The organism is Cytobacillus firmus NBRC 15306, from assembly GCF_001591465.1.
Lineage (GTDB): Bacteria > Bacillota > Bacilli > Bacillales > Cytobacillaceae > Cytobacillus > Cytobacillus firmus.
This window is the reverse complement of the sequence record NZ_BCUY01000023.1, coordinates 1-51,311: the sequence shown is the minus strand read 5'-3', so window position 1 is coordinate 51,311 and position 51,311 is coordinate 1. Positions and strand designations below refer to the sequence as shown.

General features: G+C 44.4%; 45 protein-coding genes, 1 pseudogene and 2 riboswitches. Of the genes and pseudogenes, 15 read left to right on the top strand and 31 right to left on the bottom strand.

Translation table 11 applies throughout. The features are described 5' to 3' along the window. Positions 1-117: 117 nt before the first annotated feature. The 5 genes from BFI01S_RS09045 to BFI01S_RS09025 form a co-directional block, all read right to left on the bottom strand. Positions 118-462: a hypothetical protein gene (locus tag BFI01S_RS09045; RefSeq protein WP_035329260.1), complete on the bottom strand. Its 345-nt coding sequence runs from the start codon at positions 460-462 to the stop codon at positions 118-120. Between the two features lie 170 nt (positions 463-632). After that, the gene (locus tag BFI01S_RS09040) at positions 633-1,397 is read right to left on the bottom strand and encodes a DUF459 domain-containing protein (RefSeq protein WP_061792332.1); all 765 of its coding nucleotides are present in this window, start codon (positions 1,395-1,397) and stop codon (positions 633-635) included. Positions 1,398-1,477: 80 nt separating this feature from the next. After that, positions 1,478-4,354: an excinuclease ABC subunit UvrA gene (gene uvrA, locus BFI01S_RS09035; RefSeq protein WP_061792328.1), complete on the bottom strand. Its 2,877-nt coding sequence runs from the start codon at positions 4,352-4,354 to the stop codon at positions 1,478-1,480. A gap of 7 nt (positions 4,355-4,361) precedes the next feature. After that, a complete protein-coding gene (gene uvrB / locus BFI01S_RS09030; protein ID WP_061792327.1) occupies positions 4,362-6,341 on the bottom strand; it encodes an excinuclease ABC subunit UvrB in 1,980 nt (659 codons plus the stop codon). Between the two features lie 395 nt (positions 6,342-6,736). Continuing rightward, positions 6,737-6,973: a DUF2198 family protein gene (locus BFI01S_RS09025; protein ID WP_061792326.1), complete on the bottom strand. Its 237-nt coding sequence runs from the start codon at positions 6,971-6,973 to the stop codon at positions 6,737-6,739. Positions 6,974-7,123: 150 nt separating this feature from the next. On the opposite strand from BFI01S_RS09025, the gene BFI01S_RS09020 reads away from it, so the two are divergent. Next, a complete protein-coding gene (locus BFI01S_RS09020; protein WP_061792325.1) occupies positions 7,124-7,399 on the top strand; it encodes an alpha/beta-type small acid-soluble spore protein in 276 nt (91 codons plus the stop codon). A gap of 156 nt (positions 7,400-7,555) precedes the next feature. Here the strand turns inward: BFI01S_RS09020 and BFI01S_RS09015 are convergent, their stop codons facing one another. The 4 genes from BFI01S_RS09015 to BFI01S_RS09000 are packed head-to-tail and all read right to left on the bottom strand — an operon-like array spanning position 7,556 to position 11,306. Continuing rightward, complete coding sequence (locus BFI01S_RS09015; protein WP_061792324.1) at positions 7,556-8,764, bottom strand: M20 family metallopeptidase; 1,209 nt, start codon at positions 8,762-8,764, stop codon at positions 7,556-7,558. A 24-nt stretch (positions 8,765-8,788) separates the two neighbouring features. Continuing rightward, the gene (locus tag BFI01S_RS09010; protein ID WP_061792323.1) at positions 8,789-9,616 is read right to left on the bottom strand and encodes a MetQ/NlpA family ABC transporter substrate-binding protein; all 828 of its coding nucleotides are present in this window, start codon (positions 9,614-9,616) and stop codon (positions 8,789-8,791) included. 18 nt (positions 9,617-9,634) lie between these two features. After that, positions 9,635-10,285 (bottom strand): methionine ABC transporter permease, encoded by a 651-nt coding sequence (locus BFI01S_RS09005; protein WP_035329251.1) that lies wholly within the window; start codon positions 10,283-10,285, stop codon positions 9,635-9,637. Continuing rightward, the gene (locus BFI01S_RS09000) at positions 10,275-11,306 is read right to left on the bottom strand and encodes a methionine ABC transporter ATP-binding protein (RefSeq protein ID WP_061792322.1); all 1,032 of its coding nucleotides are present in this window, start codon (positions 11,304-11,306) and stop codon (positions 10,275-10,277) included. Before BFI01S_RS09000 ends, BFI01S_RS09005 begins: the two co-directional genes overlap by 11 nt. 158 nt (positions 11,307-11,464) lie before the next feature. Next, positions 11,465-11,566: riboswitch (SAM riboswitch) on the bottom strand. Between the two features lie 103 nt (positions 11,567-11,669). Next, positions 11,670-11,769: riboswitch (SAM riboswitch) on the bottom strand. Between the two features lie 241 nt (positions 11,770-12,010). Between BFI01S_RS09000 and BFI01S_RS08995 the strand changes: the two genes are divergently transcribed. Continuing rightward, the gene (locus tag BFI01S_RS08995; protein WP_061792321.1) at positions 12,011-13,426 is read left to right on the top strand and encodes a PAS domain-containing sensor histidine kinase; all 1,416 of its coding nucleotides are present in this window, start codon (positions 12,011-12,013) and stop codon (positions 13,424-13,426) included. A gap of 31 nt (positions 13,427-13,457) precedes the next feature. Here the strand turns inward: BFI01S_RS08995 and BFI01S_RS08990 are convergent, their stop codons facing one another. Beyond that, positions 13,458-14,213 (bottom strand): NRDE family protein, encoded by a 756-nt coding sequence (locus BFI01S_RS08990; protein WP_061792331.1) that lies wholly within the window; start codon positions 14,211-14,213, stop codon positions 13,458-13,460. A gap of 100 nt (positions 14,214-14,313) precedes the next feature. Continuing rightward, entirely contained in the window at positions 14,314-15,417 is a 1,104-nt protein-coding gene (locus BFI01S_RS08985; protein WP_061792320.1) for an AI-2E family transporter, read from the bottom strand. A 263-nt stretch (positions 15,418-15,680) separates the two neighbouring features. Between BFI01S_RS08985 and BFI01S_RS23010 the strand changes: the two genes are divergently transcribed. Beyond that, positions 15,681-15,818: a hypothetical protein gene (locus BFI01S_RS23010; RefSeq protein WP_156478339.1), complete on the top strand. Its 138-nt coding sequence runs from the start codon at positions 15,681-15,683 to the stop codon at positions 15,816-15,818. 100 nt (positions 15,819-15,918) lie between these two features. Here BFI01S_RS23010 and BFI01S_RS08980 read toward each other — a convergent pair whose 3' ends face one another. The 7 genes from BFI01S_RS08980 to BFI01S_RS08950 all read right to left on the bottom strand — a co-directional run bounded on the left by BFI01S_RS08980 (position 15,919) and on the right by BFI01S_RS08950 (position 23,865). Then, positions 15,919-17,112, bottom strand: coding sequence for a PDZ domain-containing protein (locus BFI01S_RS08980; RefSeq protein WP_061792319.1), 1,194 nt, complete (start codon positions 17,110-17,112; stop codon positions 15,919-15,921). A gap of 179 nt (positions 17,113-17,291) precedes the next feature. After that, on the bottom strand, positions 17,292-18,743 hold the full coding sequence (locus BFI01S_RS08975) for a S41 family peptidase (protein ID WP_061792330.1): 1,452 nt from the start codon (positions 18,741-18,743) through the stop codon (positions 17,292-17,294). A gap of 258 nt (positions 18,744-19,001) precedes the next feature. Then, complete coding sequence (locus tag BFI01S_RS08970; RefSeq protein WP_061792318.1) at positions 19,002-20,369, bottom strand: murein hydrolase activator EnvC family protein; 1,368 nt, start codon at positions 20,367-20,369, stop codon at positions 19,002-19,004. Positions 20,370-20,526: 157 nt separating this feature from the next. Then, positions 20,527-21,420 carry a permease-like cell division protein FtsX gene (gene ftsX / locus BFI01S_RS08965; RefSeq protein WP_061792317.1) on the bottom strand — a complete coding sequence of 298 codons (894 nt, stop codon included), beginning with the start codon at positions 21,418-21,420 and terminating at the stop codon, positions 20,527-20,529. Further along, a complete protein-coding gene (gene ftsE, locus BFI01S_RS08960) occupies positions 21,410-22,096 on the bottom strand; it encodes a cell division ATP-binding protein FtsE (protein ID WP_061792316.1) in 687 nt (228 codons plus the stop codon). Before ftsE ends, ftsX begins: the two co-directional genes overlap by 11 nt. A 496-nt stretch (positions 22,097-22,592) precedes the next feature. After that, the gene (gene cccB, locus BFI01S_RS08955) at positions 22,593-22,946 is read right to left on the bottom strand and encodes a cytochrome c551 (protein ID WP_061792315.1); all 354 of its coding nucleotides are present in this window, start codon (positions 22,944-22,946) and stop codon (positions 22,593-22,595) included. Positions 22,947-22,998: 52 nt separating this feature from the next. Further along, positions 22,999-23,865, bottom strand: coding sequence for a YitT family protein (locus tag BFI01S_RS08950; protein ID WP_061792314.1), 867 nt, complete (start codon positions 23,863-23,865; stop codon positions 22,999-23,001). 281 nt (positions 23,866-24,146) lie between these two features. On the opposite strand from BFI01S_RS08950, the gene BFI01S_RS08945 reads away from it, so the two are divergent. Continuing rightward, positions 24,147-24,686 carry a hypothetical protein gene (locus BFI01S_RS08945; RefSeq protein ID WP_061792313.1) on the top strand — a complete coding sequence of 180 codons (540 nt, stop codon included), beginning with the start codon at positions 24,147-24,149 and terminating at the stop codon, positions 24,684-24,686. Between the two features lie 90 nt (positions 24,687-24,776). Here the strand turns inward: BFI01S_RS08945 and prfB are convergent. From prfB to BFI01S_RS08885, 12 genes and pseudogenes are all read right to left on the bottom strand, one after another. Further along, positions 24,777-25,890 (bottom strand): peptide chain release factor 2 gene (prfB, locus tag BFI01S_RS08940; protein WP_115596810.1). Its coding sequence is split into 2 segments (ribosomal slippage): positions 24,777-25,817 and positions 25,819-25,890, totalling 1,113 coding nucleotides; the frame shifts between segments, so codons are not numbered across the junction. Positions 25,891-26,177: 287 nt separating this feature from the next. Further along, positions 26,178-28,691 carry a preprotein translocase subunit SecA gene (gene secA, locus BFI01S_RS08935; protein WP_061792311.1) on the bottom strand — a complete coding sequence of 838 codons (2,514 nt, stop codon included), beginning with the start codon at positions 28,689-28,691 and terminating at the stop codon, positions 26,178-26,180. A 451-nt stretch (positions 28,692-29,142) separates the two neighbouring features. Next, complete coding sequence (locus tag BFI01S_RS08930; protein WP_061792310.1) at positions 29,143-30,192, bottom strand: YecA family protein; 1,050 nt, start codon at positions 30,190-30,192, stop codon at positions 29,143-29,145. A 21-nt stretch (positions 30,193-30,213) separates the two neighbouring features. Beyond that, positions 30,214-30,606: a UPF0158 family protein gene (locus tag BFI01S_RS08925; RefSeq protein ID WP_061792309.1), complete on the bottom strand. Its 393-nt coding sequence runs from the start codon at positions 30,604-30,606 to the stop codon at positions 30,214-30,216. 95 nt (positions 30,607-30,701) lie between these two features. Beyond that, complete coding sequence (locus BFI01S_RS08920) at positions 30,702-30,968, bottom strand: phage terminase large subunit family protein (RefSeq protein ID WP_061792308.1); 267 nt, start codon at positions 30,966-30,968, stop codon at positions 30,702-30,704. 14 nt (positions 30,969-30,982) lie between these two features. Then, positions 30,983-31,054: pseudogene (locus BFI01S_RS23005) on the bottom strand (SEC-C metal-binding domain-containing protein); the annotation flags it as partial. A gap of 1,613 nt (positions 31,055-32,667) precedes the next feature. Continuing rightward, positions 32,668-33,507, bottom strand: a complete 840-nt coding sequence (locus tag BFI01S_RS08910) for a DUF1028 domain-containing protein (protein ID WP_061792306.1) — start codon at positions 33,505-33,507, stop codon at positions 32,668-32,670. Between the two features lie 13 nt (positions 33,508-33,520). Further along, the gene (locus tag BFI01S_RS08905; protein WP_061792305.1) at positions 33,521-34,051 is read right to left on the bottom strand and encodes a chromate transporter; all 531 of its coding nucleotides are present in this window, start codon (positions 34,049-34,051) and stop codon (positions 33,521-33,523) included. After that, positions 34,048-34,623: a chromate transporter gene (locus BFI01S_RS08900; RefSeq protein WP_061792304.1), complete on the bottom strand. Its 576-nt coding sequence runs from the start codon at positions 34,621-34,623 to the stop codon at positions 34,048-34,050. Before BFI01S_RS08900 ends, BFI01S_RS08905 begins: the two co-directional genes overlap by 4 nt. Positions 34,624-34,807: 184 nt before the next feature. Next, on the bottom strand, positions 34,808-36,418 hold the full coding sequence (locus BFI01S_RS08895; RefSeq protein ID WP_061792303.1) for a gamma-glutamyltransferase family protein: 1,611 nt from the start codon (positions 36,416-36,418) through the stop codon (positions 34,808-34,810). A gap of 149 nt (positions 36,419-36,567) precedes the next feature. Continuing rightward, a complete protein-coding gene (locus tag BFI01S_RS08890; RefSeq protein WP_061792302.1) occupies positions 36,568-38,121 on the bottom strand; it encodes a glutathione ABC transporter substrate-binding protein in 1,554 nt (517 codons plus the stop codon). 16 nt (positions 38,122-38,137) lie between these two features. Then, positions 38,138-39,211, bottom strand: coding sequence for a M24 family metallopeptidase (locus tag BFI01S_RS08885; RefSeq protein ID WP_061792301.1), 1,074 nt, complete (start codon positions 39,209-39,211; stop codon positions 38,138-38,140). A 257-nt stretch (positions 39,212-39,468) separates the two neighbouring features. Here BFI01S_RS08885 and nikC point away from each other — a divergent pair, with 257 nt between their 5' ends. From nikC to BFI01S_RS08830, 11 genes are all read left to right on the top strand, one after another. Continuing rightward, complete coding sequence (gene nikC, locus BFI01S_RS08880) at positions 39,469-40,368, top strand: nickel transporter permease (RefSeq protein WP_061792300.1); 900 nt, start codon at positions 39,469-39,471, stop codon at positions 40,366-40,368. 12 nt (positions 40,369-40,380) lie between these two features. Continuing rightward, positions 40,381-41,301 (top strand): nickel ABC transporter permease, encoded by a 921-nt coding sequence (nikB, locus tag BFI01S_RS08875; protein WP_061792299.1) that lies wholly within the window; start codon positions 40,381-40,383, stop codon positions 41,299-41,301. A gap of 29 nt (positions 41,302-41,330) precedes the next feature. Next, positions 41,331-42,371, top strand: coding sequence for an ABC transporter ATP-binding protein (locus BFI01S_RS08870; protein ID WP_061792298.1), 1,041 nt, complete (start codon positions 41,331-41,333; stop codon positions 42,369-42,371). Next, entirely contained in the window at positions 42,346-43,347 is a 1,002-nt protein-coding gene (locus tag BFI01S_RS08865) for an ABC transporter ATP-binding protein (protein WP_061792297.1), read from the top strand. The genes BFI01S_RS08870 and BFI01S_RS08865 overlap by 26 nt, the downstream gene beginning before the upstream one ends. Positions 43,348-43,553: 206 nt before the next feature. Then, positions 43,554-44,321, top strand: a complete 768-nt coding sequence (locus tag BFI01S_RS08860) for a sensor histidine kinase (RefSeq protein ID WP_061792296.1) — start codon at positions 43,554-43,556, stop codon at positions 44,319-44,321. Continuing rightward, a complete protein-coding gene (locus BFI01S_RS08855; RefSeq protein WP_061792295.1) occupies positions 44,318-45,010 on the top strand; it encodes a response regulator transcription factor in 693 nt (230 codons plus the stop codon). The genes BFI01S_RS08860 and BFI01S_RS08855 overlap by 4 nt, the downstream gene beginning before the upstream one ends. Next, positions 45,010-46,257, top strand: a complete 1,248-nt coding sequence (locus tag BFI01S_RS08850; RefSeq protein WP_061792294.1) for a hypothetical protein — start codon at positions 45,010-45,012, stop codon at positions 46,255-46,257. The genes BFI01S_RS08855 and BFI01S_RS08850 overlap by 1 nt, the downstream gene beginning before the upstream one ends. Positions 46,258-46,626: 369 nt before the next feature. Beyond that, positions 46,627-47,016, top strand: coding sequence for a sporulation protein (locus tag BFI01S_RS08845; protein WP_061792329.1), 390 nt, complete (start codon positions 46,627-46,629; stop codon positions 47,014-47,016). A 237-nt stretch (positions 47,017-47,253) separates the two neighbouring features. Continuing rightward, positions 47,254-47,532, top strand: a complete 279-nt coding sequence (locus tag BFI01S_RS08840) for a YkvA family protein (protein WP_061792293.1) — start codon at positions 47,254-47,256, stop codon at positions 47,530-47,532. Positions 47,533-47,667: 135 nt separating this feature from the next. After that, complete coding sequence (locus tag BFI01S_RS08835; protein ID WP_061792292.1) at positions 47,668-48,645, top strand: BMP family lipoprotein; 978 nt, start codon at positions 47,668-47,670, stop codon at positions 48,643-48,645. Positions 48,646-48,658: 13 nt separating this feature from the next. Beyond that, entirely contained in the window at positions 48,659-50,320 is a 1,662-nt protein-coding gene (locus BFI01S_RS08830) for a methyl-accepting chemotaxis protein (RefSeq protein WP_061792291.1), read from the top strand. A gap of 220 nt (positions 50,321-50,540) precedes the next feature. Here the strand turns inward: BFI01S_RS08830 and hpf are convergent, their stop codons facing one another. Next, positions 50,541-51,098: a ribosome hibernation-promoting factor, HPF/YfiA family gene (hpf, locus tag BFI01S_RS08825; RefSeq protein WP_061792290.1), complete on the bottom strand. Its 558-nt coding sequence runs from the start codon at positions 51,096-51,098 to the stop codon at positions 50,541-50,543. Positions 51,099-51,311: the final 213 nt, after the last annotated feature.

Sequence of the window (51,311 nt, the reverse complement as noted above, 5' to 3'; positions counted from 1 at the left end):
ATTGGCTTGTGACCTCGAGGGGGTAGGCGCTGGAGCTAGACAGTTATCAAAGTTCAAAAATTATATACTTTCTTATCTTTTAAAAAACCCGCCTTTTATAAAAAGACGGTTTTATGGCTATTTATAGGCAGCTGCCAGGTCAGTGCGCGGCGCTTCCTTCTTTTTCACTTCGTCGATTTTATTGACAAACATCTGGAAAACTTTTCGTTTTTCATCCAAATCACGTATGTATTCTTTCAATTCGTTATACTTCTCTTCAAAAGGCTTATGATACATTTCACGGATATTATCAATAATCTCTTCGTTCACAGTAGATTGGATAACCTGCTTTGTAATTCCGTATTTGTAGGAATAAACTTTCAGCTCTTTTTTAACATCCTCGTATTCATTATTAATCTGGTCCAAAACTTCAGAAATATCCTCTTTCCATTCTTCTAAAGACTTCGCTAAATAATCCTCCATAATGACCTCCCCTTTTGTTTACAGACAATAGTTTCCCTTATACAGGAGTATAACGCTGCTTGGTTACACCGATTTTGCTGGAACATTACATTGTGTTATCAATTAAAAGGAGGGGATATTGTCTGTTGAAGTAGGGGTGCTGAAATCAATTTAATATACTTCAATTTCCCTTAAAAAGAATATCCTTCCATAATTTTATCAGCAATCAGCTCATATCCCTTTCCATTCGGATGAAGAGAATCAGCGAAGTATTGTTTTTTATTTTTTCCCTTGAACAGTTCATTGGTGGAAATGTAGGTGATATGTTTATCCTCAGCTGCTTTTTTTCTGATGGATTTGTTCCAATGGTCAATATATTTTTCAATCCGGTCGCCGTCAGGATAAGGATTGTATAGTCCAATCAGGATAACAGGTGCTTCACTGTTGGCGGTTTCGAGTGTTTCCAGGATTCCATCCAGTTTATCTTCATATATGTCCTTAGCTTCAACAAGATTTTCGTGATGGAGCGGATACAAATCCCCGCCATTGCTTTTCAGCAAATCGTTCGTGCCAATATATACAATGAACATATCTGCATTTTTGATATCCTCTGCCACTTTCGGTTTGAGCATTTGCTGGAGAACATCAGAAGATTTATAGCCATACACTCCATGATTTGTTATGCGGTAATTCTTATCCTGATATGCCTTATCCAGTTTGCTCTGCAGCCTTCCAATATACCCCTCTTCTGTTTCATCTCCATATCCGTAGGTAAGTGAATCCCCAAAAGCAACAATCATCTGGCTGCTATCTGCCTTTTTTTCATCTCCGAGAAATGTAATGGAAAGATAGATGCCAAGCCCAAGCAGGGTAATGCCTGCTAAAAGGTAGATTTTATTTTTCATAGTGTATGTTCCTTTCTTGGTTGAGATAAGTGTTGGCTGCTGCAGACGCATGTTCTTTACCCCGCATCCCAGTTGTTTAATCTCATTTCCATAAAAAAGAAGCAGTACCAAAACGGTACTGCTTACTGTAATTAAGCGTTTGTCACGCCTTCTTTTTCTTCAATTTGCTGTTTCATTCTCTGGCGGTCTCTTTCCAAAATCGGTTTAAGATATTTACCTGTATAGGATTCCGGAACTTCAGCAATTTTTTCCGGTGTCCCTGATGCTAAGATAGTACCGCCCTTATCTCCGCCTTCAGGTCCAAGGTCAACGATATAGTCAGCTGCCTTGATGACATCAAGATTATGCTCAATAACCAGTACCGTGTCTCCATTTTCAACCAGACGCTGAAGGACCACGAGCAGTCGTGAGATATCATCAACATGAAGACCTGTTGTCGGTTCATCAAGAATATATAGGGAGCGGCCCGTTGAACGGCGGTGCAATTCGGAAGCAAGCTTGACACGCTGCGCTTCTCCGCCGGACAATGTTGTCGCAGGCTGCCCCAAAGTGATGTAGCCCAGGCCGACATCATAAATCGTCTGCAGCTTGCGGCGGATTTTAGGAATATTCTCGAAAAACTCCAATGCATCTTCCACTGTCATATCGAGAATCTCCGAAATATTCTTCCCTTTATATTTAACTTCAAGTGTTTCCCTGTTATAACGTTTGCCATGACAGACTTCACATGGCACATACACATCAGGCAGGAAGTGCATTTCAATCTTAATAATCCCGTCTCCGCGGCATGCTTCACATCTTCCGCCTTTTACATTGAAGCTGAAGCGCCCCTTTTTATAGCCCCGCACTTTTGCTTCATTGGTTGAAGCAAATACATCGCGAATATCATCAAACACTCCGGTATATGTTGCCGGGTTGGAACGAGGCGTCCGCCCGATTGGAGATTGGTCGATATCAATGACTTTATCAAGGTGATCAATGCCCTTAATTTCTTTATGCTCACCCGGCTTCGCTTTGGCTCTATGAAGCTTCTGGGCAAGCCCTTTATGAAGAATTTCATTGATTAATGTACTTTTCCCTGAACCGGATACACCCGTAACAGAAATAAAAGTGCCGAGCGGGAACTTAACATTCACATTTTTAAGATTGTTTTCTTTAGCCCCTTTAATTTCGATAAAGCGTCCGTCGTTCTTGCGGCGCTCAATTGGAAGCGGAATGAATTTCTTGCCTGACAGATATTGCCCTGTCAGGGAGTCTCGGTCGTCCATTACCTCCTGAGGCGTACCCGCTGAGACGATTTGTCCGCCATGAACCCCTGCTCCCGGGCCCACATCGATTAAATAGTCTGCTGCCATCATTGTATCTTCATCGTGTTCCACCACGATCAGGGTGTTGCCGATATCACGCATATTTTTCAGCGTATCAATCAAACGGTCATTATCACGCTGATGGAGACCAATGGAAGGCTCGTCCAGAATGTAGAGTACACCCGTCAGGCGCGAACCGATTTGTGTGGCCAGGCGAATACGCTGGGCTTCACCGCCGGATAAAGTTCCAGCTGCCCTGCTTAATGTCAGGTAATCAAGCCCGACATTGATAAGGAAACCCAGCCTTTCCTTAATCTCACGGAAAATAAGATTGGCAATCTTCATTTCTTTTTCGGACAGTGTCAGATTCTCAAAAAAGCTGAATGCTTCCTCAATCGAATATTCTGTTACATGGCCAATATGTTTTCCGGATACAAGCACAGCAAGTGTTTCCGGCTTCAGACGGTAGCCCTTGCAGGAAGGACATGGGTGCTGGGCCATGTATTTCTCCATTTGCTCACGGATATAATCAGAGCTTGTTTCTTTATAGCGGCGCTCCACATTGCGGATGACACCTTCAAAACGAATATAATTCTCCCTTACCTGGCCAAAGTCGTTTTCATATCGGAAATAGATGCTGTCCTTGGCGGATCCATATAAAATTTTATCAAGCAAGTGTTCAGGGATATCCTTAACCGGCATATCCATATCAATCCCATAATGATTGCAGACTGCCCCAAGCAGCTGAGGATAATATTGAGAGCTTGTCGGTTCCCATGGCGCAATGGCATTCTGCTTTAATGAAAGATCCTTATTGGGTATTACCAAATCAACATCTACCTCAAGCTTTGATCCCAATCCGTCACATTCCGTACAGGCACCAAAAGGACTATTAAAAGAGAACATTCTTGGCTCAAGTTCGCCAATTGAAAAGCCGCATTGAGGGCAGGCATGGTTCTCGCTGAAAAGCAGTTCTTCTTCCCCGATGACATCAACAAGCACCTTGCCATTACCAAGATTCAAAGCAGTTTCCAATGAATCTGCAAGCCTTGGCGCTACGCCTTCTTTTACGACAATCCGGTCGATTACTACTTCTATAGAATGCTTTTTGTTTTTTTCCAGCTCAATCTCATCACCGAGATCCATCATTTCTCCGTCGACACGGACACGGACAAATCCCTGCTTTTTGACATCCTCGAACACTTTTACATGTGTCCCTTTTCGGCCGGAAACAAGGGGAGCCATCACCTGGAGCTTTGTTCTCTCAGGGTATTCCATAATCCGGTCAACCATTTGCTCAATGGTCTGTGAGGAGATTTCGATATTGTGAATCGGACAGGTGGGACGCCCCACCCGTGCAAATAATAATCGCAGATAGTCATAAATTTCTGTCACTGTTCCCACTGTGGAACGAGGATTTCGGCTTGTCGTCTTTTGGTCAATCGAGATTGCCGGAGACAATCCTTCGATCGCATCCACGTCAGGCTTATCCATCTGACCGAGGAATTGCCTTGCGTAAGCGGATAATGATTCCACATAGCGGCGCTGCCCCTCTGCATAAATTGTATCAAAGGCCAAAGAGGACTTTCCTGAACCTGAAAGTCCGGTCAGGACGACAAGCTTATCTCTCGGAATGGTGACATCTATATTTTTCAGATTATGGGCTCTGGCACCCTTTACAATCAGTTTATCCATCGCCATTTTTACGTCATCCTTCCGCTTTCAGCTCTAATATTAAATCACGAAGCTCGGCAGCCCTTTCGAAATTGAGGGATTTGGCCGCTTCCTTCATTTCTTTTTCCATATCGCCGATCAGCTTCTCGCGCTCTTTTTTGTTCAGCTTGCCGAGCTTTGCTGACGGCTGGTATTCTTCCTGCTCTTCTGCCGCATGGGTTGCACGGATCGAATCGCGTATATCCTTCTGGATAGTCATTGGCGTGATGCCATGCTTTTCATTATACTCTTCCTGAATAGAGCGGCGGCGCTTTGTTTCACTGATGGCTTTTTCCATGCTGTCCGTAATCCGGTCTGCATACATAATGACATGGCCATTCGCATTACGCGCTGCACGTCCAATCGTCTGGATGAGTGAACGTTCTGAACGGAGGAAACCTTCTTTATCAGCGTCAAGTATGGTAACAAGAGATACTTCAGGAATATCAAGTCCCTCCCGCAGAAGGTTGATCCCGACCAGCACATCGTACTTGCCAAGACGAAGCTCCCGGATAATCTCAATCCGCTCAAGCGTTTTTATCTCTGAGTGCAAGTACTGCACTTTAATGCCGATTTCCTTTAAATAGTCCGTTAAATCCTCAGACATTTTCTTCGTTAAAGTGGTAACAAGCACACGTTCGTTTTTCTCAACGCGATCCTGGATTTCACCAATGAGGTCATCAATTTGACCTTCGATTGGACGGACATCAATAGTAGGATCAAGCAGACCGGTTGGGCGGATAATTTGCTCAATCATTTCCGGTGTATGCTCAAGCTCATAAGGACCGGGTGTTGCCGAAACAAAGACAGCCTGCTTCACATGCTTTTCGAATTCAGTGAACGTAAGAGGTCTGTTATCCATCGCTGAAGGCAAACGGAAACCATGATCCACAAGCACGGATTTTCTTGCCTGGTCACCATTGAACATGCCGCGGATTTGCGGCAGAGTTACGTGTGATTCATCAATCACAATCAGGAAGTCTTCCGGAAAGTAATCCAGAAGGGTATACGGTGTTGAACCAGGCGGCCTTAACGTAAGATGACGGGAATAATTTTCAATGCCGGAACAAAAACCCATCTCCCTCATCATTTCAAGGTCATAGCGGGTCCGCTGCTCGAGGCGCTGGGCTTCAAGAAGCTTATCGTTTTCTCTTAACTCAGCAAGGCGCACTTCCAGTTCTTTTTCAATGTTCTGGATGGCGATCCGCATTTTTTCTTCACGCGTTACGAAGTGGGATGCCGGGAAAATCGCAACATGCTCACGTTCACCCATTATTTCACCTGTAAGGGCATCCACTTCACGGATCCGGTCTATCTCATCTCCGAAAAATTCTACACGGATACAATGCTCATCCCGTGATGCCGGGAAAATCTCGACAACATCTCCGCGTACACGGAAGGTACCGCGCTGGAAGTCAATATCATTGCGCTCATACTGAATATCAACGAGCCTGTGAAGAAGCTGGTTCCTCTCAATCTCCATTCCGGTTCTGAGGGACAGCACCATTTCACGGTATTCTTCAGGTGAACCCAAGCCATATATGCAGGAGACACTGGCAATAATAATGACATCATTCCGCTCAAATAGGGAGGAAGTCGCCGAGTGGCGAAGCTTATCAATTTCATCATTGATGCTTGCATCTTTTTCAATAAAAGTATCTGTAGAAGGCACATACGCCTCAGGCTGATAGTAGTCATAATAGCTGACAAAATACTCAACCGCATTGTTTGGAAAAAAGTCCTTGAATTCACTGTATAGCTGGCCTGCGAGTGTTTTATTATGTGCAATAACAAGCGTTGGCTTGTTTACTTCTTTTATGACATTCGAAATCGTGAAGGTCTTACCCGTTCCTGTTGCACCCAGAAGTGTCTGGTGCTTCTTGCCGGAGTTGATTCCCTTCACAATTTCTTTTATTGCCCCCGGCTGGTCGCCCTGTGGGGAATATTTTGAGACTAATTCAAATTGATCCTTCACCTAAAAAGCCTCCCGTTCAAATTACTTTTATCTATATATTAATCACAAACCAGCATTGAAATAATTTAAGATCCGGGATGCACCGCTGATTTGTCAGTTTTTTACTCAAAACTCATATCATCATTCTACCACAAAGAGCCTAAAACAAACCAATAATATGCGAACGGATATTCGTTTTTTTGTTTTTCCTGAGCAATTATTGCTTGGGAAATATGCCGAATTATTGAGGGGATTGTCGAAGAAAGGTTAATCAAACGTTTGATTGATTGCCTTGAGTTCAATCAAACGTTTGATTGAACTCCATTTAAAGCTGATATTCCGTATGTCTAAATACAGCTTTTAACTCATTAATTAAAAAACCTGTCGATAGATTTGTTCGACAGGCTCTGCAAAATTTATTCCGCACTTGGCTTTATTTTCGGCTTCAATTTTTGGGCATACCAAAACCCGACAGTCAGTGAAAGTGCGTCTATAACAATTAAGGCAAATGAATTGGTGTAGCCTTTATATACTGAAGCAGCAATAAGTCCAACCGTCAAAACCAGCCCAATTACACGATTATAGCTGACTCTCGTAAAAAACAATACCAGCAGTCCAGGAAGCAGAAGAGCTGACAAGTATTTTAATGCCATCTAAAACACCTTCTTTTGGTTTTTCACAAAAATTCAAGGTTTCTACCATTAGAATAGCTTTTCACAGGAGGATGTACAAGTTTTTTCAGTGTTATTTCAAGCGTTCTTTCACATAATAAGATAAAAGAACTTCTTATGGAGGAATGCATCATGGCGAGAAGAAAAAGACGCCCGCTAGTCCCGGAATCAAGAGGAGCCTTGGACCAGCTGAAAAATCAGGTAATGGCAAACCAGGGATATCACGTTGACATAGAAAATCCTGACGCTGTAAAATATGAAATTGCTGAGGAGGCAGGTGTGCCTTTGAAGCAAGGCTATAATGGCCGGCTTACATCCAAACAGGCAGGAACAGTTGGCGGAAAGATTGGCGGCAGCATGTTGAAGGAACTTATCCGGATGGCACAGGAACGGATGAAGGAACAGTAGGTAAATGTGAACTTTGGGAAAAGAATGGGGAAATTGGGGAAACGAACACTTAAGTTGAGGAAAAGACTCAGCAAACCAGGGAAACAACTCCCCAACTTGATGAAAACACTCAAAAATATAAGGAAAAGCTATCCCGCAAAAGGATAGCTTTTATTTTTATTCAGCCGTTTTTCGCTCTAGAAATTCCTGTTTAATGGATTTAAGCAGTTCCGGTTCCGTTATCAGCTGGAAGGCAGTGAGTGCAAGCCCTTTTGCTCCAGTTATCAGTGCTTCGTCTCCTTTTGCAGAAGCTGCCGCTTCCCGGAATGGAACAGTATGGGCTACAAGATCGTCTGCACCAATTTTTATATAAGGGTGAATAGTTGGCACCACCTGGCTGATGTTGCCGGCATCAGTCGAGCCGATTCCATCTCTGTCCCCAGCCACGACTGTTTCTCCCAAATCTTCAATCACTTCTTTAAACACCTGGTCATATGTCTTGTTTAACAGCAGGTTGTCGACTTCATTTTGAAAAGCAATGACATTCAGCTTTGCTCCTGTTGCCAGGGCTGCGCCTTCAGCGACAGCTTTCACCTTTCGGGTAACTTCATTCAAACTCGTTCTGGTTGAAGCACGGATGAAGAATCTGGCTTTTGCATACTCAGGGATAATATTCGGAGCATCCCCGCCATGAGTAATAATTCCATGGATTCGCACATCATCCTTCAATTGCTGGCGAAGAGCATTTATACCGTTGAACAGCTGAATGACTGCATCCAGGGCATTGATTCCTTCCTCAGGTGAAGCTGCCGCATGGGCAGGCTTTCCGATATATTCGAAGTCAAGCGGATCCACGGCCAGTGATGAACTGGTCAGGCGGGTATGATTTGACGGATGAACCATCAGAGCGGCATCAATACCTTCAAGCAAGCCATGCTTCACAAAGCTTCCTTTGGCACTCCCATTTGGCCCGCCTTCTTCCGCCGGGGTTCCGAAGACTACTGCTTCTCCTCCGGTCTCATCAATGACCTTACTCAATGCAATGGCTGCTGCCACACTTGTCGTGCCTATGATATTGTGGCCGCATCCATGGCCCAGCCCGGGAAGGGCATCGTATTCTGCAAGGAATGCAATGGACGGCCCCGGTTTATCGGATTTTTTCCGGGCCAGAAAAGCTGTTTCATGCCCGGCTACTGCCCGTTCTACTTCAAACCCTTCCTTCTCAAGGATACCTGAAAGCAAGTCCGAGGCAAAAAACTCCTCATTTCCTATTTCCGGGTTTGCATGGATCTGGTGGCTTGCAGAAAGGTAAAGTTCCTTGTTATCATCAACATTTTTCTGAATTGCTTCTTTCAGTTCGGATAGTGCTTTTACAGGTGCCGTCATCATTGTTCCTCCTTTATAAATTAATTACCATCCAATATCACTTAATGGAATGAAAGTCGGGATCATGCTTCCGTCATATTCTTTCGTGATGAAATCAGCTACATCATCTTCCTGGTAAAGTTCCGCAATTCTCTTAAGCGTTTTGTTATCTTTGTCTTCTGTTCTGACAGCGATGATATTTACATACGGAGTGGCGGTTTCGCTTTCAATAAAAACTGAATCCTTAGTTGGGTTAAAGCCTGCATCTACAGCAATTCCGTTATTGATGACAGAAGCAGAGACATCCGGAAGGGCACGCGGCGTCTGCGCTGATACCATTTCTACAAATTCAAGGTTCTTCTTGTTTTCAACGATTTTATTCAAGTCCAGGTTTCCGTCATAGTCCTCGGATAATTTGATCAGGCCCGCTTCCTCCAGTAAAAGAAGGGCTCTTCCGCCATTTGAAGCATCATTTGGAATGGCAATTTTGCCGCCATCCGGAATGTCTTCTACAGATTTTACTTTTTCAGAATAAAGACCCATTGGTGCTAAAACAGTTGTCGCAATCGGTGAAAGATCCATATTATGCTCTTTAATAAAAGTGTCGAAATAAGCGACTGTCTGGAATGCATTTACATCAAGATCACCTTCTGCAAGAGCAACATTTGGCTGAACATAATCAGAGAATGTCACAACTTCAATTTCAATGCCTTCCTTTTCAGCCTTTTCTGCAATAAAGTCCCAGATGCGTGTATCTGATCCGCTGACACCTAATTTAACCTTCTTTGTTTCTTCTCCGCCAGTTGTGCTCGAGCATGCTGCAGTGAACACAGCCAATGTTAAAATAATGAATGCTAAGAATAGTTTTTTCATGATGTATTTCCTCCTAATTTATCTTCTTCTGATTTTTTTGGATAAGATATTTCCGAATGACTGCAGGCCTTGAACCATGACAACTAAGATCGCAACGGTAATCAGCATGACTGTTGTATCAAATCGCTGGTAGCCGTATGTAATGGCAAGGTCACCAAGGCCGCCGCCGCCGACTGCCCCAGCCATTGCTGATGCTCCGACCAGACCGATTGTCGCAATGGTAAAGCCTAATACCAGCGAACTGAGTGCTTCCGGAATCAGGAATTTAAGAATAATCTGCCCCGGTGTCGCTCCCATTGCTTCTGCAGCTTCAATGACTCCCGGATCAACCTCAAGCAATGAATTTTCTATTAATCTAGCAATGTAGGGTCCTGCATAAAAGACGAGCGGCACTACGGCTGCTGCAGTTCCAATCGATGTTCCGACAATCATCCTGGTGATTGGGATGATCGCTACCATTAAAATGATGAATGGGACTGATCTGAAAATATTAATAATGCTGTTTATGATGTTAAAAACAACGGTGTTTTCCAGCAGATGCCCTTTCCTTGTCACGACAAGCAAAATGCCAAGCGGCAGTCCGATAAGAGCTGAAAACAGCAATGAGAAAGCCACCATTTGGACCGTTTCGATTAAGGCTTCGATGATTTTTTCCTGGTTAACTAGCACGTGAAGTCACTTCCTTTATTGAAACTTTTTCCTGGCTGATGTACTGAATCGCCCTTCTGATTTCACTGTCCGGACCCTGGAATTCAACAATCAGGTTGCCAAAAGGTGTTCCCTGAAGTTCAGTAATATTTCCAAACAGGACATTGAAGTCGATATTAAACTTTTTGGCAACCTGCGAGAGCAGCGGCTGTCCGGCAGAGTTTCCGACAAAGTTGATTCTGAATACCTTTTGAAGCCCCTGCTGTTTTTTAATCACTTCCTTAATGGAGTCAGGTAATTGATCATTCATAACCGTGCTGACAAAGTTTTTCGCTGTTGGGGTTTTTGGTGAAGAAAAGACATTGAAGACGGTTCCCTCTTCAATAATTTTGCCTGCCTCGATGACAGCTACTCGATCACAGATCTCCCTGATGACAGACATTTCATGGGTAATGATTAGAATGGTAATGTTGTATTCTTTATTTATTTTTTTCAGCAGCTGCAGGATCGAGCTGGTGGTCTGCGGATCCAGTGCTGAAGTTGCTTCATCACATAATAGAATGGACGGCTGAGTTGCCAGCGCCCTGGCGATGCCGATCCGCTGCTTTTGCCCGCCTGACAGCTGATCCGGATAGCTGTTCGCCTTGTCGGCAAGCCCCACGAATTCTAATAGTTCATGGACACGCTTTTTTATTTCATCCTTAGGGACCTTAGCCAGTGTGAGCGGCATCGCCACATTGGCAAACACGGTTTTCGAGTTTAAAAGATTAAAATGCTGAAAGACCATCCCGATGTTTCTCTTCACTTCGCGAATTTCTCTTACAGATAAAGCCGTCAGATCATGCCCGCTGACAATGACCTTTCCTGAAGTCGGCTTCTCCAGCCAATTGACACAGCGGATCAAAGAACTCTTTCCCGCACCGCTGAAGCCGATCACACCGAAAATCTCACCCTTATTAATCTTTAAATCTATTCCATCCAGAGCAGCTACCTGCTGACCTCCGCTATTATAGACCTTCTTTAAATTCTGAAACTCTATCATGCAGCATCTCTCCTTTTGTGGTGACAGGTACCTATACCACTTTGGGGAACTGGTACAGGTGCCTGTCACCTTTTATTATCTATTATTCCTATGCGAAAACTGAGAATTATATCCTGAATTTTACCCCTTCCGTCAGAAGAGGTTTTGTTAAAGTCCTCTTCTTATCTTCCAGGCTTTTCGCCTGCTGGATTTGGCACAGTGCAGTCTGCCTGCTGCCGAAGCTTCATTGGGCCAGGTCCCTCTGCTTCTCTCGATAAGAATTATTCATATGTTTATGAATAGAATCTTGATGCATTATTTTTCGGATAAAAACAAAAACCCTCTTCTAAAGAAAGAAGAGGGCAACATTTATCAATGGTCCTCTTCTTATCTTTCAAGCAATGCTTGCTGGATTTGGCACGGTACACTTTTGTCCGCTGCCGAGGTGTCATAGGGCCAGTCCCTCAACCTCTCTGGATAAGAAGATTTTTATTATTTGGTTGTTTAATATGTTTATTACTTTACCACCATAAAGAAAAGGATGTCAATATAAAATTTTTAAATTTTTTTATAAAATTACCTTTCTGTTCCTTGGCACACTGTATTACCCAAAGTTTTTTGCTTGCGGCTCTACAAAAAAATGATAGTTAAATCCTATGTGTCTAAGACTCTAACTCATGTATAATAATGGAAAAGTGACATTTCCCCAAATAGGAGGGACAAAAATGATTATGACGGAAAATCCGAAAGATTTATTCGCGGACAAAGTCGAAGCGAGGAATCTGCAGCTGGCCATTCAGCATTCCAGCGATGTGATTGCAAGAGTGACAAAAGAAGGCATTGTTTTATATGTCTCCCCTTCCTGCTTGCTGATGCTGGGGTATTCACCGCAAGATTTTTACCGGAGCAGCCTTTGTACATACTGCCATCCAAATGACCGAAATCTTTTAAGAGAGGCATTGGCCGAGATTGAACAGCTTCCGCATAAACGCGAGACCTTTCGTTTCAGGCATAAGGAGGGGCATTATCTGTGGCTTGAAGCCAATTTTTCAGTCATTAATGACGAAAAAGAAATGATATGCATCATCCGGGATATGACACAGAGAATTATCATGGAAGAGGAAATCCTTGAAACACAGGAGAAGTACCGCTTTCTGGTGGAGTACTCCAAGGATACGATCGGAATGGTGACACAAAAGGGGATTTGGACCTATATCAATAATGAAGGAAAGAAACTCTTCGGGTTCACGAGCATCAAAGAGATGATCGGCACCTCCCTCCACGACTACACTCCTCCTTCAGAACATTCCACCCTCGATGATTTTCTGCAAACAAAGCTAAGCGTGAATTTTGAGCTTAATTTGATCCGGACTGACGGACAAATAAGAAAAGTCGAAGTCCAGCTGATCCCAACCACTTTTAAGAACAGAAAGGTCTACCAAATCATTATCAAAGATGTAACTGGACAAAAGAAGACTGAAGAAAAGCTGCATAATGCTGAAAAACTTTCCGTTGTCGGTCAGCTTGCGGCAGGCATTGCCCATGAAATCCGCAACCCGCTTACAGCCATAAAAGGCTTTACACAGCTATTATACGAAGAACATAAAGACAATTTCGCAGAGGTGATTCTAAATGAGCTGGAGCGGATTGAAGGCATCGTCAATGACCTGCTCGTTCTCGCCAAACCTCAAATAACCGAAATGGAAGAAACCTGCCTGACAAACGTAGTAAAAAGTGTAATCACTCTTTTAAACAGCCAGGCGGTTATGGAAAATATCCTGATCGAATTAACTCAGTCACCCGGCGAGTTCTTTGTAAAATGTGAAAAAGATAAAATTAAACAGGTGCTGATTAACATCATTAAGAACTCAATGGAAGCCATGCCAATGGGCGGCAAAATAAACGTCGATATCCGCAAGGAGGACCAATCTGTCATCATCACTGTTGAGGATGAAGGAATCGGCATACCGGAAGAACGCCTCGCCAAACTGGGAGAGCCGTTTTACAGCACAAAAGAAAAAGGAACCGGCCTTGGCATCATGATCTGCAAAAAAATCATTAAAAACCACGGCGGAAACCTATACATCCACAGCAGGGAAAATGAAGGCACAACGGTGCAGATTACTTTGCCGCTTGCCTGAATAAAAGAAGCCAGATGTATGAACTGGCTTCTTATTTCTGAAGGATAAACTCCTGTTCCTGCCTGTCATCCCCATTATGAACCCTTTCCTTGTAAAAAATCTCACCCTCTGACATCAGCAGCACAGTTGAACTCCTGGTTCCGTAGCCATCGCTTTTAATAAATAAAGGAGACAGAATCCGTTCCCACTCAAGTGAAACTCCTGTTTTCGGAAGCAAATCATCCGGGGCAGGGTCTGCATTCCGGAGAAGTGTGAACAGGTCTTCTGTTAAGTTCCCGGCTGGATTATCTATTATTTTAGTTAAGCCAGTCTTCCCCTTTTCCACCTTCGGCCATTCGGTATTCAGCACATGGTTGCTCACCCCGTAAACCCCCGGCTGAAGCTGCTCTATTCTATCCTCCACGTTTGAATAATAAAAGAGCTCGTCCAAATTTCCCGCCAGCAGATTGTAGCCGGGATAGATGCTGCGATGTTCAGATGCCCAGTTCATAAAGTCAGCTGGCGAAGCGCTGCCCTTCAAAAACTCTGCCGTAAGATCCCCTCTTGACTTCTTTCCTTCTGTCACTTCATTCGGGTCGCGATAATTTGTCAGAGCTGCAAATCGTCCATTCTTAGTAACACCCATCCATGTCCCCATCTTCCTTAAATCCCGGCCAGCAAGAATGTGGGGGTGGTCCTCCCAAAAATGCGCGGGGGCAGTCGGACGCTCATAAAATTCGTCGCGATTGGCCGCCACTATCAGCTTGAATTTCGGATGGACTTTGTATGCGAATAGGATTAGACACATTGGGATCACTGCTTTCGTTTTTACAATTATTTTAACTTTATATAAGGAAAAATAATACCAATTAGAAAAAGCCCCTCTCTGCAAAGGAGCTTTCCCATCTTTACGTAACCCTCTCCTCGAGCCGGGCTGCTTTCCTCGCCCTTAAAAACCTTACTGTATTTAAAACAATCGTTTTGGTCACAGCATAGGTAGGAATCGCCAGGATCATGCCAAGAATTCCGGCAAGATTGCCTGCAACCAGCAATAGAATGATGATGGTGGCTGGATGTGTGTTTAAGGTTTTGCCGAGAATCAGCGGTGACAGCACGTTCCCTTCAACCTGCTGGGCAATCACGATGACCACGACAACCAGAAAAGCTTTTGTCGGTGAGTCAAAAAGAGCGACAATAACAGCAGGTGCACCGCCAAGAAACGGGCCGACATAAGGAATAATATTGGTGATGGCCACAATCAGTGCCATAACAAGCGCATAAGGCAGGTCGATGATTAAATAGCCGATAAATGAAAGTGTCCCCACGAATAATGCTACTGTAATCTGTCCCTGAATATAGGAAGAAAGTGTCTCCCCTGTTTCCTTAAGCGTTTTTACCCCTTCTTCTCTGTAAGAAGCAGGAAGAAACTTCGAAACAGCTGCAGGAAACTTATCTCCATCTTTAAACATGTAGAATAAGAGGAATGGCACCGTTACAATTGTAATCGCAATATTGGTGACCAGGCTGACAATGCCGGCTACCCCCTGTGTCAAGCGGCTTGGGAGAGTATTGGCATAATCCATAATGCGGGCTTCAATTTCTTGTATCGATATGTAGTCCTGTGCCAAAAACCACTTAAACTCTTCGGTGTTAGACATTGAATTTACAAAGTCTCTTGTCGTTTTCGCATATCCCGGAAGATCGTTGAACAATTCAGTTACCTGTCTGCTGATAAGCGGAGCAATGTTGCCAATGACGAGCATTACTAAACCAATTACCGCTGCATAGATGATTAAAATCGCTGCCGTTCTTGGCACCTTATAGCGCTGCAGCAACCTGACCAGCGGATTCAATAGGAAATACAGAAACCCCGATATAATGATTGGAAAAAATAGAGTAGATACAAAGATGCCGACCGGTTCAAACAGAAAAGAAATTTTTGTTGATACATAGATAATGGTTAAGATTATCAGTAATTGCAAAGTCCAGTACTGCAGTTTTTTCTTTGCCACAATGTCACCTTTTTCTTTGAATGGATTAACTAAAGGATATCATATTCGCGTTTTTACTCCTACGAAGATGCTACTTCTATTACGATTAGAAATTGAAAAGGTTTCGGAGAAAATTCATTCATAATTCCCAAAAACTATTCATACTAAATATAGATATATTTACTCATAAACATCTCGATTTTTTGTTTAACTCTACCCCGAAAGAGGTATAAAGAACTACGAACCACAAACTTCCCCCTTAAAAGCCAGGAGTGAACAGACTTATGAGTACAATAGACATTTTAAAGAAGGAACTCGGATTACTGACAGGCGAAATGAATCGCTGTAAGAATGCCAAGATAAAAAAACAGATTCTTAATGATATTCGCCTCATCCAGAGTGCAATCCAGAACTTACTCTAAGCTGCTCATAAATTAGTATCCACTGCTTTCCTTCCTCACCTGAAGAACAAAAAACCAGCATCCATTGGCTGAAATACTGGTTTAGAAGTTATTTTCAAGATTATACCGCTTCACTATCCCACTTCTTCTCATCCTGCACAAACAGCAGCCCCAGTTCATGATGGTCACCTTCATAAAGAGCACGCTGAACGAAACGAACCTGTCCGTTCACATCAAAGACCTCGAGCTTGCAGTAAGCCCCGTTCTTTTGCAGGGCTTCATAGAAGCCTTTCTCATCATGGATTTTTACGCCATTGACTTTTGTAATAACCTCTCCCACTCCAAGAGACATTTTATCAGCTGGTGAATCGGGAACTACTCCGAGTACCATGATTCCCTGATTGCGCTTGGAAAAGTAAAACGGCGCCTGATCCTCTGCCATTCTCTGGCGGAGCGAGATGAATTCACGCCCGATGATCGCAAGTGCCGCTGCACCCACAGCAGCAAGCGGATACCAGTAGCCTGCAGATGAAATCAGCAAAAGAAGTATGCCAAACACGCTGATTCTTTGTCCAAGCAGCGCTGTTGCCTCTTTAGGAAGCGTGCCTTGGATTCGCTGATGAAATCCGATCGAAAAAGGGACAAGAATGAGCGAATACGTTTCTCCTCCGATTGGTATCATTGGCCACCACTCTAACGGCAGCTGCAGGGCCTCTCCCGGAATCAGCAGAAACACTGGCACCATCCAGATTCTTTTTGACTCGTGAATGCCTATAGTTTGGCCCCGTTTACTTTTTACAAGTCTGGGAGATGTGCCTTTTCGGCCGTTTCTTATAATCAGGAAGCCTTCCGTGATTACAAGAAGGGCAAGGAGAACAGCGATGGACGGGAAGATGGAAGAATCAAGAGCTGCTTCCGATCGGGCGAATGACGGCAATGGCCATTGCTGTTCAAAAGCAAACATGGTGGCGAAAAAGGCAAAGCCCAGCGTATAAACAGGAGCCATCCATCTCACTTTCGCAGTAAAGCTCCACAGGAATGTAAGAGCGGCGGTAAACACAATCGTCTCCAATGGCAGGACAAGTCCCGCTCCCACCATCACCACGCTCACTGCAAGACCAGCCAGAATCCCCAGCGGAAGAAGCTGCCTCAGCTCGAAATAGGCATTTTCAGCGCGGACCGAAAAGTCCTTTCGCTCCCGCTTTACACGGGAAATACCTAAAAATGCTGCCACAAAAAACAGGTAATAAGATACCGGATTCAACAGCAGCTTTCCTGTTCCTTTAAAAAACTCAAAAATCCACTCCTCTATCAAACTTGCCACCAGCCTCTATTAATAAATTCTCATGAATTATGTAAACAACAGAAAACTCTATTACTCTATATTCTACCAAAAGCACCTTACAAAACCTATTACAATCTCGCTTTAAATAAAAAATAGCAGAAGGAAAATTCCTCCTGCTTAATTCGACAAAATTCGGGTGGTGCCTGTCACTATTTGGATATATATCTCAAAGCCATCTGCAGCTGCAAATCGTTCTGCTCTTTTTTCATTTCTTCGATGGCGGCCTGTTCGAGCGCTGCTGCGGTTTTCTTGTCTATCCGGCCGGTTGCTTCAATCTCTTTTTGCTGCTGAAAGACTTTCACTGCTTCTTCAGTGGAATCATTGAAATAGCCATCTGTCCTGCCAGGGGCATATCCGAGTCCGGCCAGAATTTCCTGTGCATTCTTCACCATTTCATTATTCATATCGATTGTCAAAGGCTTCTCCACCTGCAAAGGATGAGTCTGATAGATATCCGGCTGTTTCACCTCAAGGGTAGGCTTGATTCCTTTATTATGAATCCAGTTTCCGTCTGGCGTCAGCCATTTAAATAAAGTGAGCTTGATATTGCTGCCGTCACCCATCGGAACAGGCTGCTGAACAGTCCCTTTTCCAAATGATTTCTCACCGATAATGGCATAATCTTCCGCTTCCTTTAATGCGCCGGCCAGAATCTCTGATGCAGAGGCACTTCCTTTATCCACAAGAACGGCAATCGGATAGCTTTTTGGTTTTTCAAGTGTGGAGAAATACCTCATCTTCTCCCCATTCCGCTTCTCAATTTGCAAATAAGGTTTGTCAGCCGTAACCAATTCCTTCAGGATTTCCTGAACAGAGGTCAGGAGACCGCCGGGATTTCCGCGCACATCAATGACAAGCCCTTCGATCCCTTCCTGTTCCATTTCACTCAGCTGTTTCGCAAATTCTTTCGATGTATCTTCGGAAAAGGAGGTAATCTCCAGATACCCAACCTCTTTTCCTCTTTCCTTCTTGATTTCTGAGTAAACAGTAATTTGAGGTATTTCATCTCTTTTCACTTCCACCTTTAAAGGCTCCTTTAGTCCCTGGCGCGCAACTTCAAGCTTTACCTTTGTTCCTTTTTTACCGCGGATCTTCATGGTCGCTTTATATAAATCAAGACCCTTCACACTTTCCCCGTCCACTTTTAAGATTTCATCTTTTGGCTTCAGTCCCGCTTTTTCAGCCGGTGAGTCCTTAAAAGGCGCAACAATGATGATTTTTCCGTCCACCATGCTGACTTCCGCACCGATTCCTTCAAAAGAGGATTCCAATGTATCACTGAATTGTTTTGCCGTTTCTTCATCCATATAAACAGAGTATGGGTCTTCGAGGGTTGCAAGCATGCCCTGAATGGCTCCCTCCACGAGCTGTTTCTCCTCTACTTTTTCCACATAGCTATTCAAAATCAGCTGATAGGCCGTTTCCATCTTTTCAACCTTTTCTTGATCTAACTGTTTTCCGTTTTCCTTGGAATCTAGTAATTGATTTGGGGCCCCTGTCTGCGGAGCTTCCTTTGCCAGCCACTGCATGCCTGCATATGTACCGCCAGCCCCTGTCAGCAATGATCCCGTCATCAGCACGGCGATCCATTTTCTGCTCATCGTCATCTCCCTTTCCAGTTTGCTGCGCTTCCTGTATTTTTTCAGCGTCTGCGGCCTTCCCCGATTTTTAAATAAATAAAAACAACCCGCAAAGGGAGCGGGATGTCTTCGCATATTTCATCCTATGTTTGGTATGGACGAGTTATGAATTCTTTTACTTGAGACTATTTTAAAAACAAACGTCTTATAGGATTAAAGACCCTCTTTTCGGGTAAAAGAAAAGTGGAAGAAGCTATGCTCCTTCCACTTTCACTATTTTTATAGAGGTACAATACCTACAGGATTAATCGCATTTGATTTTGCTGCATCCCAAGAACCCCTGTGAAGTTCGAAGTGCAGATGCTGACCGTAAGATTGTCCAGTGTTACCCATTATGCCGATTTGCTGGCCTTTAGAAACAGTCTGGCCAGATCCGACAGAACGGCTTCTCATATGAGCGTATACTGTTGTATACGTTTGTCCGCCTACAGAATGGGCAATGAAAATGGCATTTCCGTAGCTGCTTGAATAGTAAGAACGGATGACAACACCATCTGCTGCTGCTACGATCGGTACTGTTCCGCCAGAGGCAATATCTACACCAAAGTGATTACCTAAAGAACGGTTACCAAAACCGGAAGAAAGTCTTCCTGATGCCGGTCTTGTCCAAGCACCGCTTGCTACGGAAGGTGCAGATACCTGCGGGCTGCTTGATGATCCGCTGTCAGATGAGGAGCTGCTTCCTGATGATGAGCTGCTTCCAGCTGATGAAGAGCTCTTCTTAGCCGCTTCTGCTGCAGCCTTTTGTCTTGCCAATTCAGCTTGTCTTGCTGCCTCAGCTTGTCTTGCTGCCTCAGCTTGTCTTTCCTGCTCAAGCTTGATCGCTTTTTGAAGTGCCGCTTCCTGGGCTGCAAGAATCTCATTTTCTTCTGCCAGTTCAAGCTTATGAGCATGCATTTCCTCTTCTTCATGCTTTAAGGATGCAAGCAGCTTATCTTTCTCTGCTTTTTGAGCGTTTAAGCTCTTTTTCATGCTTTCAAGCTCGGCACGCATTGTTTCTAAAGAGGCAAGCTCTTCTTTTACCTGATTCTGTTTTTTCTCAAGCTCGTCTTTATCTGCCTGATGCGCTTGTAAAATATCCTGGTCAGCTTCAACGATTGTTGCAACGGCTCCAACGCGTTCAACAAAGTCTCCAAAGCTTTGCGCTCCCATTAAAACATCAATATAGCTCACCATTCCGCCAGTTTCCTGGTAGTTGCGCGCACGGTCTTTTAATAGTTCATTACGCTTTTTGATGCGCTCTACTAATATTTCAATTTCAGCTTCAAGCTTTTCTATTTCCTTTTTAGTATCTGCAATTTCCTGATTCTTTTCTTCAATTTTTGCTAAAGCATCACTGATTGCTTTATCCAGACGCTCAATCTCACTTTGTACAGATTGCTGCTCGCCCTGGTTTTCGCTGATCTTTTTATCTGTATCGTTTAACTTCGACTCTACTCCGGAACGCTGCTGGTTAATTTTTTCCTTTTGGCTGTTTAGATCGTTTATTTTATTTGCTGCAGATGCCTTTTCAATAGGCATTCCAACTGTTATGCTGCCAAAACCCAAAACGGCAGCTAATGATAATGTGATGATGGATTTCTTCAATTTCCGATTTCTCCTTTCAATGAACACCATATGTACAGGTTAATCGTTCTATATTTCATCCAAGTCTGAAACATTTAGCTTTTCTGAATCGTCTAATATAATGAAGCTTGAAGGCGCCTGGACAGGTTCCCCCCACCGCAGGGCCTTCTAAGCTTGTTTATACTTTCAGGAACTTTCTGACTGACATTAAGCTTCCCCATACACCAATGAGGGCACCCATCAGGATAAGAAGCCCGGAAATCTGATAGACAAACGGACTGAACTCCAGCAGCTTGACAAAATGTCCTTCAAGCTTTGGCGCCAAATAATCATAGGCGTAATAGTATGCTGATGAAACAAGCGCAATAGGAATAATGGATCCAAGCAGCCCAAGCCATAAACCTTCAAGGAAGAATGGCCACCTGATGAACGAGTTGGTTGCTCCTACCAATCTCATAATCTCAATTTCTTTTCTTCGTGACATAATCGTAATCTTAATGGTATTGGAAATCAGGAACATGGCAGTGAATAATAAGCCGATAATCAGCACAAGGCCAACGTTTCGTCCGGCATTGATAAAGTTGAATAGTTTTTCAACCTGCCCCTGCCCATATTTTACTTTTGCCGCATATTCCATTTTTTCAATCTGCTTTGCAGCTTTCATTGTGTCTGCCGGGTTTTTCGTCTTTACGATAAATACATCGTTCAGCGGATTATCCTGTTCAAACAGTTTGAAGGCTTCGCCTTCTTCACCAAGGCTGTTTATTAAACTATCAAGCTCTTTTTCCTTAGTTGAATATTCAACTGTTTTGATTTCGGGTATTCCTTCGATTTTTTGCCTTAAAACTTCCTGATCCTGCTCATTTGCAGCAACATCGATGTGAACGCGGATTTCCACGTCCTCTTCAATGGTTGTAGCCACCTTGTTGAGATTCATCATAATGACGAAAAATACGCCAACTAAAATGAGGGTTACTGTGACCGCACTTGCAGAAGCAAATGTCATCCAGCCGTTTCGTCCGAGACTTTTAAAACTTTCGCGGAAGTGCCGGCCCAATGTTCTAGCTTTCATAGCCGTAATCACCTCTTTGCTCGTCACGCACAATTCTTCCGCCTTCAATGGCAATAACGCGGTGCTTAATCGTGTTAACAATTTCTTTATTATGAGTTGCCATGACCACAGTCGTTCCTCTCGTGTTGATTTCATCGAAGATGTTCATGATTTCCCATGAGGTATCCGGGTCAAGGTTTCCGGTAGGCTCGTCCGCTATCACGACCTTTGGAGAGTTTACAATTGATCTGGCGATGGAAACACGCTGCTGCTCTCCGCCTGACAGTTCGGTCGGAAGCATTCTTGCCTTATGTTTTAAACCTACAAGGTCCAAAGTTTCCATGACTTGTTTTTTAATATTCTTCGGATGCTCTTCGATAACCTCAAGAGCAAAAGCGACATTCTCATAAACAGTCAGTGTCTGGAGGAGCTTAAAGTCCTGGAAAACGACACCGATTTTACGGCGCATTAGCGGCACCTTTGTATTCTTCAATGTAGCCAGATTCACTCCGTCAATGGTTATCGTTCCGCTCGAAGGCTTTTCTTCCCGGTACATCATTTTGATAAAGGTGGATTTACCTGCCCCACTCGGCCCTACTACATAAACAAACTCACCTTGCTTAATATGAATATCTATCCCGCTGGCAGCTGTAACGCCATTGGGGTATCTCTTATATACGTCTTTCATTTCGATCATATATATCACCTAGCATCTAGTGTGTATTAAGAATTTAAATAACAGACGGCTTGTTTCGCTAAAAAACGACATCCTTTCGACATAGAGGATGACAAAATACTTGTAAATACTGCCTAATTAGCCATCTAAAATTCTCACACAACCCATTATAACATCATAAGTTGTCAAAATAACGGAAAAAATTATTACAGTTTCTTTTCAATCCCGATACTTTTGTTACTTTTTTCCTTAATTTCTTTAATATTCTAGTATATTATTCTCTTATTCGACTGATTTTTCCTTCTTTTTTCATATTGCAATTACTCGATATTTGTCATAAATTCTGTGAAGCTATCCTGGGCTTTGAGATTGGTTATTGCAACTTTTGTTCAATACTGGGAGTTTAACTTAGGTTTTGACGCAGCTTGTTTTCAATGTGGGTGTATAAGCGGTGTCTATATTAAGCGAAAAAAAATAAAAACGCCCTGGTAAACAGAACGTTTTCATTGATATTCTCTTATTTCTTACCTGCCAGCCAAGACGCTACAGCAGAAGCTTCTTCACCCTGAAGCAATCCTTTAGGCATTGCCCCTTTACCGTTTTCTATAATGTTTTCAATATCTTCCTGTGACAGTCTTGAACCCACTTTATCAAGGGCAGGTCCTACACCGCCTTCAAGATTTGCACCGTGGCAGCTTGAACACTTCTGTTCATAAAGCTTTTGTGCATCACCAGCGTCAGCTGTATCAGTTGTTGTTTCACCGCCGCCGTTTGTAGCAGTGTCCTTGTCTTCGGCAGCATCGTCTCCGCCGCCGCAGGCTGCAAGAACTAAAGATGTACCCATCAGTAGTGCTAATAGCTTCTTCTTCACCTATAATTCCCCCTCAGGAAAAAATACTAAGTACAGTTATATTATACCAACACTACGCTCGTTTGAAACCCTCGCCCAACACCTCTGAAGCATCCGTAACAATGATAAATGCAGTAGGATCAATGGTTTGAACCAGTTGTTTCAATTTTGTGAACTCTGTCTGATCCACTACACACATCAGGACCGGACGTTCATGGTCGGTATAACCACCGTATGCTGATAGTTTTGTCACACCGCGGTCAATTTTATTCAAAATTCCTTCACGAACTTCACTTTGATTTTCAGTAATGATTAAAGCCATCTTTGTCCGGCTGAAACCAAGCTGGATCAGATCAATTGTTTTACTTGTTACATATAAGGCAATTAAGGCATACAGCCCCTGCTCTATGTCAAAAATAATCGCAGCCGACAATACGATCAATCCATCGATTATCGCAACACAAGTGCCAAGGGACAAACCTGTATACTTGTTAATAATCTGTGCTGCAAGGTCTGTCCCTCCTGTTGATGCTTTACCCCTGAAAACAATTCCTAAACCAAGACCGACGCCAATTCCGCCAAACAGCGATGCGAGCAGCGGATCAGATGTCCATGGCTCATATTCCTTTGTCAGAAACACAACAAACGGCAGGAAAATTGTCCCGGCCAGAGTCTTGGCTCCAAATTGTTTTCCAAGCAGCAGCACACCAGCAATAAAAAGCGGTATATTAAATGCCCACTGGACATAAGCCGGCTCCCAGCCAACAACTGCATCAAGGATTGTACTGATCCCGCTTACCCCGCCTGATGCAATCCGGTTGGGAAGCAAAAACACATTAAATGCAACCGCCACAATACCTGACCCTATCAAAACGTATAGATACTCCAGCAATCTCTCCGCTTTTGTACTATAAGTATATCCTCTTCTATTTTTGCCCATTTCTTCTCCCTCCGGTGTCCCGATCTATGCACAAGCTGATATTCCATTTTTACCGTCAGTGAGTATAGCATGGAGTTTGAGGCCTGTAAATGCCATTGATCTGCCGTATTAAAGGACTATGGCCTGCCTTTTCATTATGTTGCGATAAAAGCGTACAATTTATCATGTGATTTTTATGTGTGAAATGTTTATGAACTTTTTGGAAGAATGCTCCCTGCTGCCTTCTCATCAGCATGAAATTCAGTGGCATGTGGTATAATGTCGAAAAGGAGGTGAGAAAATTGGAGAAGATTCTTAATGAAATTTTAAGTACACTGAAAGAACATTCCAAGAGGTTTGATGGTATTGATGAGAAGTTCGATTCAATTGATAAAAGATTCGACTCTATAGACCAGAAATTTGATTCGATTGATCAGAAATTTAATTCGATTGACCAGAGATTTGAATCGATAGATCAGAAATTTGATTCGATTGATAAAAAGTTCGATTTGATTGATCAGAGGTTTGATTCAATAGATAAGAGGTTTGATTCGATTGACCATGAAATCTCAGATGTTAAAAGCAGACTTGGAAATGTTGAGAACAGGCTTGGGAATGTTGAAAATAAAATTGAAGTACTGTCTGAACAGATTGAGAACAATGCGACCGAATTTAGAAGTCATTTTAAACATATTGAAACAAAGCTGGATCAGCATGAAGAAACCTTCCATATCTTTTCCGATACATTGATGGGTACTAAAATTGATATTGAACACCTAAGTAAAAAAAGCGGAGTCCACGAAACAGAAATCAACCAGCTCAAAAAGCGCATCCACTCCTAGAGCACTCCCCATTCACCGGCTAGCTCAGTTAAAATTCCATAGAAAAAATAAGCCTATGCCGGTAATATGCCAGCATAGGCTTTTTCGCATTTAATTCTCAGGCAAAATCAATTTTGAACGCAAGTATGCGTTAATAAACATATCCAGGTCACCGTCCATAACTCCCTGGACATTACCCGATTCTGTATTGGTACGGTGGTCTTTCACCATGGAATATGGGTGGAAAACATAGGAGCGGATCTGGCTTCCCCAGCCGATGTCTTTTTGCTCACCGCGGATTTCAGCCAATTCGGCTTCCTGCTCTTCGATTTTCTTTTGATAGAGTTTAGCTTGCAGCATTTTCATAGCACGTTCGCGGTTTTTGATCTGTGAACGCTCTGTCTGGCAGGTTACCACGACATTTGTCGGCAAGTGGGTGATACGGACAGCAGAGTCAGTTGTGTTGATATGCTGTCCGCCTGCGCCGCTTGCACGGTATGTGTCAATTTTGAGGTCTTCGGTACGGATATCGATTTCAATTTCATCATTGAATTCCGGCATCACTTCACAGGAAACGAATGAAGTATGGCGACGTCCTGATGAATCAAATGGAGAAATCCTGACAAGGCGGTGCACCCCTTTTTCCGCCTTCAAGTAGCCATAAGCATTATGTCCCTTGATGCTAAGCGTAACACTCTTGATCCCCGCCTCATCTCCCGGCAGGTAATCAAGGGTTTCCACCTTGAAGCCTTTCTTTTCAGCCCAGCGTGTGTACATGCGAAGCAGCATACTGCCCCAGTCCTGTGACTCGGTTCCGCCTGCACCTGGATGAAGTTCAAGAATGGCATTGTTTTTATCATATTCTTCGCTCAAAAGAAGCTGAAGCTCGAAATCGTTCAGGCGCTTCACTAAGTCCTTAAGCTCTTCCTCAAGCTCGGCCTGCAATTCTGCGTCGCTCTCTTCTTTTACGAGCTCATAAGTTAATTCCAGATTCTCAAACACTTCGTATAAATCGTGGAATTCAACAACCTGGTCTTTCAATGAGTTTGATTCGCTGATCACAATCTGTGCCGCCTGCTGGTCATCCCAGAATCCAGGCTGCAGCATGACATCATCAAGCTCAGCGATGCGTGCCTCTTTGTTTTCTAAGTCAAAGAGACCCCCTAAAGTCCGCTAAAATCTTAGCTGTTTTTTCAAGTTCATTGCGAATATCTGCTAATTCCATTTTGGTCACCTCGAAAATTATTATGTTATTTATCTGTAAAAGCAATCAGTTTAGATGTAGTCCGTTGATTTCCGCTGCGGGCACTTGCTTTCCGCGAGGAGGAACGGGAGCCTCCTCGGCATCGCCTGTGGGGTCTCCCGCTCCCTCTCCTCCCGCAGGAGTCAAGTGCCCTCCGCTCCAATCAACTCAGTATGTTAAACTTAGTTTCCTTCTTAAAAAGAATAGCTCTACTGAAACAGCTTTGTCAAAAAGGAGAAGCCGGCAAAGCTGTTGCCGGCTCGGGTGTTTTATTTCTCTGCACCACAGCAGTTTTTATACTTTTTACCGCTTCCGCAGATGCATGGGTCGTTGCGTCCAACGTCCATCTGCTTGACGACAGGTTTTTTCTTAACCTTTTCACCGTCTTCTTTCGGGTTGACGGCCTGGCCTTTGGCCACTTCCTGGCGCTCGAGGTTGTTGCGGATTTCGGCTTTCATGATGTATTTGGCCACATCTTCTTCGATGGAAGCGATCATGTTTTCAAACATCGCAAAGCCCTCTCCCTGGTACTCGCGGAGCGGATCTGTCTGGCCATACGCACGCAGATGGATTCCCTGGCGAAGCTGATCCATTGCGTCGATGTGATCCATCCACTTGGAGTCAACGGCACGAAGCACGATAACCTTTTCAAATTCACGCATCTGTTCAGGGCTGAGCATTTCTTCTTTTTCATCATAGCGTTCTTTCACCTTGGCAAAAATGGTTTCGACAATCTCATCCGTATCCTTGCCGCGGATGTCATTTATTGTAAGGTCGCCTTCATTAAGAAGGTTTCCATTTACATAGTCAATGATGCCCTGCAGGTTCCAGTTATCCTCATCTTCATGTCTCGGTGCATATCCTTCTACATTGCGCTTGATGCTGGTCATGATCATCTTTTCAACAATCTCTCTCAAGTTCTCAGACTCCAGAACTTCGTTTCGCTGACCGTAAAGAATCTCACGCTGCTGACGGAGAACATCGTCATAAGAAAGAAGCTGCTTACGTGCATCGAAGTTATTGCCCTCAACGCGTTTTTGTGCAGATTCAACGGCTCTTGAAACCATTTTACTCTGGATTGGCTGAGTGTCATCCATTCCAAGGCGTTCCATCATCGATTTCATGTTGTCAGAACCGAAACGGCGCATCAATTCATCTTCCATGGAAAGATAGAATTGCGTGACACCAGGGTCGCCCTGACGCCCGGAACGTCCGCGGAGCTGGTTATCGATACGTCTGCTTTCATGACGCTCTGTCCCAATAACGCAAAGTCCTCCAAGTTCCTTTACACCTTCGCCGAGCTTGATATCCGTACCGCGTCCTGCCATGTTTGTGGCAATCGTCACAGCACCCTGTTTACCGGCGTCCGCAATGATTTCCGCTTCACGGCCGTGGTTCTTCGCATTTAGGACGTTATGCGGAACACCTTTTTTGCTCAGGTATTTAGAGATGATTTCAGATGTTTCGATAGCCACTGTACCGACAAGCACAGGCTGTCCTTTTTTGTGGCGCTCGGCAATATCTTCCACGACCGCACGGAATTTGCCATCCATTGTGGCATAAATAAGATCGGCACGGTCATCACGGGCGATCGGACGGTTTGTCGGAATCACCACAACGTTCATATTATAGATATTGCGGAATTCCTCTTCTTCCGTTTTCGCCGTACCAGTCATACCGGCGAGCTTTTCGTACATACGGAAATAGTTCTGGAATGTAATAGTTGCAAGGGTCATGCTTTCGTTCTGGATTTCCAGGCCTTCCTTCGCTTCGATAGCCTGGTGAAGCCCATCGCTGTAGCGGCGGCCCTTCATCAGACGGCCGGTAAATTGGTCAACGATGACGATTTCATCATCCTGAACGACATAATCGACATCCAGGTGCATGCTGGAATGTGCTTTTAATGCCTGTGTAATATGGTGGTTAAGTGCAACATGCGAAATGTCGAAAAGGTTATCGATCCCAAAAGCCTTCTCTGCTTTGGTCATTCCTTCTTCAGTCAGCTGCACGCCTTTTGTTTTTTCATCATACGTGAAATCTTCGTCTTTTTTCAGGCGGCTGACAAACGCATTTGCCTGAATATAAAGCTGTGTGGACTTTTGGGCTGAGCCGGAAATAATCAGCGGTGTACGCGCTTCGTCAATAAGAATGGAGTCAACTTCATCGATTACGGCATAGTGAAGAGGACGCTGGACCTTCTGCTCTTTGTAAAGAACCATGTTATCGCGAAGGTAATCAAACCCTAGCTCATTGTTTGTGCTGTAGGTGATATCAGCCGCATAGGCAGCCTGCTTTTCTTCTTTGGAAAGTCCGTTTAAGTTAAGGCCAACAGTCAGGCCAAGGAATTCGTAAAGCTGACCCATTTCAGTGGCGTCACGGCTCGCAAGGTATTCGTTGACTGTAACAACGTGAACGCCTTTGCCAGTTAAGGCATTAAGGTAAACCGGCATAGTTGCAGTCAGGGTTTTACCTTCACCCGTTTTCATCTCGGAAATGTTGCCTTCATGAAGGGAAATCCCCCCCATTAACTGAACCGGATACGGATATAAGCCAAGAACGCGCTTCGCTCCTTCACGGACAACCGCAAAGGCTTCAGTCAGCAGATCATCAACAGTTTCGCCCTTTTGGTAGCGGGCTTTGAATTCTTCGGTTTTCTCGCGCAGCTGCTCGTCCGATAATTTTTCCATATCAGATGCAAGTGCATCAATTTGTTCTGCCATTTTGGTGAGGCGTTTTAATTCGCGTTTATTTTGATCAAACACTTTATTTAAAATCCCAAGCATTAAAAACGCTCCTTTATGTTGGATATGACAGCTCTTTATTCAGGGCTGTACATATCTGATTTCATAGTTAATATCATTGCACAGGCAGTAATAGATTCGCTGTTTCCCGGCAGAATCCTCCCGTGAAAATTCACATTATTTCTTATTAATATTACCACTTTGGGAGAGGGGTGACAACTTATGCCGCATGCGGGCTTAATCGAGGTCGTTAGTATGATGACAGGACGCTGGTTTCGGTTTGGACTCTGGGTGGCTTATTATCGGGGTTTGTGTCCGAAGCTGGACTGGGTTCTGACTCAGAATCGCTTTTTACCCAGGTTTGTGTCCGAAGTTGGCTTGGGTTCTGACTCAGCTTCGCTTTTTACCCAGAGTTGTGTCCAAAGCTCACTCCGGTTCCGACACAGACAACTTTCCCCATAAATAAAAACAGAGAGCAGCGATGCTCTCCAATTTACGAATTCGAGGATTCAATCAGTTCTATAATGGTTTTCTCAACTGCGTCGTAAATTTCGCCATAATAAGTGGAAACCCGGTTGGCATTGATGCCGTATAACTCTCCGAATTCTTTCTGAGTGAGATTTTCCTTTACAGGAGCTATCGTGCTTACAAGGTATCGAAGGCCGGCAACATAGTTATCAGGTTTTTTAACCTGTTTGCCGGTTTTCTCGAGGTACTCCATCCAAAGTGAAATTCCCATACCGATCAGCCATGGCTCTTCATCAGCTTTTATCATATCGTCCCGGAACATGTCGGCAACCTGTTCTGCACCATTGGTAGGCCAGTCGAAATTGTCCATATTTGGACCAGCTGATGATTTTGGCGTGTCATTCATAAGGTCAATTAGGAACTCAGCCATGTATTCTTCAGGATTCTCATATCCGGATTCTTTGAAGGAATACTGGATGTAATCCGCAAACTGTGCAGCGTTATCTCCCGGCAGGTCAAATATAGCAGGGAACGCAACATACTCTTCTCCATAAGGAAGCAGCATGGCAAAGGCAAAGCTCCCTTCACTAACTTCCATATCACCAAATAGGGAGACATTGTAAACCTTCCCCGTCAGACAATCCTCGATAACTGCTTTGTCTTCAGTCACTTCAATTAACTTTCCAGCAGCAGCTTTGCTGTCCTCCCACGACTTCAATATACTTTTTAAGCGAGGGCGCGCGACGGCTGGCAGCTTAGAATGAATGAACTCATCCATTACGGATTGCACATCATCCAGAGTTCCAAAAAGAACGTACCAGAAAGAGTGCACAAATTCATAGAACTCTTTTTCCTGCGGTTCAATGTCTTCAAGTATTTCCAGAAGATCTTTGAAATCCTCTTTCATGTCATCCGCAAAATGAGTAAGTGCAAAGATCCTTGCTTCCTTTTGAAGATCAAGAACTTCGTGATACAATACATCTTTAATCGAAACAGCATCCCTGCTGCCGCAGCATTTTTTATATTTTTTTCCGCTTCCGCATGGGCACGGTTCATTTCTGCTTACTTTTGACATTCTTTAAATCCTCTCAATCTCTTATAATGCTTTAAGCCACTTCTCTATTTCCTTTTTTGCATATGAGTGTTCAAATGCGTTCCATTCATCCCATAACTCTGTTTCATAAAGGGCATCTTTAAAGTGACGGAATGGCTTTTTATGACTCAAGGCCAGCCGGAAAACTTCAGCAGCTTTTTCACTATCCAGGCTTTCCGCAAATGATTCTCTCAATTTATAGGCTTCAAAGCTATCCATTTTAGGGACTGCCATATATCTCTCATCACTTTCCTCGTCATCCCAGTCAATACCTGGCTCCCCTGTAATGGCAGGGTCTTCATCAAGCACTACCTTTTTTTCAGCCAGGTCATAATAGAAAGCAAAAGAATGATCTCCTTCTAAATAAGCATCAATCAGCGCTTCCACATCGTGCATTCTACCACGCTCCTTCTGGTTAATCCACTGTTAATCAATAGTTTGGTCATTTTACCAAAAGATAAACTGCAAAGGACAAATAGATGACTGAATGATCAGGCACCTGTCATCTTCTTATATTCTTCAGCTGTTCCAGGAAAAAAGACCTCATCTTCTCCGTCATCTATTAATCTATCGCATTTTGGACAGGAAATGAAGGTATCATCAGTATGAAAACCGGTATAGCCATGAGTCATTTCTTGTAAATCCCATATGGTTTCCCAATCCATTTCAAAGGTATGGCTGCAGTGTTTGCAGTGAAATTCACATGTTCCGAAGTCTTCTTTTTTCATTTTTATTCTTTTTTGGCTTTCTTTTCCCATTTATTTCACCTCTATTACAGACAGCATTTTTTAAATTTTTTTCCGCTTCCGCATGGACAGGGATCATTTCGGCCAACTTTTAGCTCTGGAGATTTATTGAGGGGAATAAGCCCAGCATCCATTCTTTCCTGAATAACCCGCTGCTTTTCAACCTCTTTTTTTAACCTTCTCTTCAGTTCATCGCTTAGCGGATGATTAATGCCGTTTATTTTTACGTTTGCATAAAACGATTCCTTTAAATCAAGTATGCTGGAATCAAAGCCTGTTTTCAGCAGACTTTCCACTAGCGGAATACCCTTTACAGAAAGCTGCTGGCATAATGCGTCGGAGACAACCGTTTTAATGTCAGTTCTGTCGGTTTCATTAAAAAGCCTTAATAACGCCGCTTCTGCTTCAGAAGATTTAATTTTAGCCAAAATATCAATGGCAAAAAAACAGGCATTTTCATGGAGCGCAGCCTCTTCCACTGCTTTAACAACAGCCGGTGTTCCAATCTTGATAAGTGCTTTAGCAGCCTCCTCAACGGCCACGTTCTCTTTTTTCTTTAAAATCATGATTAGATCTGGAACTAATGAATCTAAACGCAATTCGCCCGCTAAAAATATCTTATAGATTCCATCATAGGGAATGAAAGAATGATCCTGAATAAAGCTTCTAAGATTGTTTACAGTCCCTTCTTCGGAAATTTCATTGCGAAGAAGAAGCTCCCTCAGCATTTGCTTTCCAAGCTTAAAAAGTGAACCATTAAAATAATTGCTTTCAAGCTGAACAATGACTGATTGCAGCTGTTGATGCAACTCCGGGGTCTCAGACTGCTTGATTTCCTCAAGTACTTTATAATAATTCTTATTTACGTAAGGCATCTTTTCTTTATACTTCAATTGAAGTTCAACCGGAGCATTTGCAGCCAGCCGCAAAAAATAAATAAGATGTTCATGTTCTATATCCAATCTGCTCATAATCTCCTGCATGCCCTTTTCATCAATAGGCATAAAATCGATATGAGGCAAAATGGAAGCCGGAAATAGGTCTGTCCGTCCTTTATCATAAGCATCCAAAGCAATTAAAAGCGTGTCCTCAGTTGCCAAATAACTATCCTTCAATATCGTGACAGCATATTGCTGTACAAATGGATCTTCACTTAAAAGCGCCGATTCAATTTTCTTCAAAAACTCCATTAAAATGTTCAACCTTTCTTTTAAATAATTCATCTGTTCTGTTCCCGTTGCTGATTTTTTCCTGTAACCCATCGCTGTGTAACCTTCCAGACGTTTTTCATACATATTTTTCAGGACGGGGACTTGCTTGTCAATATAATCATACACTCTTACCTCTTGCTTGTCCGAATGTATTCTGTGCAATCTGCCGGCGTACTGCTGAAGTGTTCCCTTCCAGGCAATGGGCATGGAAAAGAATAACGTATCCAGTCTTGGGTCATCAAACCCCTCACCAATAAATTTGCCAGTTGCAATCACCAAAGGCTCTTAAATGTCAGGGATGGCTGCCAGCCGCTCTAACTCCTGCTTTCTTGCTTTTTTCGACATTTTTCCTGAAAGAACTATAATATTTTTGGCAAATCCTTTGAATAGCCTACATCCCGCGGTAAAATAACATGCTCAGCATCCTCATGACAGCAGCTGATAAATTTCTAACCGCTAATCTGAACCCAAAGAAAAAACGAAGAGCTCCCTCTCCGTTTTCACAGCTTTTTCATATAAGCCAAAACATCCAAATCAATCTTCCCCGCTTCCTGCTCGCGGGCTTCGAAATTTTCGGTATGAATAAAGGCCGTTAATGCTTTCAATAGCTGATCATCACCCTGACCAGCCTTTAAATAACCGAGCCGAGTTAATTCCCGAACAAGTTCCTCTTTTATCTCACCTTCAATGGCTGCAATCCGTTCAGCCTTTGACGGCGCAAAGTAGAGCTGCTGCAGGTGATAAATCCGAATCAGCTCGCTAATCGGTTCTGGATGGTCATCGACCCGCAAGTCGATGTAGCGGTCGTTAAATCCTCCGTATCCCCCGGCTTCTTTCACTACAAGAAGGGCTGCAGATTGCTGGCCCCGGCTGTCACCGCCGGCTGCCTGGCCTGCATTCAGGGCGGCGAGCAGGCGCTCAGCCAGAGTGCCGTCTGTTGAGATAAACGTCTGGCCCATTGCCTCAACCGTTTTTTCATCCACCAGGATATTGCCCTGCGCAGCAAAGTGAGGCCCGGTCATGCCTCCAGCCCAATCATAGCAGCCTTCCCCTGTGAACGTTGCCGGGTTTCCCATGCTATCCAGCAATCCGACCTGGCGGAGCTCTTTTTCGGGATCATCTTTTGTAATGATTTCAAGTGCTTCCTCGGCAGTTTTCCCTTCTTCCATCAATTGCAATGCACGCGGTCCATATGAAGTATTGGCGTAGGACTGAGTCGCAACGGCTCCAATACCTGCTTTTGCAAAAGGCACTACTGCACCAACTCCGAGAAATTTCGATTGAACCGCAATTCCCCATTCTTTTTCCTTCTGATCGTATCCAATGATGGAAAATGTCATACAAAATCCTCCCCTATCCTAAAACAAGTCCTCCATATACGAGCGCTCCGGCGATAACATAAGCCGGATGAACTTTTAGCCTTTCCATTAAAAAGAAGCTAACCACTCCGATGAAAAGTGTCTGCCAGATGCCGGCACCTTCGTATGCTGAGAAAAAGAAGTCATACGTCATAATGCCAAGCAAAACCGCGATAACTGGCCGGATATAAGTGGTCATGCGCTTGACGCGCGGTGATTCCTTATACTTCATAAGAAGTCCGAGCAGCGCAATCATCAGAATCAGCGATGGAGCTACAGTGGCGAATACTCCCACGATGGCTCCGAGGATTCCTCCCTGTTCATATCCAATATAACCTGCCATTTTTGTGGCAATCGGGCCGGGCAGTGCATTGCCCATTGCCAGCATTTCACTGAATTCATTTGTTGTAAGCCAGCCATAATGGTCGACCACTTCATTCTCAACCAGCGGAATGGATGCCGGTCCCCCGCCGTATCCTAGAATCCCCGGAATGAAGAATGCCAAGAAGATCTGAACGTAAATCATGCGAGATTCCTCTCCTTTTTTGCTTCATTTTTATCCGCTTTATCTTTTTTCAGGAGAGCCGCTGTCAGCAAAACAAAAATGATAATCGCAGGATGAATATTAACGAATTCAAGAAGAACTAAGCTTACGGCCACAAAAAGGAGTGTCCAGCCCCAGCCCAGCGATGATTTCGATGACTTTTTAACAAAGTCCCAAGTGAGTGTTGCCAGCATCACGGCCACAACTGGAACGACTGCCTTTGTCATGCCTGCTACCCATGGCTGGTCTTTAAATGTATTTAATGCGGTAAGAAGAATAATCATAAGGACAATTGTTGGTACCATCGCTGCTGCAAGTGCAGTGACCATTCCAAGAAAGCCGCCAACACGATAGCCGATATAGCCGGCCATTTTAGTGGCTATCGGACCAGGAAGTGCGTTGCCCAGAGCCAGCACATCGCCGAATTCATCCGTATCCATCCATTTATATTTATCAACAACCTCTTTATGGACAAGCGGAATCGACGACGGGCCGCCGCCATAGCCGAGTATGCCTACTCTAAAAAAAGCCATAAAGATGTCAAGCTGCTTCATGATGCCTCCACCTCTTTTCGTTGTTTTCGGTACCAGGTACCTATACCACCACTAGACCAGTTGGGTAACACTGCCTCCGTGTCCGGAAAAAGCAGGTGGAGGAGCGGCTTTTGTCCGGTCCGCTCCCCATTACCTTTTATATGGTTATTTTACTCTTATATGCTTGCTGCTTCCTCACTTTTTATTACCAGGCGGCGATTGATCCGTCCGTTCGAGCTTCTGTTCCGCCCATGAGCACGCCTGTTTTCGGGTCACGCCAGATAATCTGGCCGCGCCCGAATCCGCCGGTATCAACGGTTACCTCGATTTGGTGGCCTTTGCGCACCAGGGCCTGGGCAATATGATTAGGGAAGTGCGGCTCCACCTGGACCTTTTTTCCTTCAATCCACTGCCATCTTGGCGCATCAAGGGCGGCCTGAGGATTCAAGTGGAAATCCACTGTATTCATGACCACCTGCATATGCCCCTGAGGCTGCATATAGCCGCCCATTACACCAAACGGTCCAACCGCTTCTCCGTCTTTTGTCAGAAAGCCAGGAATAATCGTATGATATGTTTTTTTGCCCGGCTTCAGTGCATTATGGTGCTCGGGATCTAGAGAAAAGTCATGTCCGCGATTCTGAAGGGTAATGCCCGTTCCCGGAACGACAAGCCCTGAGCCGAATCCCATATAGTTGCTTTGGATGAAGGAAACCATATTCCCTTCGCTGTCGGCTGCTGCCAGGTAAACAGTCCCCCCGCGCGGCGGCTGATATGGCTCAGGTGTTACGGCTTCCTCGCCAATCTCACTGCGGCGGGATTCACCGTACTCCTCTGAAAGCAGTTCTTCAACAGTCACTTTCATTTCAGCCGGATCTGTAATAAATGCCTTGCCGTCTGTAAAAGCTAACTTCATTGCTTCAATTTGTTTGTGATAGGTATCCGCCGTTTCTTTATCACTGAATTCAAAGCCTTTGGCAATGTTTAACCCTAAGAGAGCCACAAGCCCCTGGCCGTTCGGCGGGATTTCCCAAACATCATAGCCGCGATAGTTAACCTTAATAGGATCAACCCATTCCGCTTTATAATCTTCAAGGTCCTCTTTTGATAAAAAGGCATTGTATTTTTTTGAAAAAGCATCAATTTTATCAGCTGTCTCCCCGCGGTAAAAGCTTTCGCCGTCTGTTTCGCCAATGGCTCTTAAAGTGGCTGCGTGACCTTCAGAACGCCAGATCTCGCCAACTCCAGGGGCTCTGCCATCCGGAGCAAAAGTTTCAAACCAATGCTGGAATTCGTCGTCCGTAAGAATCTGTTTGAACTTTTTATACGCATACTGCCAGTACTTGCCGAGGATCGGTGTTAACGGATAGCCATTTTCAGCATAATCGATGGCGGGCTGGAGGACTTCTTTTAACGGAAGCCTGCCGAATCGCTTGGAAAGCTCAGCCCAAGCGGATGGAGCACCAGGCACCGTAACCGGCATCCAGCCGTGCGTTGGCATTTTATCAATGCCTCTTTCCTTTAAGGCTTCGATGGAAATGGATTTCGGGGCGGGACCGCTTGCATTCAGCCCATGCAGTTCCCCTTTCGTCCAGACGAGTGCAAATGCGTCGCCGCCGATTCCGTTTGAAGTCGGTTCAACGACAGTAAGAGCAGCGGCTGTTGCGATTGCTGCATCGATGGCATTTCCGCCTTTTTTCATGATCTCTAATCCAGCCTGTGCCGCCAGCGGCTGAGACGTTGCGACCATGCCGTTGTTTGCCATGACGGTCGTTCGCTGGGATGGGTATGGGTGGTTTTGGAAATCAAAATTCATGGAGTTCACCTCTGGAATTATTGGTTAGTTTTGATTATAGCAAATTATTAAACTATTAACGTTTTAATTTGATAAAAATTACGGATCTGGAAATATCTGCGATGAAAGGAGCCGTACCCATAGGGCTACAGCTCCTTTTTGTGATTGTTTTATTCAACCGTAACCTTTTCTAGCATGTACAATCCTGATGGATGCATCCAGAAGCCTTTAACATTGCTGCCGATGACGGCAAGGTCTTCATCATTGCGAAGGAATACGATTGGCGCTTCTTCCATCTCAATTTTTTGAGCTTCCGCATAGATTTCAAGACGTTTCTGATCATCTGTTTCCTGACGCCCCTGATCGATCAGCTCATCCACTTTCGGGTTGCTGTAGAAAGAACGGTTGCCAGGGTTTCCTCGCGCATCACTGTGGAACAGGAAGTACTGGTTGTAGTCCGCATCCCCGGTCATGTTGGACCATCCAAGGATAAACATATCGTGGTCGCCTTTTGCTGTCCCTTCAAGGTAAGCGCCCCACTCCACTACCTTTGTTTCCACTTCAATGCCAATGCCCTTTAATTGGGACTGAACAACTTCTGCCACGTCCATGCGTGCTTTATTATCATTTGTCCAGATCGTTGTTTTGAAGCCGTCCGGGTAACCGGCTTCAGCTAAAAGCTGCTTCGCTTTTTCAAGATCATATTTGTAGCCTTCAAGATCCGGGTTATGACCCCAGATAGCAGGTCCCATCGGAGCTGTTGCCACTGTACCAACATTGTTATAAACGCCTTTTACAATGGCTTCTGTATCAATTGCATAGCTGATAGCCTGGCGTACTTTTACATTATTGAATGGTTCTTTTTCTACGTTAAAGCCGATGTAGTCCACACCTAACGCGTCACTGCGCACAAGTTCCATGCTATTGCTGTTTTCAATGCGTTCTACCTCTGTTACTGGCACAGGCTCTGCGATATGCGCTTCCCCTGTTTCAACCATGGCAATACGGGTAGAATCTTCAGGAACTACTTTATATGTGACAGTTTCCATTGAAGGCTTGTCGCCCCAGTAATCTTCGAACGCAGTCAATTTGATTTCCTGTCCAGGCTTCCACTCGCCAAGCTTGTAAGGGCCAGTACCAACCGGGTTTTGACCGAGATTGTCTCCTGACTCAATGGCAGTCGGGCTTAGGATGCCTGCTGCATAGTGAGCAAGGTTAGCCAAAAGTGGGGCATATGGATATTCTGTAATCAATTGAACGGTGTGATCATCGACAACTTTTACCTCTTTAATCATTTCAAAAAGGTTTGAACGCGGTGAAGCTGTTTCTTCTGCCAGTACCCGTTCAATTGTTTTCTGTACAGCTTCTGCTGTAAAATCAGTGCCGTCATGGAATTTTACGCCTTCACGAAGCTTGAATTCCCATGTAAGATCGTCAAGCTGCTTCCATTCCGTAGCAAGAGCAGGCTGGATTTCCATATTTTCATCCTGCTGCACAAGACCTTCGTAAATTTTACCGTGATACACATTCGCAGATGGAATATCTGTGCCAAGATGCGGGTCCAATTTGGTCGCATCTGACAGGACAGCAATAACCAGATCTTTATTTGAAGCATTGGAATCACCGCTGGCAGATTCAAGGCTTCCTGGATCACTGCCGCCGGAGCAACCGGCTAATAATAAAATTAAAGCTATTAATCCCAGCCAAAAACTTCTTTTTTTCATCCTCTTTACCCCCTGTTTAATAGGATATCACTTGTAAATCCTTTGTTGATTTGGTGAAATTCACATGGCCATCGTTTGTAATGACAACCAGGTCTTCTATTCTGACTCCGCCAAACCCTGGAATATAAATCCCGGGCTCAACAGTGATGACCATCCCTTCCTGAAGAACAGTCTCATCTGTCGCCCTCATGGCAGGCTGTTCATGGATGGCCAGTCCCAGCGAATGTCCCAGACTGTGCCCGAAATTGTCGCCATACCCTGCTTCACGGATAATGCCGCGGCCGATTTCATCAAGTTCTCTGCACGTTTTTCCAGGTCCGATCGCCTTCAGGGATTCCTCCTGCGCCCGGCGGACGATATTATAGATCTCCACCTGCTTTTCAGACGGCTCTCCCACGACAACTGTCCTTGTAAAATCAGAGAAATAACCGTTTACGATGGCCCCATAATCCATTTTGACAAAATCCCCGACCTCAATCACCCGGTCAGTAGCCTGTCCATGCGGAAGACAGGAACGCGGCCCTGAAGCAATCACATGATTGGGCTTAATGCGTTCGGCCCCCTGTCTTTTCATGAAAATTTCAAGTTCGAGTCCGATATCCTTTTCGGTTATGCCTGGACGGATGAAATCCAAAATGTGTGTGAAAGCCTGATCGCAAATCTCGATCCCTTGCCGCATGTTTTCAATTTCTTTTTCATCTTTAATCATGCGGATTTCGTTTGTTGCTGATGTAACATCCACCAGCTCAGCTTCCGGAAGCCTTGTCTGGATTTCCAGATAAACAGATGCCGGAACATCTCCAAGCTCCAAGGCGAGTGTTCCTTTCTTATTAGAAGAAAAAGATTCACAAACCATTTCAATCAGGTTTTGCTGATGCTGGATTACCTCGTAATCTGGTGCCTGGTCTTTCGCCTGGTCCACATACCGGAAATCTGTAAATAGCTTCTGTGAGTCCTCTTCTATCAAAAGAGCACCGGCCGATCCCTTGTATCCGGAAAAATAGTATCTGTTTTCAGGTGAGTAAATAAAAACCCCTTTCCACCCATTTTCCGACATTTTCTTTCTAAGCTTCTCAGCTCTTTGTTTCATCCCTTCACCCCCTAATAATAGGTAAAAAATATGTAAATCCCTGCTGTTGCTGTGTGAATTTCAACCAGGACGGGCATTTGCACTGCATCCCAATTGAAAAGGTTGTGTTCATTATAGGAAAAATTTTTTGCCAATGTTTTCGTTTTTTTGTCATGTTTTTACGAATTTTTTACTTTATCTTAAAATTCAGACAAAATAGTTCATAATTTTGATAAATTAGTTCTCAACCAATAAGACACATGGGGAGGAACCTAAACATGAGCACAATTGCAAATCCTCAAGAAACAGCTAAAGCTCCTGTGCCTGTTTCCAAAAGGAAGGCCAAAGGAGCCGATCTGGCAAAAGCTCTTATCAGAAATAAAATGTCGCTGGTGGGCGGCAGCATTGTTTTTATCTACATTATTCTCGCTGTCCTTGCACCGCTTATCTCGCCTTATGATCCATACGAAATTGACCTTGTGAACAAACTGCAGCCTCCATCATCTGACCATATTATGGGAACTGATGATAAAGGCCGGGATATTTTCAGCCGTATTTTATACGGCTCACAGCTTTCCCTGGCAGTTGGCTTTGTATCAGTCTTCATCGGAGCATTATTCGGAATTGTCCTGGGGATTGTCTCCGGCTACTACGGAGGCTGGGTGGATACGATTATCATGCGTTTCATTGACGTGCTGCTTGCATTCCCAGGATTGCTGCTTGCGCTTGCCATTGTCAGCGCACTGGGGCCAAGCCTTATAAACGTAATGATCGCTGTCGGTGTTTTTTCGATCCCTACTTTTGCCCGTATTGTCCGCGGCTCGACTTTAAGCGTTAAGAAAATGGAATATATCGATGCAATCCGCGTTTTAGGGGCAAGCGACCTGAAGATTATTTTTGTTCATATCCTGCCGAATATTATGAGCCCGATCATCGTACAGGGGACATTGCGTCTGGCTACATCAATTTTATCAGTTGCCGGCCTTTCCTTCCTTGGAATGGGGGCACAGCCGCCAACTCCTGAATGGGGTGCGATGCTGAGCGATGGCCGTGATTTCCTGTTCACTGCGCCGCACATCGCGTTATTCCCGGGCATCGCCATTGCCCTGATCGTTCTGGGCTTTAACCTATTCGGAGACGGACTCCGTGATGCACTGGATCCGCGAATGAAAAACTAAGGAGGTTCTAATATGTTTATCTTTCTAATGCGCAGGCTCGTTCAAATCGTACCGGTTCTGCTGGGCGTTACCCTTATGGTTTTTCTCATCATGCAAATGGTTCCCGGTGATCCTGCTGTTCTAGTGGCAGGGGAAGGGGCAACGGATGAGCAGGTGGAAGCAATCCGCCATGACCTCGGATTAGATCAGCCTCTTGCCGTTCAATATCTGAGTTATGTTGGGGATGTTGTAAAAGGAGATTTCGGCGAATCCATACGGACAAGCCGTCCTGTTCTGGACGAAATCCTCGTCCGTTTGCCGATCACACTTGAATTGGCATTCTGGAGCATTGTCATTACGGTTGTTCTAGGTGTTCTAATCGGAATTATTGCAGCAACGAAGCAAAACAGTTTTACAGATGTTGGATTAATGATGGTTGCCCTTCTTGGTGTATCCCTGCCGAACTTCTGGCTCGGCCTGATGCTGATCATCTATTTTTCGGTCGGACTTCAATGGTTTCCGGTTGCCGGCTGGGGGACTTTCAGCCATATCATCCTTCCGGCCATTACACTCGGTACAGGCGGTGCAGCCATTGTGGCCAGGATGACTCGTGCAAGCATGCTGGAGGTTATCCGCCAGGATTATATCCGCACTGCCAAGGCAAAGGGTGTACGCCAGCGTCTGATCATTTATAAGCACGCGTTAAAAAATGCACTGATCCCGGTTATTACGGTAGTCGGCCTGCAGTTTGGCGCCCTTCTCGGCGGAACAGTTTTAACAGAATCCGTCTTTGCGATTAATGGAGTCGGACGCTTGATCATTGATGCCATCCGGATGCGTGACCTGCCGCTTGTGCAGGGATCGATTTTATTCGTATCGGTATTGTTTGTCATCGTCAACCTGCTTGTTGACCTGTCCTACCGATTCCTGAATAAACGTGTTGAACTGAACTAAAACCATTCCCGATTGAGAGGAGCAGAATGATGGGAACTGAACATAAAGAAACGATACTGGAAGTGAAAAACTTAAAAACTCATTTCTTCTCCGGCAAAAAAGTCATAAAAGCAGTCGACGGCGTAGACTTTGATGTAAAAAGAGGAGAAACGCTCGGCATTGTCGGAGAGTCAGGGAGCGGCAAAAGCATCACCTCTCTCTCCATCATGCGGCTGATTGCAGAGCCTCCGGGAAAGATCGTGGACGGTGAAATTAATTTTAAAGGGAAAAACCTGCTATCTGAAACAGAGGAAGGCATGCGGCAAATGCGCGGAAATAAGATTTCGATGATCTTCCAGGAACCGATGACTTCACTCAATCCTGTGTATTCTGTCGGTGAACAGATTGCGGAAGCTTTCCGGATTCATCAAAAGCTGCCGAAAAAAGAAGCCTGGCAGAGAGCGGTTGAAATGCTGCGTTTAGTCGGTATTCCTTCCCCTGAAAAAAGAGCCAAACAGGAGCCCCATGAATTAAGCGGCGGCATGCGCCAGCGTGTCATGATTGCGATGGCATTGGCGTGCAAGCCCGAGCTGCTGATTGCCGATGAGCCGACTACGGCTCTTGATGTAACGATTCAGGCACAGATATTAGATCTTTTAAAGAACCTGCAGGAGCAGCTTGGAACGGCTGTCATCATGATCACACATGATATGGGTGTAGTTTCAGAAACCTGTGACCGTGTCGCCGTTATGTATTGCGGAAAAATTGTCGAGCATACGGATGTAGATTCCCTTTTTGAAAATCCAAAGCACCCATACACACAGGGCTTGCTGAGAAGCATCCCGGCAGTGGACAGGGACGTGGAGGAACTGGAGGCTATCCCTGGCACGGTTCCAAGCCCGGACAACCTGCCTAAAGGATGCAGCTTTGCACCAAGATGCCCGTTTGCCACTGATTTGTGCAGAACGGAAGAACCGGATTTATTGATTGATAACGATGATAAAGTCCGCTGCTGGATGTACTCGGAAAGATGGAACGGACCGGCAGCAAAGGAGGTTGCAGCAGATGTCAGCCACGCTAACGCTAACTAAAGAAAAGGAAATCCTTCAAGTCAAGGACCTGCAGCAGTACTTCCCGATTAAAGGCGGCGTTTTCGGCCGCACCGTCAATCATGTTAAAGCGGTTGATGGCGTGAACTTTACGATTTATGAAGGGGAGACCGTCAGCATTGTCGGTGAATCCGGATGCGGAAAGTCGACGACAGGACGCGCGATTTTGCGCCTGGATGAGCCGACTGGCGGGGAAGTGATCTTTCAGGGAACGAATTTGCTGTCTAAATCAAAACGTGAGATGCGTTCGATCCGCAAAGACTTGCAGGTCATTTTCCAGGATCCGTTCGCATCTCTCAATCCAAGAAGGTCGATTGGACAGACGCTTGAGGAAGCAATGGGGATCCTGAATGTTGTTCCGAAAGCGAATCGGAGGCGCCGGGCAATAGAACTTTTAGAACAGGTCGGATTAAAGGAAGAGCATATTGACCGCTATCCGCACGAATTCAGCGGCGGTCAGCGCCAGAGGATCGGCATTGCCCGCGCATTGGCGGTAGAACCAAAGCTGATCATCTGTGATGAGGCCGTATCTGCGCTTGATGTTTCCGTTCAGGCTCAGGTGCTGAATTTATTAAAAAAATTGCAGAAGGAATATGGCTTAACCTATCTATTTATCTCCCATGACCTAGGGGTTGTGCGCCATATCTCTGACCGGATCATCGTTATGTACCTGGGAAAAGTAGTTGAAATTGCTGAGAAAAAGAGCTTATTCGACAACCCGCGCCATCCTTATACACAGGCGCTGCTGTCAGCCATTCCGGAGCCAAACCGGAAAAAGAAAAAAGAACGGATCATCCTGAAGGGTGATGTCCCGTCCCCTATTGATCCTCCCTCCGGCTGCCGGTTCCATACAAGATGTCCGCTGGCTACCGATTTGTGCAGACAGTCCGACCCGGAGCTTAAGAGTCTGGGAGAAGGGCACCAGGCTGCCTGCCATTATGCGGAGGCAATTTCTTAAATAACAGGAGTTCCAGCCACAGTGCTGATCTCATATGATGGAATAACCCCCTTTTGGGCGATGCCTTATGGCTTCGCTCTTTTTTTGCTTTACAAAGATTCTTTCATTCAACTAAAATTCCATTTCATTACGTTTCCCGAATTAACTTACTAACCAGTTATCTGACATGTTATACTATTAGAAATTCTTTTAAGGCAGTGAAGATCATGCTAATTACCTACGAGACCTTTTCATTGTTTGCGATTTTTTCGATATTCGTGCCGATGGCCGGTGCCATTATTTTAATGATGGTACTGGCGTTTGAAAAACAGATTGATAGTCTTTCCTTCGAAAAACAGCAGGTGGTTCTGGAAAATACGCTGCAGGAAAGCAAATATATGCAGCTCAACCAGCAGATTCACCCCCATTTTTTATTCAATACGATTAACCTGATGCTCGGTCTTGCCCGATTAAATCGCATAGATACGCTAATCAAGGCGATGGAAACCCTGTCCCTGTTTTTAAAATTCAAATACCAGATAAAAGAGCAGCTCATTTCATTAAAAAAGGAATGGGAGTACACAAAATATTATCTGAAAATCCAGGAGCTGCGGTTTCATAACCGCCTCACCATTACGGAGGACATTGACGAAGATGCTTTGAAGCACTATGTGCCCCCTTACCTTCTTCAGACGCTTGTGGAAAACTCGTTCAAGCACGGACTGGAGAAAAAGCCGGGGCCGCTTTCCCTCTCCATTAAAGCTGTCAGCCATAAAGACAGCATCACCTTATATGTGGAGGATAACGGCCTTGGCATCGGTGATTATTCATTTGAGGACATGCTAGCAAAAGGGCAGGGGCTTTCCAATGTCAAAAAGCGGCTTGATCTTCTTTTTCAAACCTCTGATTTAGACATATTTAAAAATGAACAAGACGGGGCAACTGTGAAAATAACACTTCCCAAGGTCGAATTGCAGGAGGAGGAGCAGGCATGAATGTGTTGTGCATAGATGATGAACCCATAGTAATTGAACAGCTTGAATATATTTTAAAGCCGGCGTTTCCTTTATGGAACTTTCACTTTGCTTATGACAGCAGCCAGGCTCTTGCCATCAGCAAGGAACATTACTTTCATCTGGCCTTCGTGGACATCGAGATGCCGGGAAAGTCGGGGCTTGAACTCGTCAGAGACCTAAAGGAGATCCAGCCCCATCTGCAGATTATCATTCTATCAGCCCACCAGGACTTTGACTTTGCCAAAAAGTCCATTCAGCTGGGGGTTTCCGAATACCTGACGAAACCTATTATTGAAGATGAATTAAAAGATACACTGAAAAAGTTCTCCACTCCTATTTTTCAAAAAGAATATTCTAAAATGGTAAATGAGGCTTTAAATCAAATTCATGAGTTCTATGAACAGCGGATAGGCCTTCAGGATATTGCGGCCAGGGTCCATGCAAGCCCAGCCTACTTAAGCCGCAGGTTCAGCGAGGAGGTCGGCACTTCCCTTATTGACTACCTGACCGTTTACAGGCTTGAAAAAGCTAAACATCTTCTGTCCACGACCCATTACAGCATTTCAGAGATTGCTGAAAAAACCGGCTTTAACAGCCTGCATTACTTCTCAAGCCAATTTAAGAAAAAAGAAAACATCACACCAAAGCAATACAGGGAGCAGCACTGATGAACACAAACCTATCCAAATCAGTTCAATATGGCTTCGGGCTGCTTAGCATTGCCATTATCTCAAGATGGACTTCAGGCAATGCCGTTTTTACAGCACCAGAAGCTTTTTTGCGTTACGGCTTTATCGGGACTGTCAGCTTTTCAGCAGCTGGTGCCCTTGCCTTTCTGGCCCTTATTCCAATAATTACACGGATACGGTCTTCAGAGGAATCTTCATCTTTTCTCGGAATCATGGCAAGCCGATTGTCCGAACCTGCTTTAAAGTGGATGAAACGGGTTCTTCTGCTGGCTATTTTTTTCGGGATGACGGTCATGGGATTTGCGGCAGGAATCCTCGTCTTCCCTTTGGGCACCCCGGTTCCTGCCGGAATGAGTTTGTTCTTTTTATTCGGGTTTCTGGCAGCAATCTTTTTCCGGTTAAAATGGTTTACCCGATTCAGCATGCTAAAAGTGGGCATTCTTTTTTTAATCATGATCATGATTCTTGTTCACGCATATATGCTGGAAGGAATTGAAGTCGTATATGACGGCATCCGCCTGTACCATCCGTATCTGCTTTATGTGGAATGGGATATACTCCCCTTGCTGCTGACTGCTTTTACCATCGCCATGCTCGGTCATCTGCTGCTGGATCTGAAGATGTGGAATATGCTTCTAAAAAGCAAAAGGGAAAAACTGCGGCTCGGCCTCAGCATGACTGGATTGATCTGGAGCACGATCCCCTTTTCATTTTCAATGATTGCTTTATCAGCTATTTACAAGGGCGGTTTTCAAAACTTTTACTCCGTCTTTGAAAAAATTTTCCTGAGATATGAGCATTTCACAATTACGATTCTGCTCATTTTTATTCTCATGGTTATCTTCTTTGAAACCTTTTTATCACAGATTCATTCGCTATATGTTCTGTATGACCGGAATGACCTCAAGCTGAATAAGCATATGTGGGGTATTCTGATCTTGTTTGTGGCGGCCATTCCAGGTTGGGCCTACCTATTCTCTATAACTTTGCTGGATTTATTCTTCATTTCAGGAGTCTTCTTTGCAGCTGCATTGCCGGTTATATTGCAGATTTTATGGAGCAGGAAGGAAAAAGGCATGCTGATGCCGGCAGCAGTGCTGATTGGGACATTGTCCGGTTGGACGCTTTTGTTTTTCAGCGAAGGACCGTATAGTATCCTTTTTGGGTTCGCTGCATCCCTGATTGTTTCGTTTATAGGTTGGGCTGCTGTAAGAAAAGAATATTGACAAAAAAGGAAGAATCCAATATGCTTTACCTATAAATTGAATAGTTTCTCCTAAAGGGGAGTAGCTTTTACAGCAGAGTCGTCATTACGGAGCACACGCTCTCGGCTTTGTTGGCAATTTCAACAATTGTTAGCAAGACCTTTACCAAATATGGTAGAGGTCTTTATTTATGGGCCTTTACCACCGCGGTAAAGGCCCTTTTTATATACGAGCCCGCACCGCAGAACGTTTGACTTTATAAAATGGAGGAATAGGTAGAAGGAAAATTGCTTGAAACTTTATCATGATCAGCACGTAAAGAAGGAAGCAGCAAAACTGTGGTGTGAGCGAGCAGCTCCCCCCTATATAAAATTAGAGGAGAGATCTTTGTTGATTTTACGAAAATACATGTCAATGCTTGGAATAGGCTCTGCGAAAATTGATCTGCAGCTGCCAAAGCTTCAATATTCACCTGGGGAAAATGTGAGCGGAATCTTCCTGATTGAAGGAGGAACCATTGAACAGCAGATTAAGCGGATTGAGTGTGACCTGGTCATGACATCGCCTGAGGATGAGAAGGAGGAAGTGATTGGGACAGCGACCATTCTATCCACCAAAGTCATTGAATCAGAAGAAACCAACAAAATGGACTTTAACTTCCAGCTGCCTGAAGACATTCCCTGCTCAGCGCCTGACCGGATTTTTCAATTTAAAACAAGGCTGATCTTTAACGAAGGCGTCAAAAGCGCCGACCTGGATAAAATCACGATTATTCGATAACCAATCCTAAGGAGGAAAAAACGAGTGTGACATATCCCCTCTTAACCTATAAATTATAAAAAGAGGAGAATCATACCTAATTGAACACGTTGCAAAAGTGGCTAATTCTATTTACTTTTTGAAGCATACTTGAAACAAGCTATCTATCAGCTTCCACACTTGAGGTGAAGAACCCGCCGCGCATTCAGGTGGCAGCTCCCATTCAGCGAATGAACTAGAAAAAGGTGAACTAAATAAATGAAGTTTCTCAAACGCATCAAATTTGTATTTAAATTTTGGAAGTTCCTTCCCTTTCTGAAGGATTATTTTCTCTCACGGGAGGTATCGGCCGGTAAAAAGCTCTTCCCTATTGCGGCCGGTCTCCTATATATCCTTCTGCCGCTCGACCTTATTCCAGACTTCCTGTCGATCTTCGGCTTTACGGATGATATTGTGATTACTTCGTTTGTCCTCCAGCAGATGGTGAAAATGGCTCCGGCGTCATTGAAAGAGAAATATAAGGTGCTGGAGGAATAATGCTTTTGAAGCCTGTGAATATGCAGGCTTTTTTATTTTGCCAACTTTTCATAGCAAGGTCTGACTTCAGACTTAAAACCTCCTTCTTTCTGCCGATATTAGGTAAGGCGAAATATTACAACATGGAGGTTTACCTTGAAAAATCTATTACCTTTCCTGCTGATGTTCAGCTTACTTCTGGCAGCATGCTCTGCCTCTGAACAAAGCACAAACCAGCATAAAGAATATAAAATTGGCATTCTCTTATCGGACACTGGACTTGGAGATGAGTCTTTTAACGACTCTGCCTTCCGGGGCCTGGAGAAAGCCCGTGATGAGCTGGGCATTCTGTTTGATTACAAAGAAGCGCCTGACGGGAATTTTGAAAAGCCGCTTGAAGAGCTGGTCAAAGATAATCATGACCTGATCATCGGACTGGGTTTCACAGCACAGGAAGCCCTTGAAAAAACGGCGGAGAAATATCCTGAAAAGCAATTTCTGCTGATAGATGCTGTTTCCGAGCTTGATAATGTGGTCTCACTAACGTTTAAGGAGCATGAAGGCAGCTTCCTTGTCGGAATGCTCGCTGCCATGACAAGCAAAACAGGCAAACTGGGTTTTATCGGCGGTGTTGATGTGCCTGTCATCCACCATTTTGAAAATGGATTTGTGCAAGGAGCTAAGCACTTCAATCCGAAAATAGAAGTATTAAGTGAATACGCCGGTAGCTTTGGAGATGCTGCTCTGGGCGAAAAAATTGCCGAGAAGCAAATTGCTGGTGGCGCCGACTTTATTTACCCTGCTGCCGGATTCACCGGTTTTGGCGCACTGAAAAAAGCAGAAGAAAAAGGTGTGCTTGCCGGCGGAGTCGATTCCGATCAGTATTTTGTTGCAGAAAAAGCCGTTGCCACATCGATGGTCAAAAACATCGATATTGCTGTTTTTAACCTGGCGAAGGAATTGACGGAAAACGGAAAAATCGAAGCTTCCTCCTATGAATGGGGACTGGCAGAAAACGGTGTCGGCCTTTCCGAAGTCCGGGTCATTTCCTTAACAGAGGAACAGAAAGCTGCATTGAAAAAAGCAACCGAAGACATAATCAATAGAAAAATCACAGTAAAAGCTGAGAAATAAAGGAGCTCCCAAGATGACATTACGCAACCGCCTAATTATTGTCACGCTGATCCCGCTCGTACTGTCGGTCAGCATGATAGGCTTCATCATTTACCAGACATTAAACATTCAAAGCTCCGCTAAAGATGATGTAGAACTTCTTCTGAAAGTAAAGGACCTGGAGCAAAGCCTGGTAGTGACAAGCCAATCACTTGCAAATTACACCTATAATTCCAGTGACGCCAACAAAGACCAGGCACTAACCATGATGAAAGAAGTTCAGGAAAACCTGGCTTCACTTTCTTCAGTCGCCGCCGTTCCAGAGCACAAAAAAATCATTGGAAGCATTGAAGGAAAATATGCAGAGCTATCGGAAGTTTCGACTGAAGCCTTCAACAATGGAAACAAAGCGGAAATCAAGCGCCAGAGCATACGGATTTCCGGCATTTTAAATGATATGCACCTGCTGAAAAAACGGACAAATCAATGGTATGAAGGGATTCTTCAGGAAACAAGCCAGAAAATCGCCTTTATCACGAATTCCTCCCTTATAGGAAGCCTGCTGCTTATTCTTTTATCAGCTGTATTCTCATGGATGGCTGCCAGAAAGATTACAAAGCCAATCAATGCGATTGTGGAAAAAGCAGAGAAAATATCGGAGGGTGATTTAACAGCCGATTTATCACAGCTCATCTTTAAAGAAAACAGCCGATATGAAGTGGATAAACTAACGGAAGCTTTTTCGAAAATGGTTGTAAACCTGAAAGGAACCGTGCAATCCATTGAAGAGGTCAGCCAGAATGTAAAAGAATTTGCCGGGGATGTGGCTTCCTATATGCACAGTTTAAATGAAAGCAGCAGCCAGGTGGCCGTTTCAACAGACGAATTGGCGAGAGGCAGTCAGGCCATCTCGGAAGATGTTCAGGCAACTGCCGAGTTAATGAGCGTGATGGGTGAGCAATTTTCAGCTGTACATCAGTCGAGTGCCGAGAGTGCTGTGCAAAGCACCCAGGCATTGGATTCTGTTCATCAAGGCAGAGTGTCCTTAGAAAAACAAATGAAACTTACGGACGAAATTTCCAGTTCGTCTAACCATATTAGAAGTTCAGTCAGTGAATTTGCCCAGTTCACCAAGGAAATTGAAGGGGCAGCTAACACAGTGAAAGATATTGCGGATCAAACAAATCTGCTGGCATTGAACGCAGCGATTGAAGCAGCCCGTGCCGGTGAAGCCGGTAAAGGATTTGCGGTTGTGGCAGAAGAAGTACGGAAGCTTGCCGATTCCTCTTCCAAAGCAACCGATCTGATTGCCTCAATGGTCAGCAACATCCAAAATGGCATTAGCAATATTTACAATGCCACCGAGCAGGGACATGCCCTTTCAAAGGAGCAATCCCAATCGATGAGCGAGACGGAACTCGTCTTTGAAACCATCTCTGAACATGTATCCGGCATTCATAGCCATTTGGAGAAATTAGTTGATGATATGAAGACCTCCAGTGATATGAGCCAGCAGGTCATTAGCGCTGTGGAAAACATATCGGCGGTAACTGAAGAAACCGCTGCCGGGACTGAGGAAATCTCTGCTTCTACGGAGGAGCAGCTTCGCGCGTTTGAGCAGGTTATGGTGAAAGTGGAGCAGCTAAAGGAAATGACTGGTGTGATGGAGAGGGAATTGGAGAAGTTTACGGTTTAGATGGGGGTTTTGGCAGTATCGTTTTAGTCGAAGATGTGAACGTTGCAAATAGGCCGGATAAACCTGCAAATAGAAAAGCGATTTTCGCAAATAGAGCTTGCTATCTGCAAATAGAACGGCAAATTTGCAAATAGCAGGCCCATTCCTGCAAATAGCGCCCCAATAGTGAACCCGCACCAAACGAAAACCCCGCCTCAGCAGCGGGGTTTTTCACGTTTTATTATTGCGCTTCAATCAGACCATAGCGGCCGTCTTTACGCTTGTACACGACATTGGTTAAATTAGACTCTGCATTCGTGAACACGTAGAAGCTGTGGCCCAGCATGTTCATTTGCAGGATCGCCTCTTCACTGTCCATCGGCTTCAGATCGAAGCTCTTTTGGCGGACAACTTCAAGATCGTTATCCTCCTCATCCAGTTCAGGTGCCTCTGCTTCATTTTCCAGCGCGGCAAACACAGCAGTCAGATTGCCCTTCTCGCGGAACTTGCGGTTCACTTTGGTTTTATGCTTGCGGATTTGACGCTCCAATTTATCGGTAATCAGATCAATCGCTGCATACATATCGTCATGATCTTCCTCTGCACGAAGAACCAGATTCGGCATCGGAATCGTTACTTCCACTTTAGAACGGTTATTGTTATACGTTTTTAAATTGACATGTACATTTGCATCAGGAGTTTCAGTAAAATACCTTTCTAACTTCGCAATTTTCTTCTCTACGTACTCTCTAATTGCTGGAGTTACCTCAATGTTTTCACCACGAATGTTGTAATTCATACGTGAACTCCTCCTTCTCATTATACAATGACAGCCTTTTCATTAGCGTTTACTGTGAAAATCACCAGTAATTCTGAAAAGGAAATGCCTAGTCTTAAAAGTATATTAAGACTATGTATTTATATTTCTATTTTACCCTTAAAAACTCCTGCTGAAACTGTGAAAAACTTTACGATTTTTTGTCGAAATTTTAGGTTTTTTTAATACAAACTT

Excerpts from the sequence above, each read along its gene's own strand:
- BFI01S_RS09045 (WP_035329260.1), bottom strand. The coding sequence starts at position 462 with ATGGAGGATTATTTAGCGAAGTCTTTAGAAGAATGGAAAGAGGATATT.
- BFI01S_RS09040 (WP_061792332.1), bottom strand. The coding sequence starts at position 1,397 with ATGCGTCTGCAGCAGCCAACACTTATCTCAACCAAGAAAGGAACATAC.
- uvrA (WP_061792328.1), bottom strand. The coding sequence starts at position 4,354 with ATGGCGATGGATAAACTGATTGTAAAGGGTGCCAGAGCCCATAATCTG.
- BFI01S_RS09025 (WP_061792326.1), bottom strand. The coding sequence starts at position 6,973 with ATGGCATTAAAATACTTGTCAGCTCTTCTGCTTCCTGGACTGCTGGTA.
- BFI01S_RS09020 (WP_061792325.1), top strand. The coding sequence starts at position 7,124 with ATGGCGAGAAGAAAAAGACGCCCGCTAGTCCCGGAATCAAGAGGAGCC.
- BFI01S_RS09015 (WP_061792324.1), bottom strand. The coding sequence starts at position 8,764 with ATGACGGCACCTGTAAAAGCACTATCCGAACTGAAAGAAGCAATTCAG.
- BFI01S_RS09010 (WP_061792323.1), bottom strand. The coding sequence starts at position 9,616 with ATGAAAAAACTATTCTTAGCATTCATTATTTTAACATTGGCTGTGTTC.
- BFI01S_RS09000 (WP_061792322.1), bottom strand. The coding sequence starts at position 11,306 with ATGATAGAGTTTCAGAATTTAAAGAAGGTCTATAATAGCGGAGGTCAG.
- BFI01S_RS08995 (WP_061792321.1), top strand. The coding sequence starts at position 12,011 with ATGATTATGACGGAAAATCCGAAAGATTTATTCGCGGACAAAGTCGAA.
- BFI01S_RS08990 (WP_061792331.1), bottom strand. The coding sequence starts at position 14,213 with ATGTGTCTAATCCTATTCGCATACAAAGTCCATCCGAAATTCAAGCTG.
- BFI01S_RS23010 (WP_156478339.1), top strand. The coding sequence starts at position 15,681 with ATGAGTACAATAGACATTTTAAAGAAGGAACTCGGATTACTGACAGGC.
- BFI01S_RS08975 (WP_061792330.1), bottom strand. The coding sequence starts at position 18,743 with ATGAGCAGAAAATGGATCGCCGTGCTGATGACGGGATCATTGCTGACA.
- ftsX (WP_061792317.1), bottom strand. The coding sequence starts at position 21,420 with ATGAAAGCTAGAACATTGGGCCGGCACTTCCGCGAAAGTTTTAAAAGT.
- ftsE (WP_061792316.1), bottom strand. The coding sequence starts at position 22,096 with ATGATCGAAATGAAAGACGTATATAAGAGATACCCCAATGGCGTTACA.
- BFI01S_RS08950 (WP_061792314.1), bottom strand. The coding sequence starts at position 23,865 with ATGGGCAAAAATAGAAGAGGATATACTTATAGTACAAAAGCGGAGAGA.
- secA (WP_061792311.1), bottom strand. The coding sequence starts at position 28,691 with ATGCTTGGGATTTTAAATAAAGTGTTTGATCAAAATAAACGCGAATTA.
- BFI01S_RS08930 (WP_061792310.1), bottom strand. The coding sequence starts at position 30,192 with ATGTCAAAAGTAAGCAGAAATGAACCGTGCCCATGCGGAAGCGGAAAA.
- BFI01S_RS08925 (WP_061792309.1), bottom strand. The coding sequence starts at position 30,606 with ATGCACGATGTGGAAGCGCTGATTGATGCTTATTTAGAAGGAGATCAT.
- BFI01S_RS08920 (WP_061792308.1), bottom strand. The coding sequence starts at position 30,968 with ATGGGAAAAGAAAGCCAAAAAAGAATAAAAATGAAAAAAGAAGACTTC.
- BFI01S_RS08910 (WP_061792306.1), bottom strand. The coding sequence starts at position 33,507 with ATGACATTTTCCATCATTGGATACGATCAGAAGGAAAAAGAATGGGGA.
- BFI01S_RS08905 (WP_061792305.1), bottom strand. The coding sequence starts at position 34,051 with ATGATTTACGTTCAGATCTTCTTGGCATTCTTCATTCCGGGGATTCTA.
- BFI01S_RS08900 (WP_061792304.1), bottom strand. The coding sequence starts at position 34,623 with ATGAAGCAGCTTGACATCTTTATGGCTTTTTTTAGAGTAGGCATACTC.
- BFI01S_RS08895 (WP_061792303.1), bottom strand. The coding sequence starts at position 36,418 with ATGAATTTTGATTTCCAAAACCACCCATACCCATCCCAGCGAACGACC.
- BFI01S_RS08890 (WP_061792302.1), bottom strand. The coding sequence starts at position 38,121 with ATGAAAAAAAGAAGTTTTTGGCTGGGATTAATAGCTTTAATTTTATTA.
- BFI01S_RS08885 (WP_061792301.1), bottom strand. The coding sequence starts at position 39,211 with ATGAAACAAAGAGCTGAGAAGCTTAGAAAGAAAATGTCGGAAAATGGG.
- nikC (WP_061792300.1), top strand. The coding sequence starts at position 39,469 with ATGAGCACAATTGCAAATCCTCAAGAAACAGCTAAAGCTCCTGTGCCT.
- nikB (WP_061792299.1), top strand. The coding sequence starts at position 40,381 with ATGTTTATCTTTCTAATGCGCAGGCTCGTTCAAATCGTACCGGTTCTG.
- BFI01S_RS08870 (WP_061792298.1), top strand. The coding sequence starts at position 41,331 with ATGGGAACTGAACATAAAGAAACGATACTGGAAGTGAAAAACTTAAAA.
- BFI01S_RS08865 (WP_061792297.1), top strand. The coding sequence starts at position 42,346 with ATGTCAGCCACGCTAACGCTAACTAAAGAAAAGGAAATCCTTCAAGTC.
- BFI01S_RS08860 (WP_061792296.1), top strand. The coding sequence starts at position 43,554 with ATGCTAATTACCTACGAGACCTTTTCATTGTTTGCGATTTTTTCGATA.
- BFI01S_RS08855 (WP_061792295.1), top strand. The coding sequence starts at position 44,318 with ATGAATGTGTTGTGCATAGATGATGAACCCATAGTAATTGAACAGCTT.
- BFI01S_RS08850 (WP_061792294.1), top strand. The coding sequence starts at position 45,010 with ATGAACACAAACCTATCCAAATCAGTTCAATATGGCTTCGGGCTGCTT.
- BFI01S_RS08840 (WP_061792293.1), top strand. The coding sequence starts at position 47,254 with ATGAAGTTTCTCAAACGCATCAAATTTGTATTTAAATTTTGGAAGTTC.
- BFI01S_RS08830 (WP_061792291.1), top strand. The coding sequence starts at position 48,659 with ATGACATTACGCAACCGCCTAATTATTGTCACGCTGATCCCGCTCGTA.
- hpf (WP_061792290.1), bottom strand. The coding sequence starts at position 51,098 with ATGAATTACAACATTCGTGGTGAAAACATTGAGGTAACTCCAGCAATT.